At 38.2% G+C, this 57,671-nt stretch carries 53 protein-coding genes and 3 pseudogenes (1 of these 56 only partly in view); 23 read left to right on the top strand and 33 right to left on the bottom strand.

Annotated features, from left to right (window positions below; genetic code table 11):
- Positions 1-490 carry the 3' portion of an ArsR/SmtB family transcription factor gene (locus FFM62_RS02230; RefSeq protein ID WP_115470645.1) on the top strand. It extends 401 nt beyond the left edge of the window, so 490 of the gene's 891 nt are visible here — the last part of the coding sequence; the start codon falls outside the window, past its left edge; its stop codon occupies positions 488-490.
- 154 nt (positions 491-644) lie between these two features.
- Entirely contained in the window at positions 645-1,322 is a 678-nt protein-coding gene (locus FFM62_RS02225; protein ID WP_115470644.1) for a matrixin family metalloprotease, read from the top strand.
- Positions 1,323-1,468: 146 nt separating this feature from the next.
- On the opposite strand, the gene FFM62_RS02220 is transcribed toward FFM62_RS02225, so the two are convergent.
- The 3 genes from FFM62_RS02220 to FFM62_RS02210 form a co-directional block, all read right to left on the bottom strand.
- A complete protein-coding gene (locus FFM62_RS02220; RefSeq protein ID WP_115470643.1) occupies positions 1,469-2,338 on the bottom strand; it encodes an SDR family oxidoreductase in 870 nt (289 codons plus the stop codon).
- A 335-nt stretch (positions 2,339-2,673) separates the two neighbouring features.
- Entirely contained in the window at positions 2,674-3,864 is a 1,191-nt protein-coding gene (locus FFM62_RS02215) for an MFS transporter (RefSeq protein ID WP_115470642.1), read from the bottom strand.
- Positions 3,865-3,973: 109 nt separating this feature from the next.
- A complete protein-coding gene (locus FFM62_RS02210) occupies positions 3,974-4,483 on the bottom strand; it encodes a transcription repressor NadR (RefSeq protein ID WP_115470641.1) in 510 nt (169 codons plus the stop codon).
- A gap of 180 nt (positions 4,484-4,663) precedes the next feature.
- On the opposite strand from FFM62_RS02210, the pseudogene FFM62_RS02205 reads away from it, so the two are divergent.
- Positions 4,664-5,776 (top strand): annotated as a pseudogene (locus FFM62_RS02205) (alpha-hydroxy-acid oxidizing protein).
- Between the two features lie 54 nt (positions 5,777-5,830).
- On the opposite strand, the gene FFM62_RS02200 reads toward FFM62_RS02205, so the two are convergent.
- Together FFM62_RS02200 and FFM62_RS02195 are read right to left on the bottom strand one after the other, a co-directional pair.
- Positions 5,831-6,085 (bottom strand): hypothetical protein, encoded by a 255-nt coding sequence (locus FFM62_RS02200; RefSeq protein WP_115470640.1) that lies wholly within the window; start codon positions 6,083-6,085, stop codon positions 5,831-5,833.
- Positions 6,086-6,313: 228 nt separating this feature from the next.
- On the bottom strand, positions 6,314-7,447 hold the full coding sequence (locus FFM62_RS02195) for a vitamin B12 independent methionine synthase (protein WP_115470639.1): 1,134 nt from the start codon (positions 7,445-7,447) through the stop codon (positions 6,314-6,316).
- Between the two features lie 575 nt (positions 7,448-8,022).
- Between FFM62_RS02195 and FFM62_RS02190 the strand changes: the two genes are divergently transcribed.
- A complete protein-coding gene (locus tag FFM62_RS02190) occupies positions 8,023-8,715 on the top strand; it encodes a 1,4-beta-N-acetylmuramidase (RefSeq protein WP_115470638.1) in 693 nt (230 codons plus the stop codon).
- A gap of 118 nt (positions 8,716-8,833) precedes the next feature.
- On the opposite strand, the pseudogene FFM62_RS02185 reads toward FFM62_RS02190, so the two are convergent.
- Together FFM62_RS02185 and FFM62_RS02180 are read right to left on the bottom strand one after the other, a co-directional pair.
- Positions 8,834-10,180: pseudogene (locus FFM62_RS02185) on the bottom strand (uracil-xanthine permease family protein).
- Positions 10,181-10,227: 47 nt separating this feature from the next.
- Entirely contained in the window at positions 10,228-11,568 is a 1,341-nt protein-coding gene (locus FFM62_RS02180) for an amidohydrolase family protein (RefSeq protein ID WP_174855235.1), read from the bottom strand.
- Between the two features lie 213 nt (positions 11,569-11,781).
- Between FFM62_RS02180 and FFM62_RS02175 the strand changes: the two genes are divergently transcribed.
- From FFM62_RS02175 to FFM62_RS02165, 3 genes are read left to right on the top strand one after another with little or no spacing between them, the layout of a single operon-like run.
- Positions 11,782-12,342, top strand: coding sequence for a biotin transporter BioY (locus FFM62_RS02175; RefSeq protein WP_115470663.1), 561 nt, complete (start codon positions 11,782-11,784; stop codon positions 12,340-12,342).
- Between the two features lie 12 nt (positions 12,343-12,354).
- Positions 12,355-13,332, top strand: coding sequence for a biotin--[acetyl-CoA-carboxylase] ligase (locus FFM62_RS02170; protein ID WP_115470636.1), 978 nt, complete (start codon positions 12,355-12,357; stop codon positions 13,330-13,332).
- A complete protein-coding gene (locus tag FFM62_RS02165) occupies positions 13,268-13,645 on the top strand; it encodes a CHY zinc finger protein (RefSeq protein ID WP_240005901.1) in 378 nt (125 codons plus the stop codon). Before FFM62_RS02170 ends, FFM62_RS02165 begins: the two co-directional genes overlap by 65 nt.
- An 83-nt stretch (positions 13,646-13,728) precedes the next feature.
- Here FFM62_RS02165 and FFM62_RS02160 read toward each other — a convergent pair whose 3' ends face one another.
- The 3 genes from FFM62_RS02160 to FFM62_RS10265 are packed head-to-tail and all read right to left on the bottom strand — an operon-like array spanning position 13,729 to position 17,055.
- Complete coding sequence (locus FFM62_RS02160; protein ID WP_115470634.1) at positions 13,729-15,690, bottom strand: glycoside hydrolase family 127 protein; 1,962 nt, start codon at positions 15,688-15,690, stop codon at positions 13,729-13,731.
- 14 nt (positions 15,691-15,704) lie between these two features.
- Positions 15,705-16,241 carry an MFS transporter gene (locus FFM62_RS10270; RefSeq protein WP_240005899.1) on the bottom strand — a complete coding sequence of 179 codons (537 nt, stop codon included), beginning with the start codon at positions 16,239-16,241 and terminating at the stop codon, positions 15,705-15,707.
- Between the two features lie 52 nt (positions 16,242-16,293).
- The gene (locus tag FFM62_RS10265; protein WP_240005898.1) at positions 16,294-17,055 is read right to left on the bottom strand and encodes an MFS transporter; all 762 of its coding nucleotides are present in this window, start codon (positions 17,053-17,055) and stop codon (positions 16,294-16,296) included.
- A 298-nt stretch (positions 17,056-17,353) separates the two neighbouring features.
- Between FFM62_RS10265 and FFM62_RS02150 the strand changes: the two genes are divergently transcribed.
- Positions 17,354-18,331 carry an AraC family transcriptional regulator gene (locus FFM62_RS02150; RefSeq protein WP_240005897.1) on the top strand — a complete coding sequence of 326 codons (978 nt, stop codon included), beginning with the start codon at positions 17,354-17,356 and terminating at the stop codon, positions 18,329-18,331.
- 51 nt (positions 18,332-18,382) lie between these two features.
- Here the strand turns inward: FFM62_RS02150 and FFM62_RS02145 are convergent, their stop codons facing one another.
- The 3 genes from FFM62_RS02145 to FFM62_RS02135 form a co-directional block, all read right to left on the bottom strand.
- Positions 18,383-20,497 (bottom strand): glycoside hydrolase family 36 protein, encoded by a 2,115-nt coding sequence (locus FFM62_RS02145; protein ID WP_115470633.1) that lies wholly within the window; start codon positions 20,495-20,497, stop codon positions 18,383-18,385.
- A 172-nt stretch (positions 20,498-20,669) separates the two neighbouring features.
- On the bottom strand, positions 20,670-21,359 hold the full coding sequence (locus FFM62_RS02140; protein ID WP_115470632.1) for an N-acetylmannosamine-6-phosphate 2-epimerase: 690 nt from the start codon (positions 21,357-21,359) through the stop codon (positions 20,670-20,672).
- Between the two features lie 35 nt (positions 21,360-21,394).
- Complete coding sequence (locus FFM62_RS02135) at positions 21,395-22,336, bottom strand: nucleoside hydrolase (RefSeq protein WP_115470631.1); 942 nt, start codon at positions 22,334-22,336, stop codon at positions 21,395-21,397.
- A 230-nt stretch (positions 22,337-22,566) separates the two neighbouring features.
- Here FFM62_RS02135 and FFM62_RS02130 point away from each other — a divergent pair, with 230 nt between their 5' ends.
- The 3 genes from FFM62_RS02130 (at position 22,567) to FFM62_RS02120 (ending at position 24,621) form a co-directional block, all read left to right on the top strand.
- On the top strand, positions 22,567-23,022 hold the full coding sequence (locus FFM62_RS02130; RefSeq protein ID WP_115470630.1) for a GNAT family N-acetyltransferase: 456 nt from the start codon (positions 22,567-22,569) through the stop codon (positions 23,020-23,022).
- Position 23,023: 1 nt separating this feature from the next.
- Positions 23,024-23,620, top strand: coding sequence for a hypothetical protein (locus FFM62_RS02125; RefSeq protein ID WP_115470629.1), 597 nt, complete (start codon positions 23,024-23,026; stop codon positions 23,618-23,620).
- A gap of 71 nt (positions 23,621-23,691) precedes the next feature.
- Complete coding sequence (locus FFM62_RS02120) at positions 23,692-24,621, top strand: 2-dehydropantoate 2-reductase (protein WP_115470628.1); 930 nt, start codon at positions 23,692-23,694, stop codon at positions 24,619-24,621.
- A gap of 61 nt (positions 24,622-24,682) precedes the next feature.
- On the opposite strand, the gene FFM62_RS02115 is transcribed toward FFM62_RS02120, so the two are convergent.
- The 6 genes from FFM62_RS02115 to FFM62_RS02090 all read right to left on the bottom strand — a co-directional run bounded on the left by FFM62_RS02115 (position 24,683) and on the right by FFM62_RS02090 (position 31,339).
- On the bottom strand, positions 24,683-25,534 hold the full coding sequence (locus FFM62_RS02115) for an aldo/keto reductase (RefSeq protein WP_115470627.1): 852 nt from the start codon (positions 25,532-25,534) through the stop codon (positions 24,683-24,685).
- Between the two features lie 91 nt (positions 25,535-25,625).
- Positions 25,626-26,492 carry an ABC transporter permease gene (locus FFM62_RS02110; RefSeq protein ID WP_115470626.1) on the bottom strand — a complete coding sequence of 289 codons (867 nt, stop codon included), beginning with the start codon at positions 26,490-26,492 and terminating at the stop codon, positions 25,626-25,628.
- A gap of 1 nt (position 26,493) precedes the next feature.
- The gene (locus FFM62_RS02105; RefSeq protein ID WP_115470625.1) at positions 26,494-27,360 is read right to left on the bottom strand and encodes an ABC transporter ATP-binding protein; all 867 of its coding nucleotides are present in this window, start codon (positions 27,358-27,360) and stop codon (positions 26,494-26,496) included.
- Positions 27,361-27,630: 270 nt separating this feature from the next.
- Positions 27,631-28,956, bottom strand: coding sequence for a CapA family protein (locus FFM62_RS02100; RefSeq protein ID WP_115470624.1), 1,326 nt, complete (start codon positions 28,954-28,956; stop codon positions 27,631-27,633).
- Between the two features lie 9 nt (positions 28,957-28,965).
- The gene (locus FFM62_RS02095; protein ID WP_115470623.1) at positions 28,966-29,832 is read right to left on the bottom strand and encodes a MetQ/NlpA family ABC transporter substrate-binding protein; all 867 of its coding nucleotides are present in this window, start codon (positions 29,830-29,832) and stop codon (positions 28,966-28,968) included.
- A gap of 151 nt (positions 29,833-29,983) precedes the next feature.
- A complete protein-coding gene (locus tag FFM62_RS02090) occupies positions 29,984-31,339 on the bottom strand; it encodes an SLC45 family MFS transporter (protein ID WP_115470622.1) in 1,356 nt (451 codons plus the stop codon).
- A 230-nt stretch (positions 31,340-31,569) separates the two neighbouring features.
- Here FFM62_RS02090 and FFM62_RS02085 point away from each other — a divergent pair, with 230 nt between their 5' ends.
- The 3 genes from FFM62_RS02085 (at position 31,570) to FFM62_RS02075 (ending at position 33,778) form a co-directional block, all read left to right on the top strand.
- Positions 31,570-32,505, top strand: coding sequence for a LacI family DNA-binding transcriptional regulator (locus tag FFM62_RS02085; protein WP_115470621.1), 936 nt, complete (start codon positions 31,570-31,572; stop codon positions 32,503-32,505).
- Between the two features lie 104 nt (positions 32,506-32,609).
- Positions 32,610-33,209, top strand: a complete 600-nt coding sequence (locus tag FFM62_RS02080) for a pentapeptide repeat-containing protein (protein ID WP_115470620.1) — start codon at positions 32,610-32,612, stop codon at positions 33,207-33,209.
- 65 nt (positions 33,210-33,274) lie between these two features.
- Positions 33,275-33,778, top strand: a complete 504-nt coding sequence (locus tag FFM62_RS02075; RefSeq protein WP_115470619.1) for a YbhB/YbcL family Raf kinase inhibitor-like protein — start codon at positions 33,275-33,277, stop codon at positions 33,776-33,778.
- A 249-nt stretch (positions 33,779-34,027) separates the two neighbouring features.
- Here FFM62_RS02075 and FFM62_RS02070 read toward each other — a convergent pair whose 3' ends face one another.
- Entirely contained in the window at positions 34,028-35,017 is a 990-nt protein-coding gene (locus tag FFM62_RS02070) for a D-2-hydroxyacid dehydrogenase (protein ID WP_115470618.1), read from the bottom strand.
- A gap of 27 nt (positions 35,018-35,044) precedes the next feature.
- Positions 35,045-36,226 carry an aminotransferase class I/II-fold pyridoxal phosphate-dependent enzyme gene (locus tag FFM62_RS02065; protein WP_115470617.1) on the bottom strand — a complete coding sequence of 394 codons (1,182 nt, stop codon included), beginning with the start codon at positions 36,224-36,226 and terminating at the stop codon, positions 35,045-35,047.
- 428 nt (positions 36,227-36,654) lie between these two features.
- Here FFM62_RS02065 and FFM62_RS02060 point away from each other — a divergent pair, with 428 nt between their 5' ends.
- Positions 36,655-37,251, top strand: a complete 597-nt coding sequence (locus FFM62_RS02060) for a sugar O-acetyltransferase (protein ID WP_115470616.1) — start codon at positions 36,655-36,657, stop codon at positions 37,249-37,251.
- Between the two features lie 60 nt (positions 37,252-37,311).
- Here FFM62_RS02060 and FFM62_RS02055 read toward each other — a convergent pair whose 3' ends face one another.
- The 3 genes from FFM62_RS02055 to FFM62_RS10085 form a co-directional block, all read right to left on the bottom strand.
- Positions 37,312-37,917 carry a sugar O-acetyltransferase gene (locus FFM62_RS02055; RefSeq protein WP_115470615.1) on the bottom strand — a complete coding sequence of 202 codons (606 nt, stop codon included), beginning with the start codon at positions 37,915-37,917 and terminating at the stop codon, positions 37,312-37,314.
- A gap of 134 nt (positions 37,918-38,051) precedes the next feature.
- Positions 38,052-39,149: an SLC13 family permease gene (locus tag FFM62_RS02050; protein WP_115470614.1), complete on the bottom strand. Its 1,098-nt coding sequence runs from the start codon at positions 39,147-39,149 to the stop codon at positions 38,052-38,054.
- A gap of 4 nt (positions 39,150-39,153) precedes the next feature.
- Positions 39,154-39,327 (bottom strand): hypothetical protein, encoded by a 174-nt coding sequence (locus FFM62_RS10085; RefSeq protein WP_165845874.1) that lies wholly within the window; start codon positions 39,325-39,327, stop codon positions 39,154-39,156.
- A gap of 439 nt (positions 39,328-39,766) precedes the next feature.
- Between FFM62_RS10085 and FFM62_RS02045 the strand changes: the two genes are divergently transcribed.
- Positions 39,767-41,365, top strand: a complete 1,599-nt coding sequence (locus FFM62_RS02045; RefSeq protein WP_115470613.1) for an APC family permease — start codon at positions 39,767-39,769, stop codon at positions 41,363-41,365.
- A gap of 58 nt (positions 41,366-41,423) precedes the next feature.
- Here FFM62_RS02045 and FFM62_RS02040 read toward each other — a convergent pair whose 3' ends face one another.
- On the bottom strand, positions 41,424-42,011 hold the full coding sequence (locus tag FFM62_RS02040; protein WP_165845873.1) for a TetR/AcrR family transcriptional regulator: 588 nt from the start codon (positions 42,009-42,011) through the stop codon (positions 41,424-41,426).
- Between the two features lie 113 nt (positions 42,012-42,124).
- Between FFM62_RS02040 and FFM62_RS02035 the strand changes: the two genes are divergently transcribed.
- Complete coding sequence (locus FFM62_RS02035) at positions 42,125-43,375, top strand: YhgE/Pip domain-containing protein (protein ID WP_115470611.1); 1,251 nt, start codon at positions 42,125-42,127, stop codon at positions 43,373-43,375.
- A 62-nt stretch (positions 43,376-43,437) separates the two neighbouring features.
- Here the strand turns inward: FFM62_RS02035 and FFM62_RS02030 are convergent, their stop codons facing one another.
- On the bottom strand, positions 43,438-44,031 hold the full coding sequence (locus FFM62_RS02030) for a TVP38/TMEM64 family protein (protein ID WP_075270531.1): 594 nt from the start codon (positions 44,029-44,031) through the stop codon (positions 43,438-43,440).
- A gap of 293 nt (positions 44,032-44,324) precedes the next feature.
- Here FFM62_RS02030 and FFM62_RS02025 point away from each other — a divergent pair, with 293 nt between their 5' ends.
- Both FFM62_RS02025 and FFM62_RS02020 read left to right on the top strand, forming a co-directional pair.
- Positions 44,325-45,014 (top strand): triose-phosphate isomerase, encoded by a 690-nt coding sequence (locus FFM62_RS02025; protein WP_115470610.1) that lies wholly within the window; start codon positions 44,325-44,327, stop codon positions 45,012-45,014.
- A gap of 178 nt (positions 45,015-45,192) precedes the next feature.
- Positions 45,193-46,154 (top strand): annotated as a pseudogene (locus FFM62_RS02020) (2-hydroxyacid dehydrogenase family protein).
- A 172-nt stretch (positions 46,155-46,326) separates the two neighbouring features.
- Here the strand turns inward: FFM62_RS02020 and FFM62_RS02015 are convergent.
- Positions 46,327-47,478 (bottom strand): aldose epimerase family protein, encoded by a 1,152-nt coding sequence (locus FFM62_RS02015; RefSeq protein ID WP_165845872.1) that lies wholly within the window; start codon positions 47,476-47,478, stop codon positions 46,327-46,329.
- Positions 47,479-47,725: 247 nt separating this feature from the next.
- On the opposite strand from FFM62_RS02015, the gene FFM62_RS02010 reads away from it, so the two are divergent.
- Positions 47,726-48,874 carry an aminotransferase class I/II-fold pyridoxal phosphate-dependent enzyme gene (locus FFM62_RS02010; protein ID WP_240005896.1) on the top strand — a complete coding sequence of 383 codons (1,149 nt, stop codon included), beginning with the start codon at positions 47,726-47,728 and terminating at the stop codon, positions 48,872-48,874.
- A gap of 31 nt (positions 48,875-48,905) precedes the next feature.
- Positions 48,906-49,901, top strand: a complete 996-nt coding sequence (locus tag FFM62_RS02005; protein ID WP_115470607.1) for a D-2-hydroxyacid dehydrogenase — start codon at positions 48,906-48,908, stop codon at positions 49,899-49,901.
- A gap of 87 nt (positions 49,902-49,988) precedes the next feature.
- Here the strand turns inward: FFM62_RS02005 and FFM62_RS02000 are convergent, their stop codons facing one another.
- Entirely contained in the window at positions 49,989-51,296 is a 1,308-nt protein-coding gene (locus FFM62_RS02000) for an NCS2 family permease (protein WP_115470606.1), read from the bottom strand.
- A gap of 297 nt (positions 51,297-51,593) precedes the next feature.
- Between FFM62_RS02000 and FFM62_RS01995 the strand changes: the two genes are divergently transcribed.
- A complete protein-coding gene (locus FFM62_RS01995; RefSeq protein ID WP_115470605.1) occupies positions 51,594-52,277 on the top strand; it encodes a DUF6198 family protein in 684 nt (227 codons plus the stop codon).
- Positions 52,278-52,505: 228 nt separating this feature from the next.
- Here the strand turns inward: FFM62_RS01995 and FFM62_RS01990 are convergent, their stop codons facing one another.
- Genes FFM62_RS01990 through FFM62_RS01980 form a run of 3 tightly spaced genes read right to left on the bottom strand, consistent with a single transcriptional unit; the run spans position 52,506 to position 54,302 of the window.
- Positions 52,506-53,216, bottom strand: coding sequence for a hypothetical protein (locus tag FFM62_RS01990; protein ID WP_115470604.1), 711 nt, complete (start codon positions 53,214-53,216; stop codon positions 52,506-52,508).
- Positions 53,216-53,923, bottom strand: a complete 708-nt coding sequence (locus FFM62_RS01985) for an ATP-binding cassette domain-containing protein (RefSeq protein WP_115470603.1) — start codon at positions 53,921-53,923, stop codon at positions 53,216-53,218. The genes FFM62_RS01990 and FFM62_RS01985 overlap by 1 nt, the downstream gene beginning before the upstream one ends.
- Complete coding sequence (locus tag FFM62_RS01980; protein ID WP_115470602.1) at positions 53,910-54,302, bottom strand: GntR family transcriptional regulator; 393 nt, start codon at positions 54,300-54,302, stop codon at positions 53,910-53,912. The genes FFM62_RS01985 and FFM62_RS01980 overlap by 14 nt, the downstream gene beginning before the upstream one ends.
- A 124-nt stretch (positions 54,303-54,426) precedes the next feature.
- Here FFM62_RS01980 and FFM62_RS01975 point away from each other — a divergent pair, with 124 nt between their 5' ends.
- The gene (locus FFM62_RS01975) at positions 54,427-55,125 is read left to right on the top strand and encodes a ribonuclease H1 domain-containing protein (RefSeq protein WP_115470601.1); all 699 of its coding nucleotides are present in this window, start codon (positions 54,427-54,429) and stop codon (positions 55,123-55,125) included.
- A 244-nt stretch (positions 55,126-55,369) separates the two neighbouring features.
- Here FFM62_RS01975 and FFM62_RS01970 read toward each other — a convergent pair whose 3' ends face one another.
- Positions 55,370-56,191, bottom strand: a complete 822-nt coding sequence (locus FFM62_RS01970; protein WP_115470600.1) for a Cof-type HAD-IIB family hydrolase — start codon at positions 56,189-56,191, stop codon at positions 55,370-55,372.
- 52 nt (positions 56,192-56,243) lie between these two features.
- Entirely contained in the window at positions 56,244-57,587 is a 1,344-nt protein-coding gene (locus tag FFM62_RS01965) for a TrkH family potassium uptake protein (RefSeq protein WP_115470599.1), read from the bottom strand.
- Positions 57,588-57,671: the final 84 nt, after the last annotated feature.

Here is a 57,671-nt window from a genome sequence, read left to right as displayed (position 1 = left end):
ACAACGAATTTACGCTGGTATGATTTGGTTTTCTAATGGCTTTGTTGAATACCAATCGCCCAATTTTTTAGAAAAAAATGAACATCTTGAAATGTTGGACATGTCTATCGAACTAGGTTCTGAGTTCCCATTTTCAAATAATGTCTGGCCATCAGACATTACGTTCTACATCAATGACGTTGAAGTTGGTACTTGGACAAGCCCTGGTGATTTTTCCGATATCCGTGGCAAGTACACCCCTGATTGGGTGCCAGATAACGTAAATCAATATGGTATACAGAAAATTTTGCGTATCACAGACCATGGCACATACTTAGATGGTCAACCATTTACCTCTATATCCTTGTCTGATCTTGATATTTCTCGACAAACATTTAAAATTCGTTTTGCCATTAAAACGGATTCTGAAAACCAAGGTGGCTGTACCTTATTTGGTAAGGGATTCGGCAATTATAATCAGGACATTAATTTAAAACTTTTCTATAGTTAACACAAAACAAATAAGGGAGTTGGGACAAAATAACTGTCCCAGCTCCCTTTCAGTTTCAAAATTTTCTCACTATAAGGTAACCCTTAATTTGGTATGTTATTATGTAACATGGCTTATAAAACATCACCTAAAGACCATTAGAAAGGAGTCCGCATTGAAATTCTTAAAAAGTATTTTTTTAATCATTGCCGCCGTCCTTGTCTATAATTGGGCAACAACCCCCACAGTTAGCCAACAAATCAATAATCAACTCACCACGCTGACCGTTGACCTAAAAAACTGGTCAGAAAAAATTCCCTTTTTGGTCGACAGTAAGACTGAAACCCACTCAGATACACAAAGCTCTGAAACAAGGTCAGAATCTGGTTTAGAATCAATCGTTGTTGATAAAGAATTATCGAATACATACAGATATTATTTTGATGATGATGTCCCAGAAGCAACTCGCCAAATCTTTTTACAGGCCATTGATGTCTACAATCAAACGGGTATTGTGAAACTAACTGCTGAAGAACAGGATGATTCAAAAAATACTTTGCGTCTCGGTATCTACAATAAAACCGTCAGTGACGAAAATAATATGCAAGAACTAGGTGTTGGTGGACCAAAAATATATTCACAATATGGCTTAGTTAGCTCTGATTATAATCACGGTAAGGCAACGCTTAACACCGCCTACCCGGCTAGACTATCTGCCGCAATTCATGAGATTGGCCATGCACTTGGACTAGATCATACACAAAATAAAGATTCAGTGATGTATCCAGTTGATCAAGGTAAAACAACCCTATCTACACAAGATTTGGATAATCTGAAAAAGGTTTATCAATAAATTCAACTCGAAACTTACAAGATTATTTGATGTTCCACATGAAACATACACAAAAAAGGTGGTTAAGACAAAATAAATGTCTTAACCACTTTTTTTATGCTAAAAATGCATTAATTATCAGTCTGTAAATTTTAATCCTAATACCTTCAACCACCTGCAACGTGAATGGTTTCCCCAGTCACATATATCGCATCCCCGGAAGCTAAATACACATAGGCACCTGCTACTTCCGCTGGCTGACCAGGTCGACCTATTGCGGTATTTTTACCAAGTTCTGGAATCTTTTCTTGTGGCTGACCACCCGCAATCTGGAAAGGTGTCCAAATTGGTCCAGGTGCGACACAATTTACACGGATATTTCTAGGTGCCAACTGTTTGGCTAAACTTTCCGTGATATTACGAATAGCCGCTTTTGTGCTTGCGTAATCAACTAAGTATGGCAGAGGTTTCTTTGCTTGTACCGAGCTTGTTGTAATAATGCTACCCGCTTTATTCAAATGCGGTAAGGCTGCTTTAATCAACCACACCAAACTAAATACGTTAGTCGTATAAGTATCAACTAATTGATCTGTCGATAAATCTTCAATATCGAATACAGCATGCTGCTTGCCTGCAACCAATACTAAGATATCAAAATCGCCAAAAAATGATATTGCCTGTGCAACTAATTCCTGGCTAAAGGTTTCCTCTCTGAGATCACCTGGTACAAGGGCAATACGTCTGCCCAAATTGATCACAATATTTTTAACATCTTGCGCATCTTCCTCTTCTGCTGGCAAATAATTCAACACCACATCTGCCCCTTCATGTGCGTATGCAATTGCCACTGCCCGGCCAATTCCAGAATCACCGCCTGTAATCAATGCTTTTTTATTTTTCAACCGGTCATGCCCAATATAACTCGTACTACCATCATCAGGGACGGGTGTCATCTTTTTTTGAAGCCCTGGTTCAGGCTGTTCTTGTTTTGGCAATTCGTTTTGTGCAACATCAGTTTCATTCACGTTCTTTGTCATCGGCAAACCTCCTTGACAAATATTCTGAAGAACAAGCACTAATAATTACGTGTACCTTATCATTTCCAGTATCAAACAGCAAAATTCTAGATTGATCATGTGTCAAAAAGAGAGCGAGACAAAAGCCGCTTTGAAGCCAGTGTAACGTTATTTGCGTCATTTTTGGCCGAAGCAAAACGACGGACAGAATGTCACAAATCGCGTTACATTGAGGCTTTAGACTTTTGGAACACGTTTATGCTATAAAATTTATAGCCTTATAATTAATGCATTTTTAGCACAAAGAGGTTGGGACCGTTGTTTTGTCCCAACCTCTTCATTAAAAACATCTTTTATTAATCAATCGATGTCCCTCGTGTCTCTTTACCCATAGTCAAAATAACAACTATCGCAATGACTAAAGCAACAGTGAAAACACTAAATATATGTGCAAATGTAAAATGCAAACTCAAAAAGAAACCAATTGAAAGCGGTCCTAATATACCACCTAAACGACCAAAGCCTTGCGTAGCACCATTAGCCGTTGCTCTAATTGACGTTGGATATAATTCAGGCGAATAGGCATACATCGCTCCCCAAGCGCCCAGATTAAAGAAGGATAACAACATCCCCGATATCATAATCATAGTCAAACTATCAGAAAAACCAAATACCATGGCAAAGATTGCTGTCCCTGCTAAAAATAGTGCGATGACTGGCTTTCGTCCCCATTTCTCAACAAGCCAAGCTGACGTAAAATAACCTGGCAATTGGGCTAATGTCATAATAACAACATAACCGAAACTATTAACCATGCTAAAACCTTTGCCAACTAATACGCTTGGTAACCACAAGAAAATACCGTAATACGAAAACATAATCATAAACCAAGCAATCCAAAGCATAATCGTTTGCTGACGATGATCTTTATGAAATAATTGGGCTAATTTCTTACCAATTGATTCCTTGGGTTTTGGTGACGTGTGAATGTTTTGTCTATCACCTGGTAAATGTCGACGTAGTACTAATACATAAAATGCTGTTAGTGCCGAAACAACCAACGTTATGCGCCAACCAAATTTGGGCATAATAAAGTAAGCTAACAAACTAGCAATTAACCAACCGACAGCCCAGAAACTTTCTAATAAGACAATAATTCGGCCGCGCCGCTCTTTAGGCACTCTTTCTGACACTAGCGTAGAAGCAACTGGTAATTCACCACCCAAGCCAACACCGACAAAGAAACGTAAAATAATAAAACTAACAAATCCGACAGTCAAAGCGGATAATCCTGTCGCAATTGAAAAAATCAACAAAGTCACGATCAACATTAACTTGCGACCCTTTTGATCTGCCAAAGCACCAAATGTGAACGCACCAACCGCAAGACCAATCGAATTAACCGACCCAATCCAGCCTACTTGCACTGAAGAGAGTGCCCATTCCTGTTGAATAGCCACCAAAATAAATGACAATAACCCCACATCCATGGCATCAAATAGCCATGCTAAACCCGTAACAGTCAACAGTTTCCGTATACTACTCATGACGTACTAAAATACTGACTGGTAAATAACCAGCCTACTCCTATCTAGGTGTCTTGACGCCCTTTTGATGTTTAAATCATAGCAACACGGGGGTGTCTTGTCAACCTAGCTAATTTTCATACAAAATATTTAATTGTCTTAATGCTGTTTTGGCTTGTTCTAAATCTGCCACATCTTCATACTCTATTTGATGCATATGCAAACCATTGGTCAATGTTGATAATGCTTCCCCATCGGTCTGTTCTAAATGATAGATAAATTGCTTCACATCAGCAGTGTTTTGAATAGCTAATTCACCTTTTAGGAGCCCATAAACTGGGTGATCTACTTGTACATCTGCCACAGTAACACCTGCATTCACCAAAGCCATTAACTCATCGGCGATTTGTACTGCGGTGTGCTGAACAACTAAAATCGTATGCTGCTGTAGTTTCATTTGATAACGATAACCTTGTGGCGTTGCAATTATTTGCTCACCCCTTGCCCGTAGCAAGGCAATGTCACCCACAATAGTCTGACGTGATACTTTAAATTGTTTCGCAAATTTATTGGCACTAATGACTGTATCTGGATTGCTTAATGCTGCTTTAATGGCTTCTTGTCGTTGAATACCGGTCATGTATTTACCCCTTTAATTCTTAATCTCTTACGTATAAATATAACCCGGATGGTATATTATGCAAATATTTTCCCCATACTTTAACCTAAAGGCCTTCATTTTTTAAATTCCTCAAACGATAGCTAACGAAAAATGATAAAATAATGAAAAAACATTAATGAAATTTTGGAGGATATGATATTGGTAGTGGTCAATGGTTATGAATTGAGTGAACGAGAACAACATTTAAATGTTGTTAACTTACCATCACTAGAAAATTTAGCAAAAGAAATTTTGCCAAAAGCTGGTTTTGATTTTATTAGGGGTGGTTCAGAAGATGAATGGACACTACGAGAAAATACCATTGCTTTCAACCATACTCAGATTTTACCGCATGTATTATCAAACATTGGTAACCCAGAAACCAAAACAAGTATCTTTGGTCTACCATTGGATACACCAATTGTCATGGCACCCGCAGCAGCGCAAGGTGTGGCACATGCCCGTGGTGAAGTTGCTACTGCTGAAGGTATGGCGGCAACTGGATCACTAATGACCCAAAGCACTTACTCTTCAAAACTTATTGCCGAAGCGGCTGAAGCTGGGCATGATGCACCACAATTTTTCTAATTATATCTTAGCCAAGACGACGGTCTTAACAAATTCCTACTTGATAAAGCGGCGGCGGCCGGGATTAAAGCCATCGTCATTACAACTGATCTAACGGCTGCCGGATACCGTGAATCAGATGTCGTTAATGATTTCCACTTTCCAGTACCAATGGCTAACTTAGAAGACTTCCGTGTCGGTTCTGGACAATCTGATGTTGGTGTCGGCCATGGGAAAGACGTGTTTGATAACGAAGCGCATCAAATTGGTATTGCTGATATTAAACGTGTCATCGATTACACTGATTTACCAGTTATTATCAAAGGAATCCAAACACCTGAAGATGCTTTATTAGCAATTAGTGCTGGTGCGCAGGGAATTTGGGTTTCTAATCATGGTGGTCGTCAATTAAATGGTGGTCCCGCATCAATTGACGTTCTACAGGGCATTGCCACTGCTGTTAACCACCAAGTACCAATTATTTTTGACAGCGGTGTGCGCCGCGGATCACATGTCTTTAAGGCACTCGCATCCGGTGCTGATTTAGTTGCCTTAGCGCGACCAATTATTTACGGGCTCGCCTTAGGTGGTGCCCAAGGTGTCACTGATGTGGTCAATCATTTGAATCACGAATTAAAAATCACAATGCAATTGGCCGGTACCAAGACGATTGCCGATGTGCAACAGACATCATTAGTTAAATAGCTGAAAAATGCCCCTAGGAATACCAAAAATTTCCTAAGGGCATTTTTATTTTGTCTATTTAACTAGTTTTAAGTCAGTATATTGAATAAATTCGTTTTTATTCTCATCAACCGAATGCTCATCAATAACATAATTAAATTCGGTTAACATTCTTTCAACATCATTTGGGTCTTTGACGAAAATGTCTATCTGAGGACCAATATCTGCTGTTTTGAAGTAGCCATCCGCCGACTTTTCAAAAAAAATTTTCCCTTTTAGTGGCAGTACAGTCATCATAGTTGCAATTGAAATACGCGGTGTTAGTGTCATGACAATAATCCTTTCAAAGGGAGCAATTCTGTTTCCTTTTAAATTTTATATTTATTAACTGTTTAACCTAATTATAGCAGAATTTCACTAACTTTTTAAGCGCTTTCATCGTTGCTATTGCTAGCATTTAAGTATTTTTTTACATGCCCAATAAAATAAACGATTAATCCTGGCAATACACCTTTGATTAATCGCTTATTTTCAGTTCAATAATTATTAGCAATAAATTTATTCGCCCCAAATCTTTTGAGCAGTTTGAATAACAAAACGTAACTTATCCCACTGTTGCTGTTGTGTTAATTTATTACCTTCTTCTGTAGAAGCAAAACCACATTGTGTTGATAAGGCAAGATTTTCCAATGGTACATATTGGGCTGCTTCATTGACCCGGTCGATAATCGTACTCTGATCTTCAAGCTTAGGCTGCTTTGAAGTAATCAAACCAAGGACAATGCGCTTATTTTTATCCCCATTCCAAATTTTAGCTAAAGGTCCAAATGAACCAGAACGGCTATCATCATATTCCAAAAAGACGCCATCATAATTTAGTTGTCCTAAATACTCGGCAACATCGTCATAACCACCTGCAAACAAATAAGTTGATTGGAAATTACCACGACAAATATGCGTTGTAACCGTCAAGTCTTCTGGTAAATCCTTCAATAGCGCATTGATAACAGTGACTGCATCCTGAGCGATTTGCAAATACTTTTGATGCTCTTCTGGTTGGTCAGCCGTCTCATACAATTTACTAATCAAAAATGCCCACGTTGTATCATCAAGTTGTACATAACGTGCCCCTAGTTCATAAAAGTGTAAGATTGTTTGATGATAAGCATTAGCCAAATCCGTCAGATACTCATTATAAGTATCATAAAATTCAGACCAGTTATCACTACGATTGTCACGGAACAACATTGATGGTGACGGAATCGTTTGTTTAGGTGTCACGCCATCTGGTGTAATAGATGCCAGATATTTAAAACTATCAAAGAAAGGATGCTCTGGGTTATATGCAATTTTACCAACTAGTTCGACATTATCCGTTCGCGTTTTACTACCATGGAACTTATAACTCTTGTGGTAGTCATAAGTTGACACCCCATTTAACCCCCATAAGAAGTCCAAATGCCACCAAGAACGGTTAAATTCACCATCAGTCACATCTTTCAAGCCTAGTGCACCTTGTTCATCAACAATTTTTTTAGTTTCTTCATATTGAATGGCCGTTAATTGTGCTTGTGTAATGTTACCTGTCTCAAAATTATCACGTGCGACCTTTAATTCATCCGTTCTTAACAAACTACCAACGACATCATATCGATTGGGAAACTTAATTTTATTTACAGTGGCTTCTGTCATGTTTCATATACCTCAATTTTTAATTTTTTAAAATTTACAAAAAAATCGGCCCAAAGGCAATTGCTTACCTTTGGGCCGAATATTCGCGTTACCATCCCTATTCACACTATTCCGCGGAAAATAGTGCCTCACTGGAATCATAACGCATTCAACCGTTCCCTTTGCGTGAACAAAAAAGAAAATTATCAGAGCTCATCTTCACTGCTGTTCTCAATACCTAATCTCATCTACAAGGCTTTCTGTTAAAGATACATAGCGGCTACTCTTCTCATCAGATTTTTAATGTAATTTTAATTATTAACGAGTTTAACACTGTGATATACAATTTGCAAGAGATAATAAAAATCCATTTTTCTCATTTAATAACTGTTTCAACAATCATTGACTCCAACAATCATATCTTCTAAAGCTTTGTCTGATATAAAGTCTAAATTCTAATAAACATGCCTTTAAGTTTGTTTTAATGGTCTTTTTTGGCGTGTGATGTCATTATTTTGACATTTTTTGGATACATATTAGTAACATTATATTGCCGCCTTTGTTAAAATTAATAATATACAAAGGAGGTACACAAAATGACAACTCGACTTATTAGTAAAGCTTCATTAGTGTCAGCCTTAGTAGGTGGTGCTGTCCTTGGTGGCTTAGCCATCACACCGACAACATCGGTTTCTGCAGATACTACTGCAAGCACAACGCAACAAGTAAATACACAACAAGACACTAGAACAGGTTACGTTTACTCACCGGAAGTTTCTACTGCTAATGGTGGATATAATTGGTTAGAAAATGGACAACCATATACCGGAATGCGCTATTACGCTGGTTCTTATTACTGGTTCACTAATGGTGTTCGCCAGAACAATCAATGGGCCAAGGCCTACGGATTGACCTATTACCTTGATAGTAATGGACGGGCTGTACAAGGTTATCAGTTCATTAACGGTCAAGCATACTTCTTCGGATCAAATGGTACTTACTATCTACGTGAGGAAGTCCCAAGTGGTTATATTAACTTCGAAGGTGTCGGCTGGCGCTGGATTGAAGATGGTAAACTTTACACAGGATTCCGTATGCTGAACAGCAGGTACAATTACTTCGAAAATGGTGTCCGTCAGACAAATAGATGGGTGGAAGACTATGGTAACAAGTACTACATCGAAAATGATGGACAACCCGTACAAGGTTACCACGTGATTGATGGACATACGTATTACTTCGGTAAAGACAACACTTACTATCTACGGTACATGATGCCTGATGAGTAAAACTAACTTCTATTTAGAACCGATAGCAATGAAAAAATCGTTGCTATCGGTTTTTTGTCGTAAATAAAAACGAAGAGGTCGGTACACAATGCACCACGGCTCTTCGTTAAAATATTTTCTAATTAGCGGCAGATGCTGAAGACGCTGATTTTTTGGTTGATAATACCAAATTCAAAATCACTGCCGTAATTGCTGCCACCGTAATTGGTGATCCTAACAAATATTGCAACATTTGTGGTGAATCGTTAACTACCTTATCAGGTAAGAACACCAAAGCTAACGTCATAACAATTGGCACACCAATCACATAACCCTTATTCCCCGTCATATTCAAATCACCAATAACATTCAAACCACTTAGCATGATGATTACAACAATAACTGCAAAGACACCACCAACGACCGCTGATGGAATTGCGGCAAGTAATGCTGATAACTTACCAAAGAATCCTAAAATAACAAACCAAATTCCGGCAGCCACGAATACCCGACGGCTAGCAACACCGGTAATCGAAACAATCCCAGCATTAGTTGAATACCCCGTCATTGGGGTACTACCTAGCAAAGCTGAAATCAAGCAACTTAGTCCTTCACCAATCACACCACGATTCCATTGTTTATTAGTAATTTCTTCCTTCGTCACAGCACTCATTGCAAACCATGTACCAGTCGTTTCAGTCGTTAAGACCATAAATATAATAATAAATGTAATGATGGCTGATAAATTAAAACTTATTCCATAGTGCAACGCTGTGAAGTGCGGTAAGCTAAACTAATCAGCTTTAGCCACCGTTGACCAATTCACCAGACCCATAAAGCTTGCTGCAATGGTACCAACTGCCAAGGCAATCACAATTGAACCAATCTTAAAAATCCTTTGTAATTGTGGTAAGTGTGTCCCAATGGCAATTGAAATTAATAAGGCAATCATCGTGATAGACGCTAGATCGATATTTTGATAAATGTTGCCGCTCGCTTGAAAAATGTTATCATTCAGAGCCGATGGCAACAGCGATAGACCCACACAAGTGATAATCGTCCCACCAACGATAGATGGCACTAATGTATTGACTATTTTTTGATAAACTCCTGATAAGCCAAGTAAAATCAATAAAACCGCAGCGACTGCACTCGAACCAATAACAGCAGCCATGCCACCATTAGCAGCACCATTAGCCATGAATACACCCACAATAGCCCCAATTGGAACGTATGAAGGTCCTTGTGACATGGGCATTTTCATAAATACTGATGTTTGTAGCAAAGTCCCTATACCACATGCTAGAAAGGCAACTTGTAAGAATCCGGACGTTTCTACAGCGCTCATTGAAAGCAAACCAGCAATAATTAGTGGCGGTACATACACATCCATTGCAAGTACGTGCTGTAAACCTAATAAGCCCGCTTCTGCTGCTGGAACCTTATCATTTGCTCCAATTAATAAGCCACTCTTCTCTTCAGCCATGAACTTTTTCTTCTCCTTTTAGTTCACAATGTTCCACATGAAACATTTTATTTAACAAAAACACCTTGTGTCATCACATGATCAATTTCTGATGCTGTCGTTTGATACATCAACTTTTCAAATGTATCTTCTGGCACTTGTTGACCAAACGTTGGATACTTTGCATGGACAATCTGTAAATCAGCTATATAGCCTTCCTTAATCTGTCCCGTCACCAAATTCAAACTTTTAGCCCCACCGACGGTCGCCATATAAAAAGCATTTTTGGCAGTAATTGCTGAATCATGTTTACCACGTAAGTCAGGTGTTATCTCACTATCTACCCCGTCATTGAGTAGCCGTGATGACATAATAGCTTGGCGAATATTTTGGTAAACACTAGGATCATAGCCTCCAGAAATATCCGTTCCCATTCCCACTTTGACATTTTCTGACAGTAATTTTTTAGCTGGCAATACAGCGTTACCAAAATAGACGTTAGATATAGGGCAATGGGCAATACCGACGCCACGATCTTTAAATCGCTGGATATCCTCACCATTCAATAATGTGCCATGCGCCATCACTGATTTATCTGTTAATAGGCCAAACTCATCTAACACAGTGGCATCACGTTTACCGTGGGTTGCCAATGCGTACCCATTTTCCCAATCACTTTCACTACAATGCGACTGAATTGGTAGATCGTATTTAGCCGCTAGTTTGCCTAGACCAGCCAAGACATCATCTGTACAAGATGGTAAAAATCTCGGTGTAATCACTGGGGTTACCGGTATCGTTTGGTTTTCATTTAAAGTTGCCACTTCATGAATAAAGTTTTCTGTTTCACTTAAAGCCGTAGTTGCTGATTCATCACGGTAATAAGCCGGTGTTTGCTCTGGATTATCCATGACAACTTTCCCAACAAAGCCTCGTTGATGATGCGTTAGGCATGATTTAACAAGTTCCAAATTACCTGTATTATCGACCGAACCAAAATAAAGGGCTGTCGTTGTCCCGTTGGCCAATAATGTCTCAACAAGATTGTCATACACTAAGTGAGCATACTTAGCATCTTTAAACTTGGCTTCTAATGGGAAAGTATATTCTTCTAACCACTCATATAATGGCCTATCTAAGGCTAATCCCGCATTTGGCCATTGTGGTGCGTGGACATGTAAATCAATGAAGCCAGGTAATAACACTTGGTCATCAGACAAGGACACCAATGTCCCCTGCTGTTTTGCATCATTAACAATTAATTGATAATCATCATCCCCTGCTAAAACAATCCGCGCAATCTTTCCTTCGTCGTTAATACAAACTAGACTATCCGCCTGATAGCCCACTTGATTTTCATCGATAGCCGTATAATAACTACCTTGTAAAACTGTTTTGTAATTAATCATCATCACCTCAAAAAATATATCGTTCTTGAATAAATAAGATTATAACAAACATATCCATCATTATCACTGGTAAATCCGCATAATCATTAACTAAACACAAAAATAAACAAATATTGTTCGTGTTACACTAACAGTAACCCAATGATTGATTTAACGGTTACTAACGATTATAATGAACTTGTTCTAAAATCTATCAGACTGGATGAAACTATTATGCAGAACCAACAAACAAAAAAACTAACTCTAGCCGCAATGATGACCGCCATATTAATTATTCTTGGTGTTTTCCCCGGTATTCCACTCGGGTTCATTCCGGTACCAATCATTCTTCAAAATATGGGTGTCCTATTAACGACTGAATTATTAGGTGCTAAATATGGTACATTTTCTGTATCTTTATTTTTAGCGCTAGCACTTTCTGGACTACCTGTATTATCTGGTGGTCGTGGTGGTTTTGCCGTTTTTCTTGGACCAACCGGTGGGTATCTAATTGCCTGGCTATTTGTACCAGCAATATTGGGAACATTACTTTACTTACTTAAACGACACAATCGTCTTTCTTGGTGGCTAGAATTAATGACTGTTATGATTGCTGGCGTCTTATTGATTGATATCATTGGCTCAGTCTGGCTTTCTATCCAATCACATATGTCACTGACGACTGCCCTACTTTCCAATGTCGCTTTCCTACCAGGTGATATGATTAAAGCAACACTATCCGTTATACTAGCTAGACGATTAAGGAAAATGCCTGCCCTGCAAGACATTTTTTAGAAGGAGATTATTTTGACAACGACCAAACAAAAAGTGTTATTTGAACTATTAGCTCATCAAGGTGATTGGACATCTGGAGATGAATTAGCAACTGATCTACAAGTCAGTCGTGAAAGCATTTGGAAGGCCATTAATGCTTTAAAAAAGAAAAATCATCACATTGAAAGTCGCAAAAATTTAGGCTATCAATATATTGAAACGTCTACTTTAGACGAAGATATTGTGCGTTATTACTTGGATGAGCAACGTGTTGATGACATAGTCGTTGAACAAGATGTCACATCGACCCAACACCTAGCGAAACAATATTTAACAACACATCAGGTACACAAACCGGTGATTTTTACTGCTGAATCACAGTCTAGTGGTTATGGCCGGCGTGGTCGTGCCTTTTATTCTCCTGCTACTAGTGGTCTATATTTTACGATTATTCTGCCCGACAAGACTGAAGATTGGTCGCAAGTCGGTCTACTAACAACCAGTATGGCGGTTGTTATTGCACAAACCTTGGAGCAATTCTTCCCGGACGAACGGATTGATTTGAAATGGGTTAATGATTTATTTATTAATGATAAAAAAGTTGGCGGCATTATTACCGAAGCAAATATTGAGCTTGAATCTAAGTCAGCGTCGGCATTCATTATGGGAATTGGTCTAAATTTGACCACTGAAACCTTCCCTGATGAATTATCAAATATTGCGCAAGGTATCGATAGCAAAGTGACCGTTGATCGCAATCGATTATTAGTTACATTAGCACAACGTATTATTGATACTTATGACCATGGTGATATTCCAACACTATTAGATGAATATCGTCGGCGTTCAAATGTTATCGGTAAACAAGTAACCCTAAAATTGGGTAACAAAATGATCACTGGTACGGCAAAACAAATTGCCAATGATGGTGGCTTAATTATTGAGGATGAACATGGTATTACAAAATCATTTACAAGCGGCGAAGTCATCAAAACGACCGTCTTTAGATAAACGTACGCCAGCACTAACAATACAAGGTGTTGGTTTGGACAAAGATAGTCGTTGCATGCACTACCATACTAAAAATGATGTTGTTGCCCTAGCATGCGCCCAATGCCATCAACACTTTGCTTGTTACCAGTGTCATGATGCCATCATGACACATAAATTTGCACCAGCTGATCCAACAGCTCAATCCGTCATGTGTGGTGTGTGTCATCAGACAATGGATTATCAAGCTTATTCACAAAACGAATGTCCAAACTGTCATCACGCATTTAATCCCAAATGTGCGCGCCATCAGGATATTTATTTTGAGTCGTGAATATTTATTAAAAAATAAAATTAAGGAGGCCAAAACAACTTTACCTGTTTCGGCCTCCTTCTCTATATTATTTTGGTAAACAACTAAGCTTGGTGCAGCCAAACCGTCATTTGCCCTTCATTTCTATTAGCCCAGGCATAGTAAGGGATTAGCTTTAATTGTGCCTTTTGCATTGTTTTTTCTTCATCGAAGGTATAAAGTGCCTCTGACGTTTTTTCTTCTACTAATTTTGTTACATTATTTGTAGTTAATGTTCCAACACCATCCAGCAACTCTGCTTCATAAGCGTAATTAAATGCAGGTTTTTTATCAAGCTCATAAAGCCAAAGTGGTCCTTCATTATCATCTTCTTCTGCACAATAGACAATGGGACCTCTTTGAATAGCTACCTTACCAATATTGTCCTTAACTCGTGTATTTGTTCTAACTGTATGTGCTGACATATCAAATCGCACCATAATTTCAGCATCATCATCGAGATCAACATACAAAATTTGATCTACTAATTCTGAATCTACTGTTTTCCCATTAACAGTCACCTGATAAGCATGCAATGTCCAACTAGGAATTCTGATACCAAATGTAAATGCTGTTTTCTTAGTATTGGTAATTGCGTACTTTACATTGCCATCCCATGGATAATTACTATCTAATTTAATTTCAACACCATTATCAAACGTTGTCTCGTTAGCAATAAATTGATGTGAAAGAATAGTATTGTCCTTAATCTCATACAAATATTTATCGATTGAGGCAATCAGACGCGTAATGTTGGCAGGACAACAAGCACAGGCAAACCAAGATGAACGCCTAGTTGCAATGTGGTTCTTTCCTTGATTGCCACGACTCGCCTTGGGATCAGCCTCCAATGGATTAACATAAAAGTAATGTTTACCATCTAATGCAATCCCACTCAATGCGCCGTTAAACAATTCTTTCTCAATAATGTCTCCGTATTCACCACTCATATGGTTTTCCAACATCTGTTTAGCAAAGAAAACCATTGAAACCGATGCACAAGTCTCACCATAATCTGTATCATTTGGTAAATCATAATCGTAGGTAAACGCTTCTCCATGGGTAGTTTGGCCAACGTTACCAGTAATATACAGTTGCTTTTTAACAGTATCTCGCCAAAGACGCTCTGCCGCATCTTGTAGCTCTTGATCATGCGTTAAACGCGCAACATGAGCAAGGCCTGTACAGAAATATAAGACACGAACTGCATGTCCATGAACATCAGTCTGCTCAGTTACTGGTTTATCAGCGAAATAGTATCGATTACCAATAGTTCCCAAGTCAGGGAAGAAATCACGATCAATGCCATCCGCCTCATTTTGCTTAGCAAAGAACTCTGTGTCTTGACCGCGTTGTTTAATAAAGTATTGTGCTAAATCTAAATATTTTTGTTCATGCGTTGCTTCATATAAACGTGCTAATGCTAATTCAATTTCGGGATGCCCTGGAATACCAAGTACCTTACCTTCTGCCGCCCCAAAGTGGTTATCAATACAATCAGCCATTTTCTTCGCGATATTTAACGCTTTTTCATTTCCTGTAACTGAATAATATGCTACCCCAGCTTCAATATAGTGTCCCATTGAATATAGTTCATGCGATTGCTGCAAACGTTTGAACTTTCGCTCAGGCATTTCAATCTGGAACATAGTTGACAGATACCCATCATCCTCCTGTGCATCGGCAATCAAATCAACAACTGAATCTGCTTGTTGTCGAAGTTTATCACTTGGTGCATAGTTCAAAACATAGGCTGCTGTTTCTAACCACTTATAGACATCAGTATCTTGAAAATCCATACCGAAAAAATCACCCGACATTTGTCCAGCAGCAATTTTAAGGTTCGCAATGGCATGGCTTTTATCAGCAGAACCACCAGCAGCAAATGGGTCATTTGTAACTTCAACATGATTATTGTCGTTGATCATATCCCATTGAAATGGGATTGATTCATTTGCCATTAAATCACGGTATCTTTGCCAAAAATCTGAAGTAACAGTTGTATGTTTTAATGTGACATTTTGCATTGCGAAAATCTCCTTTATTTAACGTGTTTAATCCATAGAATGAATGCAATACCGACCAATGTAACCATAATAGAACCGGTAAATACAAGATTATAACTACCTGTTGCTGTCACAATAATTGATGTCGCAGCAGGAGCCAACATCTGTCCAGCGGTATTTGTCAGATTACCAAAGCCGACATACTTACCAGTCGTCTTTTTCTCTTTAGCTTCATCAGGAATAACATCAATATTCAACGCCATATCAACGGCCAAGTAAATACCATAACCAAGGCCTGCCAGAACAACGTAACCAATAACACCATTTACTGATTTAAATAGTAGCATACTTATTGCTCCAGCAATCATCAGTAACCCACCAAAAGCAACTGGAATTTTACGAGCTCTCAAACGATCTGAAAGTGGTCCAGAAATAAACAAACCAATCATTGAAACAACTAACGTAAATAGTGATAATGTATTCATCGCTCTAGCAGCTGCTAGTACTGATAGTCCTAGGTGATCCTCCAGAATATAAACCAAATATTGGAAAATCATTGTATAACTGGTCATAACAAGGAAACGTCCCACACATGCCTTGTAAAAGTCGTGTCCGCCTTTTAGGCTAGGTGGTAACAACGTTGACATAACATCCATCCAAGACCGATTCATTCTTAGGAACAACAGCTTCCTTTGATGACTTCTCACGTGGTGCCATTGCTAATACAATCAACCCCGATGCAGCAATCATAATACCACCAACGACAAAGCCCATGCTTTGATATGATTGGCCTAAGAAGTATGAACTAATGAATTGCCCAACTGGTGCCCCGACAGAGGTGGCACCAAATCCTGATGATAATGTACCACGAACATTTTTAGGAGCTCGGTCAGCTAGAAAGGCATACATTGGTGTTTGGATAGCATTTTGACCTAAAGTATTAAAGATATATGCCATCGTCAAACTAGTTGTTGATTCAAAAATTCCTAGTGAATATAATCCAATACCCGCAACAAACGAACCGATGAAAATCCAAGGTGTTCGCTTACCAAAACGTGATCTTGTACGGTCAGATAAAGTTCCCCAAATATAACCGACAAACAATGATACCAGTGACGTAACCGACGTAATAACACCATAAGCCGCCGTTGGATTCCCGATTTCCACATCCTTAATATGCTGTGGTAATAGAACTGCACCATTCAATGTAAATGCTGCATTATTCAAAATACCATAGATAATAAAGGCAATCAGAAACCGCCAAACTAATGCTTTAGACCATGGTTTGCCCGTTTCTGGAGATATCGTATCCGGATCAACAGTCGATGTAGTCCCGGCAGAGTTTCCAGCAGGGCTAAAAAGCTTTAAATTTTTCTTTTTTAACACTGTACTTCCCTCAATTCTTTTTTGCACAACATAATCAGAAAACGTTTTCTATACCATATATGATAGCGCTTCCAATAAACGGCAAAAACTGCTAAAATATAGCAAATGGTACATTTTTTTGTCATTATGTTATTTTTCATTTCAAAAAAAGTTTATCAGGCGTATTTTAAAATCAATCTTAAACCGTTATTAAATCAACGTTTTACAGATATTTTTTAAAAGATTAATTTATTTAGTATACTTTACATGATTTTAGGTATACTTTTTTGACCCATTTAAAACACATAAAGGTGAATGAATGATGGAGTATTATACATTTGATATTGATAATAATGTAACTTTCATGGTCGGTGGTATTTTTTCAGCACAAAAAGGTTGGCAACATAGCGACCGTTATCACCATGGCGATTATGAAATGATTCTTTGTACAAAAGGACCCTTACACATTAAAATCCAAAATACACAATATACCCTTAATACAAACGATTTTTTATTTGTGCCACCATATCAATTAATGACTGGTACGCAATCTTCCTCAAACGATATAGAATTTTACTGGCTACATTTTATTCTGCCAAAAAATACAACAACATTTAAAAATACAAATCTAGAGTCATTACCCATTGATAATCAACAACCTACCGTTTGTGTCATTCCACAATACTTTCGACTAACCAATACCGATCATTTCATTGTATTCATTCATCAGCTACTAAATAGTGACCTACAAAATGCCTATGATCGGAAAATAGCAAATTGCTTAGCGACAATGATTTTGACGGATATCAGCAAGTCTATCCTTAACCGGTTAACAGATAAGGCCAGTAACGTTGAGCGTATTGACCGACTAAAAGAATGGATTCGAGTAAACCTATATAAATCACCCACGGTTATGGATATGGCAGAAGAAATCCAATTAAATCCCCAGTACCTTTCAAAACTCTTTAAAAAAGTTACTGGCATTCCACCCAAACAATATTTATTACAGTTAAAAATACAAACCGCACAATCTTTGTTGATTAGAACCAATCTTTCAATCAAGGAAATTGCTTCAAACGCTTATTTCGAAAACGAAAAGCTATTTATGCGCCAATTCAAAAAAGTTTGTGGCATAACACCAAGTAAATATCGTGCACAATTCGATGAAATTTATCATAATAATCAAGTTATCAGCCCTGTATTACCAATTCCAGAAGAAATTTCTCGTCATTTAAATGACGTACCTGATTTTGGAAAAATGCCCGAAGAATCAGCAAACGAGGAAAAATCGTTTTAAACGAAAAGTGGTTAGGAAATTTATTCCTAACCACTTTTTTATATAGCTGATTTAATTAAAAGTTACATGATATAAACGTGCCATTTTTTCATGATTGAAGTTTACACTTAACTGTCCATCTTTAAACTGACATTGACTATTGTCATCTTCATCAACACTTGGATAAATTTGCGTCACCTTTTGGATATCACCATACTTTGCCAAAGATAGTTGGTGACTTGTAACATCACCAATACCATGCCAAACAGCCAAATATAACTCGTGATCACCTTTTAGTCCAAAACTATACCATTCATCATCTAAATGGCTTAACATCTCTGGCCAAACAGGTACCATCATTGGGATTTTTTCCCGATAGGCTTTATAAACCTGAATGCCTTCAGCTACCAAGTCTAGTCGCTCTTGATCAATTTGATTTAAGAGGCCACTCTGATGGATGCGTACCAACATAGCATTCACCATATTAAAAATAACTTCCTCTTTATCACCCTTCTGTAATGGGTATGACCAAATCGCACACTGTTCTGGTGTAACCACTGAAGAACCCACAGCCGCAATATTACCATTACGTACATAATCTTTTTGGTCTGTCATTGATTGAATACTATGACGTTGTAACATGGCATAGTCATGTCGCATGCCACCACTACCACAATTTTCAATAACTAAATCGGGATAACGTGTGAAGACATCATCTAACCACTGTAAATAAGCGCGATTGTGATTTAGCAAACCATCCCCAACACTATCTGCATTCGTTTCAGTGCCAATACCAGTAGTAATGTTATAATCCATCTTGATATAGCCAACGCCATAATCTTCAACTAATCGTTTAATAACCTTATCAGCAAATTGACGTACTTCGGGGTTTCTGAAATCTAAATGATAACGATCACAGTCAATAATACGTTTACCGTGTCGCATAAAGAACCAATCATCAGGCAATTTATTAGCTAGTGGTGAATTAATTCCCACCACTTCAATCTCTAGCCATAATCCAGGCACCAGACCCTTATCACGAATATACTGAATGACTGTTGTTATACCATTTGGAAATCGTTCATCAGAAGGCAACCATTCTCCGACACTATCCCACCAATAACCATCTGCATACCAGCCGCAATCAATAACAAAATAATCACACCCGATTTCAGCAGCTGCATCAATTAAAGGACGTTCCTTTTCTTCAGTTGGGTCACCCATCAAGCCATTCATATAGTCATTAAAAATAACAGGCAACTTCTGATTATCGTAGTTAGTCCGCCTGATTAACCGGCGATATTTTGTCATCTCCTCAATGGCTTTTTCATAATCGCCCATAACCTGTCCAAAAGCAACCTTAACAGTTTCAAATGATTCACCAGGTTGCAAATTTTTCCACCAATGATTATCTAATTCCTCTGGCCCCGAAAGCAATAATGTTAATAATTCGCCATTCCCACTATCAGTAAATTCATAATGCCAAGCGCCATTATTTTCAATTTGCCAAATAGCTGATTGATTCGTAACTGTATTAGTTAGTATGCCATTTGGTGAAAACTCTGATGCCGACCATGATGAATTATTCGTAACACTAATTCTTTTCGTGCTATTTTGTTGATCATCAACAATATCGGTCCAATAATCCAATCCAGCCTCTTTTAAGGTTTGTTGTTGCCACTGCGCTTCAGCTTGCCAATTATTATGCGGTTTATAAAGTAAATTATTGATTGCAAAATTTCCTTCAATATCATTACCTTGATTAATTCCCGTCATTGCAAATGAAGAAACATACTCAATCCCTACGTTGTCGTTCCCCATATTATGAATGGCGACCCAACTTTTAATAATTGCAGTCTCATCAAATAATTGATAATAGTTTTCAACAACCAATTGTTGTTTCTTCGCTTGTGTAGTAATTTTTAATAGCTTACCGCTAGCTAATTCATCCACTTGGTACGATTGGTAGACTAAATTAACGCCTGGCGTTGTATTCACAAAATTTAAACCTTTATGATGAAAATTTTCACCAGTAACTTGTACTTCTGTAATAGTTAATTGCTGCTTTTGTTGTTCAGTTAATGCTGATAAATCATTGCTATTGACTTGAATTAAGGCAACCTTTTGATTGTCTAAAACTTCAAATTTTAATTTTGCTTGCTTCGTAGTAACAGTTATATAAGTCATAACAAGCCCCTTTCTTATAGAAAACGCTTTCTTACATTCATTTTATGTATTTTCCACGCATTCAAAAACTGTTAAAAACATTCTTTTGGTACACAAAAATAACCTATCATATATAAGTGACAGGCAAAAAGTGGTTGAGACAACACAAATGTCTCAACCACTTTTATCTAGTCTAACTTAATTCACGCACAAAACGCTCTGTAATTTCTTTTGGTCGGGTAATCGCACCACCGACGACAATACCGGCAACACCCATTCCTTGAATCTTTTTTGCTTCTTCAGGCGTATGGATTTTACCTTCCGCAATAACATCAATGCCATTATCAACCAATTGTTGGATCAATTGATAATTTGGGCCATCAATTTTGTCACTATTCGCAGTATAACCAGTAAGCGTTGTGCCTACAAAATCAACCCCAGCTTGCCATGCATTTAAGCCATCTGCAAACGTCGCAATGTCTGCCATCAATAATTGTTCTGGATATTTTTCTTTAATTTGACCAATAAATTCGCTAATTGTTAGGCCATCATGTCGTGGTCGTAATGTGCCATCAAATGCAATTACATCAGGTTTTGCCATCATCAATTCATCAACTTCTTGCATGGTAGCAGTGATATACGGTTCTTCAGGTGGGTAATCACGCTTAATAATCCCAATAATGGGTAAATTGACCGCTGCCTTAATTTCCTGAATATCACGGACTGAGTTGGCACGAATTCCGACTGCACCACCTTGTTGTGCCGCCAGAGCTAATAGTGGCATAACCCCACCTTTTTCCGTATACAACGGTTCACCTGGCAATGCTTGACATGAAACGATTAATCCATTAGCAATTTGATGCATCAACGCTTGCTTATCCATTTTGAATGACTCCCTCAACCTGTTCAATCTATCGACTATTTACTATCCCCTAATTTTGCTAGCTCATCAATCTTGTCATAAAAGGCTTCTGCATCAACACTTGTGACAAAAGTAATCTCACGACCTTCATCCGTTTGATATGTCCGACCTTCTGATGCACCAGTTGTTACTACATCCGTCTTTACTTGTACCGACTCTACTAATTCTGGATACGCTGATGCCAAAGTTGTGAGTACGTCCCATAGATAATAAGTCGAGTTCGCCTCAAACGAATGCACTAATGAATAGCCCTGTCCAATTAAATCTAACGCTGGATGACGGCGTTGCTTAGCCCAACGTTGCCGCAATTCAGCAGTTAAAGTCACTTGATCTGTACTGTCCAACCCGACCATAACAATCTTCAAATCTGAATCCCAGACTTTTTTCACCGCCTCGGCATCCCAATAAGCATTCCACTCCATCGTGTCATCAGCACCCGGCTCAGCAACATTTCCTTTGCTGTTCAAAGCACCACCCATCCAATGAACACTTTCAATCTTTTCAACAATACTTGGTTCTTCATCTAGTGCACGTGCCAAATCCGACAATGGACCAGTCATAACTAAAGTTACTCTGTCATCAGCTGACTTAATCTTATCAATCATATCCAGATGGCCTGGTTTTGTCGCAACTGGTGTTTTAGGCTCACCATGCTCGTTTAAAATTGGAAAATCATCAAATGAAAACGAACTTAAGCGCCACTCTTTTGAAAATTGATGCGCAGCTCGTGAATTTGACTTGGCAATATCCATCGGTTGCCGACCTTCATGACCAAACAAATCAACAATTTTTCGCGATGCTGAAACTGATGGCTCAACATAGCCATCAGCATCAGTCACCCCAACCCCTAATAAGTTAACATCTGGCATTTGCAACAAAAGTAATAACGATACTAAATCATCAACGTTCCCATCATGGTTGAAATATACATTCTTCATTACGTTTTCCCCACTAAATTGCTTATTTTTCTTAAAGATTACGGAATTTTATTATTATCGTCAAGCTAAACGTTTATGAAGTATCATAGAAATAATGAATAACAATACCCTATATGTATATTTATTTAAAAAATATAATAAAAATACATTTTTATTTGTTGAAATATGATAACATTGGGCATTAGGAAGTCATTTAATATTCTATTTTTCCAGGAGGTGGTACGTTAACCATGGCAGAAGTAACGCTTACTATTAAAAATAACAATGAACTAAATAGTTCAGAACTAATTACGATTATGCAAGCACGTACCAAGGTATTTGTTGTAGAGCAAAAATGCGTTTATCAAGAAGTTGATGATGCCGATTTTAATGCTCGCCATGTTTATTTAACAAATAATCATGATTTGATCGCTTATACACGTATTATCTCTGACGATGATCCAAATTACATACGTTTCGGACGTGTGTTAGTAGCCAAATCCTATCGTCATCAACAATTTGGCCGTCAAATCGTTACCGAGACCATCAAAGAAATTCGGCGGATGTATCCGGAGCAAGATATTAAAATTGGTGCGCAAAATTATCTACGCAACTTTTATGAATCTTTTGGTTTTCAGGCCATATCCGATGTCTATCTAGAAGATGACATCCCTCATATCGATATGCTTTTGAGCGAGGGCCATTAATATGCAATATCTTGTGTTAGTCGGTGCATTATGCTCCGTTGTTTTTGGTTCAGTTTACTTAATCGCAACTCTACAAGGTAAAGCGCAACCTAATAAGGTGACTTGGTTATTGTGGGCAGTATCGCCACTGATTTCTGTCGTCGCAACGATTGCAGCAACTGGCTTTGATTGGTCTATCTTACCAGTATTTATGGCTGGATTTATGCCCCTATTAGTATTCATCGCCTCAATGTTTAACAAATCGGCTTATTGGAAATTGAGCTTCCTGGATTATCTCTGCGGAATCGTGGCCATCTTCGCCATCGTAATTTGGCGCCTTACTGACGACCCAATTCTTGCTATTATCTTTTCAATCCTTAGCGATGCGATTGCCTCAATACCAACATTGCGTAAGGCTTGGCTTTATCCCAATACTGAAGCCCCTGTCTATTACATCGGTGGAGTGATTTCATCAACCTCGGCAATTTTAGCGGCAACCACTCATTGGTCATTTAGTACAGCTTCATTTCCAATTTATTTATTCATATTAGATACATCATTAATGTTGATCGTTCTACTCAGAAAATCTGCATTGTCAGATAATAAAATGACACCCTAACATAACATCGTTCGCTACACCGTAATTCTGGTAAAATATAGGTGAAAGCGTTCTAAAAGAAAGGGTACATCATGAAAATAGCAATTGCAGGTAGTGGTGCAATGGGCAGTCGCTTTGGTTACATGCTTCATCAAGCGGGTAATCAAGTCACATTAATAGATTTGTGGTCAGAACATATCGCAACTATCAACACAAAAGGGCTCTCTATAGAAACCGCTGGTAAACAACAATTTGTAAAAATACCAGCTGCTTTTCCTGAAGATGTTAACGATGATTTTGACCTAGTTTTGCTATTTACAAAGGCAACGCAATTAAATGATATGCTGAATAAAATTTCACATTTATTAACTGATAATACAGCAGTTTTATGTTTATCAAACGGTATTGGTAACCTGGAAACAATTAAAAAATTCAACCCTCATCTCGATTTACTAGTTGGTACGACGCTTTGGACTAGTGAATTAATTGGTCCTGGTACCGTCGTTCTAAATGGTTCTGGGTACATCGAATTTCAAGCCGTAGGAAATGTTTCACATGAAACAGTCATTAAGGTCAATGATGTACTAAACAAAGCTGACTTAGATGCTCGTCCCAGTAACAATGTCTTATTATCAATCTGGAAAAAGGCTTGTTTAAACAGCGTTTTAAACACTTTCTGTACCATCTTAGATTGTAAAATTATGGACCTACGCAAAAGCCAATACACACCAGTTTTAGCAAAACGTGTTGTTGATGAATTTGAAGCTGTCGCTCAAGCTAAGGGCATCCCTTTAACTGCCGAACTTGCTTTAAAAACAATTAACTCATCACTGGCGCCAGATCAAGCAGGTGACCATTATCCATCAATGCATCAAGACATTGCGTCTGGACGACATACTGAAATTGATTACTTAAACGGTGCGATTGCCCGCATGGGAAAGGAATTAAATATTCCTACCCCAACTAATACATTAATTACAGAGCTAATACATGCTCGTGAAGATGTTGTCATTAAAAACTAAACCATAAAAAAGTGGTTGGAACAACATAACAGTTCCAACCACTTTTTACATTAGTAACATATTAATTAATAGCCAAGGGTACTTTATGATCTGGTCTTGGATACTCTTGATCTAATCGCTTAAGCTCCGCAGCGGTTAGTTCTAAACTAGCCGCCTGCATATTGGCTGCAGCATGTTCTGGATTATTAGTCTGTGGAATAGCAATCGTCTGACCATTTCGTATAATCCAGGCGAGCAACAACACATACGGTGTCACATCATGTTGATTAGCAATCTCTTTAACTACTTGATTAGTCAGCATTGAAGTTCCCAATTCATTCTGTTTACCACCAACTGGGCTATAGGCAATCAAAGGGACATGATGCTCACTCTGCCAAGGTAGCAAGTCATACTCAATACCACGTTCCTCAATATTATAAAGATCTTGATTCACGGCTACATTCTTTCCGGCAGGTAATTCCAAAAGTTCCTCCATGTCCGTGACGTCAAAATTTGATACACCCCAAGCTTTGATTTTCCCAATTTGCTTCATACGATCTAATTCGGCAATCGTTTCAGCTAAGGGCACACCACCACGCCAATGATAGAGATAAAGGTCAAGATAATCCGTTTGCAATCGCTGTAACGACGCATCTAAATGTTGTTCCAATTTCGCCTTAGATGCATTGTGTGGCAATACTTTTGAGACCAAGTAAATTTCATTACGTTGATAAGGTGCCAATGCTTTTCCAACCAATGTTTCTGATTTACCTGAACCATACATCTCAGCTGTATCAACGACACGGGCACCAGCATCTAAGCCACTACGAATAGCTTGGATTTCGTGTTGTTCCTGTGATGGATCTTCCCCCATATGCCATGTTCCAATTCCAATTGCTGGTACTTCTACACCTGCTAATGTCACTTTCTTCATCGCATTCTCCAATCTAGCATTTTATATAATGACTACACTTCGAGTCTAACTAACAACCTGTCTGAATACAACTCATACTATCTAAGAACGATTAATGATCTAATTTACTCATACTATTAGAAGTCTTGTATTCAACAACTAAAACAATACTTAGGAAAAATACAAATAAACCAATCGTAACCAGTAATGATTGATTAAAATTCAATAGATTATCCCATTTCAACTGAATGCCCAATTCTTCAGAAAACGCATTACGTTGCATCTCTTTTGGAAACAGCTCTATCATATCGTCATTCAGTAACGTCTGACGATAAAGTGATGCAACATACGATCCAGGTGTTAATTTAACTAAAAATTGCGCAAATTCAGGTAAGATACCGATGGGTATATATGCCCCGACCAAAAAACCTGATACTGTTCCTACAAGACTAGCAATCGCATTCAGTGTATTTCGATTATGTACAAACATCATAATAACTGTACTAACCAGCGCATTTACGATCGATCCTATAGCCATTAAACTAATTAATACGAAAATTTTTGACAGTGAAATGCTTAAATCATCAACAAGATAAAAGTATCCATACATTACTAAAAAGACAATAATCTGCATCACAAAACTAATCACTGTTGCACTCAAAACATAGCCAAAAGCTAATTTGAACCGACTCGTCCCTGTTAAAATAAAATCATTTTCCGTATCTTTTTCATGATCCTCAACGCGCTGACTTAAAGCAGATAATGTTGTCGTAATTGCTGTGATGCCTAAAGTACCACCAATTAGCCATAAGTCTAAAAATGTAGTATGTCCAGGTATTCTACCCCAACTACCAGCAATCGTATCTTTTAAAAACGCAATATATAAAATAAAAGAAATTAAAGCTGCAAGTAATGAAAAAAAGACTCCTGATTTGTTACGAAAATATAATAATAAATTTCGATAACATAATGTGAACATATCAGTGCATCTCCTTTCCGGTTAATGTAATGAATGCATCATCGATAGTTCCTTCACGATATTCAAAGTGGGTAATCAACGGTGCAAGATCACCCAAAATACGTAAAGCTACTTGCGTATTTTCCGGCATCACCTGCAATCTGTTGTCTGGCAGAATGGTATATTTGACTGCATGCAGCTGCTTTTTAGCATTTTCCATATCGTTTGTTTCTAAAATCAATTGGTTTTTCGCATATTGATATTTCAAATCAGTAGCTGATCCATGAGCAACTAATTTACCCTGATCAATGATAAAAATCATGTCTGATTGATCAGCTTCTTCTAAATAATGGGTTGTCAAAACAATCGTTAAATTTTCTTCTTGCCGCAATTTTGTTAAGATTTCCCAAATTGTTTTTCTAGTCTGAATATCTAATCCTGCAGTCGGTTCATCTAAAAATAAAATATCCGGATTGCCTATTAATGCCCGTGCAATATCAGTACGTCGTCTTTGCCCACCCGACAGCTGACCATATCGCTTATTAGCAAATGAGCTAACCCCTAATTTATGCATCACCTGATCAATTTCTAATTTATCTGCTTTACCAGTCATTTTCTGACGTACGGACAAATTCTCTGTCACAGTTAGTTCTGTATCTAAGACGCTAGTTTGAAATACCACACCAATCTTTGGCGTTTTTGTATGGTAAATGATTTTGCCACTCGTAGGTGACAATAATCCCAACAACATCGATATTGTTGTGGATTTACCAGCACCATTCGGACCCAGAATAGCCGTAAAACTTCCTTGGTCAATTGACATGTTCAAGTTATCGACAGCCACTTGTTCTCCGAATGCTTTCGTCAGCTCCTTCGTTTCTAAATACATCCCCACTCCCCCTTAACTACCAGTGTGCCCCTACTTAATTACCCATTATTATACCGATATTTCTTCTTATATTGGTCAAATAAGATAGTTGGTACATTTATTTAGATAATTGGTCATATTTTGGACACAAATAGGCAAGCGATAAAAAAGTCGCTTTGAAACTGGTGCGTAACGCGTTTATACTACAAAATTTATAAACTATTAATTAATACATTTTTAGTACAAAAAAGGTTGAGACATTTGTTTTGTCCCAACCCGTTTCCTACTATTTTAATCAATTACAAACGTATTCGTTACTTCATCATAAGAAAACTGCGTATGTAATGGTCGACTTAGCTGATTTAACCGTTCTAATAACAATGATGCCGATTCAGCATTAGGAATGCTTGGCAAGCCACGTTTCACAGGATTTTCATTCGTCAGGCCCAAATCTATCGGTATAACATGAATTTTAGCATCGTTATTTTCATCAACATCCACTTCTAAAATGATGTTTTGTGAAAACTTGGAATCAGCATTAAACCCAATGAAATTACCATTATCGTCCATTGCACGTTGGCGATGTAACTGAGATGGTTTAGGATGCTCATCCAAGCCATATTCTGCATACATTTCTGGTGGAATGATAGAATTTCCTGATTCAAATTCCATCATTAAGCTGCCCAAATTATAAAATATTGGTTTGCCATGATAAGTTTCCACACCACGCATAAAGTGTGCCCCATGCCCAATAACGACATCTGCTCCCGCATCAATCGCAGCATGTGCTGTTTCAACAAAGAAGTCAGCTGGTGCATCATCATACCAATTAGCATTGATACCTTCATGGGAATGAATATTTAGAAAGACAAAATCGCTACGGAATTTTGCATCACGAATACTGTCTGTTAGAGCCTCTAAATCAGTTGCATTAACCTCTGTTTTGAATTGTGTTTCTTCTTTCTTATGGAATGTTAAGTTCTTTTCAAATAATGAACCAAAAATCAATGTATTGGCATCGGGCTCTTCAAATCCTTCTATGTGTCGCCCTTGCTCATTACTTGCCGTTAACCCCAAATCATCAGATATTTTTTCCAATTGCTCATATTGTTCTGGTGAAACCTCATATGTTTCACGCCAACGCAATGGATTAACACCCGGACGTGCCGGTACACCATTGCCCGCATTGCTTGCCATAAATACATCTGCTCTCGTGGCTGTCGCCGTGACAAAGCCGATTCTACCAGAAGATGTATCACTAAAACTTGGCATACGAGCCTCATCAAGAGAATTAGCTAACCCACCCACAATAAGTCCTTGCGCTGCTGCAGCTTCAAGTGAATCACGCATTCCCTCAATACCGAAGTCACCACTATGATTATTTGCTAGAGAAATCAATTTAATATTAAGATCCGCAAATTCTTTTAACGTATCCGGCCGGACCGCTGTTACGTATCCTCTACCAGCAGCAACGGCTTTATCTGGCTTTGGTGTAGAAAATTCTGCATTCGCAAATACAGCATCAGCTGCTTGTAATTTTTTTACTAAAGTTGGATCTAATCTATTAACCAAGTTACGACTTGAAAATAGCATGTCTCCCGCTAATATTAATTTCATATTAAATATTTACTTCTCCAATTCACTAATTGACTTGTTAATTTCTACTTTTCCTGAATAATTAGCTTTTATCCATTTCTGTATCTTTTTGTCGTGATATAGATGCAAGATTTTTTTATAGTTTTCATCATTGATATGCTGTTTATTCGTTACAATGACGTTAACATTTGACTTGGTATTTTGATCCAATTTTTCATGGAAAATCGCATCTTTAAACACATCTAGTTTTGAAATTTGCGCCGTATTATTATCAATGGCTACTGCAGCAATCCCATCATCATGAAGCAAAGATGGTGTACTTGTCGATTCAACCGTCTTAATTTTTAATTGTTTAGGATTCTCTTTGACATCACTGGGCGCCACTAACTCGTCCACCTGATGCTTATTCAAGGTTACTAACCCAGCTGATTCTAGTAATTTAAGCCCGCGACTCTCCGCAGCGGCATCATTAGCAATCGCCACGGTACTATTTTTCGGAATGCTTGAAATTGACTTATACTTACCAGAATAGATTCCCATTGGCTGAATATAAGTTGTTCCTAGCGCATAAACCTTTTTATCAGGATTATTCTTGTTATAGGTAGTATAAAATGCATAAGATTGGAAAGCATTTACCTGAATTTCATCATTAGCCAAAGCTTTATTCAAACTGTTAGAATCTGTAAAATCCTTAACTTCGATGTTTAGATGCTTTTGCTTGGCGACTTTCGAATCAGCAATATGTTTCCATACGACTGTATCCGTTCCTTGTGACCCAATAGTAATTTTAGTATCAGTTGGCTGTTTATTTGATAACATTGCGTATGTGCCAAACCCAGCTATCGCCACCCCTAAAATGACTATACCAAATAATATATATTTACTCTTCTTTTTCATCTGAAACTCCTCATACCCTACTTATTCCTATAACTATTTAACCATATTAATAACAATAACACGATTGGTCCAATTTCTACCCTAAAAAAGAGTACCCTTGTATTTGTCTACATAATAATAGACAAATACAAGGGTACTCTTTATGTTACATCTAGTGAACAGCATCCCCATGTTCAACAGATGTTTCCTTTATGAACCAAACACTCAGCCCACCTATAATGAATAGCACCGCTGATACCATAATCATATGTGGCATTTGGTTTCCTAATAATGGATAAACTGCGAACGACACAATTGAAGCAACAATTTGTGGGAAACAGATCCATGTATTAAACAAGCCCATATAAGTACCATCATGCATACCATCTAAGGCATTCGTTAAAATTGTAAATGGAATAGCATTCATAGTAACCCATGCAATCCCAATCAAAACAAATGATAGAGCTGACATCGCCTTTGAACCGGTTGTTGCTAACATAAAGAACCCAACCGCTCCTAAGAACAAGCCAAGGGTATAAGCTGGCTTACGCGTTTTATTACTCAAACGTGAAATCACCAAGCCCCAGACAATCGCAGCCACAGTTTCAATTGATGATAAGACACCAAACCAATTTCCGGCTGCTTGGAAGGCACCCGATGAGGCATCAGTTGTGTGCCAAATATTGGCAGCAACAGCACCTGTTCCATACGTCCAAAGATATTGGAATCCTGCCCAGCAAAAGAATTGTACAATACCCAGTGTCCAAAAGACCTTTGGTGCATTTTTGATAATTTTTAGAATATTAGTCTTTTCAGTTGTTTCACTAATCCCATGATATTCGGCATATTTACTTGGCTCGTATTCATCTACTTTCCAAACCGTAAAGGCTGCAGAAACTGCAAGAATAATTGCACCTACATAGAATGACCATTTAACCGATGCTGGTAACTGACCTTGGGCAGCAACGTTAGCAACACCAATAGCAGTAAAGAAATATGGGAATAGGTTTGCAATCACACCACCAATATTTCCCCAAATTGTCTGCCATGACCATGCCATATCCTTTTGACTGTCATTGACCATGTCTGAAATCATCATCTTAAATGGTTGCATAGACATATTTGATGATAAGTCCATAAATAGGATTGCAACGGCACCAAACCAAAGAGCCGTTGATGCTTTAAATCCAAATGAACCCGCATTTGGCAATAATGCCATCACAACGATTGCTACCAATGAGCCCAAAATCAGGTATGGTAAACGACGACCAATTTTTGGAATCCAAGTACGGTCTGAAAAATAACCAACTAATGGTTGAACAACCATTCCTGCCAATGGTGGCAAAATAAAGAAGAATCCTAATTTAGTAGGATCAGCGCCCAATGTTTGAAAAATACGTCCCATATTGGCACTTTGTAATGAAAAAGCCATGGATGTTCCTAAGTTTCCGAAGGTCATTAACATCAATGTGGCAATTGATAACGTTGGCAAATGCTTTTTACCAAGTACTTTTTTTATCTCTGACATGATATAACTCCATACTCATAAATTTATTTATATTTGCGTTCATCGAATGAAAGCGCTTCACTTACAAATAAAACTATACGTTGCCAAATCAAATTATGAAAGCGCATTCTCGATGTTACCGGTAACAAGTTTCTCGCCATGCGTAAATTTACGCGCACGGTCATATCCATGGTATGATGGAATGAGTAATTTATGAAAACGTTTTTAAATCAAGTATCGAGGTCAACATCATGGTTTCAATATCTGACGTGGCTCACGAGGCGCATGTTTCAAAAATGACCGTCTCTCGAGTTATTAATCATCCTGAGCAAGTATCAGCTGAAATTAGGACCGATGTCCAACGAGTTATTTCACAATTAGGATATGTTCAAAATCGTGCAGGTAGAGCACTAGCAAACAATCGCCACTATAATATCGCCTTCATCTTATTAGATGACGTCAATGAAATTGAGCCTTATTATGCTCATTTGCTCATGCACCTAACTGATGCTTTACGCAATGAGGGCTACACACTCGAAATGCGACATGACCGTAATTTTGATTTGACGAATGTCGATGGATTCTTAGTATGTGGCGCTCGTCATAGTGATTTTGATGTCTTAAATAGTCTACCTATCCCCGTTGTTATCTATGGTACCGAAGCGGGCATCACATCTGTAGATATTGATAACAAAGCTGGTACGTATCTAGCGACGCAATTATTGATTAATCAACAATACCAACGCCTGTTATTTTTGGGGATGGCGATTGATGAACCCTTTGAAACTAACCGTGAAGCTGGTTATCGACAAGCCATGCTAGAAGCTGGACGTGAGCCTGAAATTCATCATTTGCCCAACAATGAACAGATTGCACTTCAATTCTTACAAAATAATCATTTAAGCGCTAATACCGGCATCATTGCCGCCACTGATCGCCTAGGTTTGGGAGCACTACGCGCTAGCCGTCATCAAGGATTGGCTGTACCAGATGAAGTGGGTATCGTGGGATTTGATGGCATTTATATCCACCAATTAGCTGAACAATCGCTAACCACCGTGCAACAACCACTTAAAGAAATTGCCGAAAAAATGGTGCAATTATTACTAGCCGAACTAGCTGGAGAAATCGTGACATCAGAATATATTGTCCCTGAATTAATCCATGGCGAAACAACAATAAAATAACAACACATCAGTCAGGCATCCTGATTAGCATTATTGTCCGTTTGTTCAACTAATATTACATTGTCATTAGAATGACTGTTAAAATAGCAGAAAGGCAAAATTCTATGATTAAAAAACAACGATTATCCCTAGATGAGGTGGTGCCTGGAGAGACCTACGAAGAGTGTTTATTGCTATACTCTGCCGACAGAATCCGTATTGACTCAGTCAAATTCAAAAACTGTGAGTTTCAACAAACCGACTTTTCAGATAGTGAATGGCTCGACTGTCAGCTTGAAAAATGTCATTTTCTGAATAATGATTTTACATCCAGTGTTTTCTATCGAACAACTTTCGAAAAATGCCAATTAATGGGTGTTGATTTTTCAAATAATCAATGGAAAAACACCTTAGTTACCAACTCAAAAGCCGATTATATAAACCTATCTGGTTCAAAAATTGAGAATAGCCAATTAGAAAAAAGTAGCTTAGTTGATTCATACTTCCAAGATGTAACAATTAAAAAAAGCTTGAAATTTACCCAATGTGAGCTCGATAAAACAGATTTTCTAGGTACTTCTCTAGTTGGCGTTGATATTTCTAGCAGTTACTTCGAAACACTAAACGTCACAACTGATCAAGTACGTGGCTGCATCATCAGTCCGCAACAAGCAATCACCTTCGTTAGTCTACTAGGTGTTAAAATTAATGATGACGTGTCTTGATTCATTGCACGTCTCAATGCAACATGCTAGATTGAAGCTACTACTTAACACAGGAGGGTTTATTTATGAAAATTGATGTCACACTAGATAATAATAATTTTATTCCCGATAAGTACGCAAAATTTGCGCCTGAACAATATCGACGCAATGACACACCAATTGTTAACTTCCCAATTAAAGTTGATGAGGCCCCTGAAGGTACCAAATCATTAGCCGTCGTCTTCATCGATTATGATTCAGTGCCTGTAGCCGGTTTCGTCTGGATTCATTGGTTAGCAGCTAACTTACCAGTAGCTGATATTCCTGAAGATATCACCCATTCCAACGTGTCATATGTTCCCGGAACTAATTCTCAGTACGCAGAATATCGTCTGGACAATCCGGAATTAACACAAAGCTATACTGGTCCAATGCCTCCTGATAAAACACACGATTATACACTTAAAGTTTTTGCATTAGATACAGAATTAGACTTAGCTGCTGGTTATTTCCTAAATGATTTCCGTCGTGCAGCTAAAGGACATATATTAGATACAGCTTCAGTAGACTTACCTGCTCGTAGTAACTAATGTTCCATGTGAAACAATTATCTTTTAAACATTAAAAAGGGTTGAGACAAAGCAAATGTCTCAACCCTTTTGTGCTTATAATATAGTAATTATAAGCTTGTAAATTTTATAGCATAAACGCGTTCCAAAAAACTGACGCCACAATGTAACGCAATTTACACCATTCCTGCCCGTGATTTGCTGCGGACAAAAACATCGCAAATCACCTTACACACCGACTTCAAAATGATTTTTGTCTCGCCCTCTTCCTTATCCAACTGTATGTTCGCTGGTTTCGCCAGTAATAATTGCTAACGTGTCATCCAGACTAATATCAACCATGTTTTGCACGGCAATATTAGTATAGAAACCAACGTGTGGTGTAATAATCACATTATTGTATTCACGTAACGCAATCAAATCCTGATTTGGCAATTCTTGGCCTCGTAAATCGAAGTTAAAGAATGTCTCTTCGCCAACCATTGTATCTAACGCTGCCCCAGCTAATCGCTTTTCTTTCAAAGCAGCCAACAAAGCAGTAGTATCCACTACTGGTCCACGACATTCATTAACTAGGTATGCTGTTGGTTTCATCAATTCTAGGGCTTTTGCATCAATCAACGCCTTTGAAGTTTCGTTTAAATCAACATGCAAACAAATAACATCAGCTTGTTGTAGCACCTCTTCAAAAGGCAAGAAAGTTAGCACATCATCTAACTCATGGTTAGGTTTAATATCATAAGCGATGACTTTGGCATTTAAAGCATGAAAGAGTCGTGCTGATGTTCCACCAATTCGACCGGCACCAATAATACCTATTGTTAGTGAATGAATTTCACTTCCTTGTAACCCAGTCCAACGAAAATCTTGTTCACGAACACGTTGATCAACTAATTCCTGCTTTCTAATTAAACGTAATGTATGTGTTAAGGCTAATTCAGCCACTGACCGAGGTGAATAAGCCGGTACATTACTGATAACTATGTCGTTATCGGCAGCTGCTTGCAAATCAATCACATCGTAACCCGCTGTCCGTGTGGTAATTTGCTTAATGCCCAATTCATGTAAACGCGGGTACACATCTGGTTCGATTTGACTACGTTGCTGAATCACCAAACCATCATAACCTGCAACTTGATCAACCGTATCTGAGTGTAACTCCCATTCTGCGGTCGTTAAATCTACATCTGGATGACGGTCGCCCCACTTTTCAATCGCTGCACGCTCATCTGTTCGAACGCTCAATAACAAAATCTTCATTTTTAAATTCCCCGCTTTCATACTTTCTTAAACTGTTTGTGAAACTCGTTGATCAGCCACATATTGCTGTAATTGGCTCATACCTCGTTTGATTTCGGCCATACTCGTTGCATAACTTAAACGTAGGTAGTGATCCCCTCCTGGTCCAAAATATGAACCAGGGACCGCAGCAACGTGTCCACTTTTAGCCAAATCATAAGCAAACTTCACATCATCCTGCTCCAAATCAGGTGCAATTTTCGTGTAGATGTAAAATGCCCCACTAGGTTTAGCTGTTTGAAAACCTAGTTCATTTAATGTATCTAAAATATAATCACGTCTTTTCTGGTACTCCGCTTTCATCGGTAAGGCATCATCTTGACCATTTCCTAAAGCTTCAGCCGCCGCATCTTGGGCAACCGTTGCTGTGCTAGTAATAGTGAATTGATGAATTTTACTCAATTCATTGACCAAATTCTGTGGTGCACAAAGCAAACCAATCCGCCAACCCGTCATGGCATGTGATTTTGATACACCGGAAATTGGAATTGTTTGTTCACGTAGCGATTTTGTTAATGAAGCATGCGGATGGTCATAATTTAATTCACTGTATATCTCATCACACAAGGCAAAAATTGGTTTGTCCCTTAGTACATCCCCCAAGGCATCCAATTCTGCTTGCGAATAAGTCACACCAGTCGGATTACCTGGATAGTTTAGTACCAACATTTTTACTGATGGCCCTTCGCGGTCAATGGTCTGCGCCAATAATTCTGGTGTTAACTTAAAATCTGTTGCAGACGTATCAACTAAGATTGGTTGGCCACCAGCCACTGTCACATCAGCAATGTACAATGGAAATGTTGGTGTTGGAATAATGACCTTATCTCCAGGATTAAGTACAGATACAATTGCTGTATAGATAGCTTCAGTGGCACCTTCAGTCACAATAACTTCTTCCGGCGTGTAATGTTGATCGTACTTATCAGCTAAATAATCACTAACATTTTGCCGTAATTCTTGTGTCCCATTTGATGGTGCATAATGCGAGTGATTCTCTTGAATACTACGAATAGCGGCTTGTTGCACATGTTCTGGTGTATTGAAATCAGGTTCGCCCACGGTAAAATTCACAATATTTGGAATTCCTGAAGCAAAATTGGCGAAAGCTAAAATATCTGAAGCTTTAACACCTGCTAGCTGCGTATTTAAGTATTTTGTCATTTCCATAGCTGACTTACTCCTTTGATTATTAAAAACTGGCAACATCATTTCTATGAAAAAAGACCCTCTCGATTGAAAACAATCCAGAGGGTCTATACCTATCTACTCTTCCTCTCACAGATTATTCTCAAACCTGCAGGGTCTTTTTACTCAAGCCAAATAGCTTTCATTTCCCACAGGTACAAACATGTGTTACGTGCCTGCACCTGCTAATTACTAGATGCAAACACTACATAAAGAAACGAAAGTTATAGTTCCAATTATTCAATTGTGATATATTGCGTAATTTCATGAATATTAGCTCCTGGCTTTAATGATATTCTAACCATACTCTAATGTCGCGAGAACTGTCAACCTTTTTAAGCATCGTTTCTAAATATCCTGGGCTCTGAATTTTTATGATATCCTGATAGTAATGATTTTAGGAGGAACACATGGACTTAGATGAAAAATTCGCGAATATGGCTACTGGTAAAACTTATAATGACTTAGACCCTATTTTAGTGGCAGCTAGAGATCGTTCAACAGTATTAACTAATGAAATTAATGCTGAAAATGACAAAGAGCATAAGGAACAGTTAATCCGTCATTTATTTGGCAGCGCTGGTGTTGCACCAGACTTAAACCCTAATTTTCGCTGCGAGTTTGGTCGCAACATCCATGTTGGTGACCATTTTTACGCTAACTATGATGCTGTGATTTTAGACGGTGCTAAGGTCACAATTGGAGATCGCGTCCTTTTTGGTCCGAAAGTTGGCCTTTATACAAGTAATCATTCATTCGATGCACGCGAACGTGAAATTGGCGGTTGCATTGCAAAACCAATCACCATCGGTAATCGTTGCTGGTTGGCCGCTAATGTCACCGTTTTACCTGGTGTAACCATCGGAGATGATGTCATCATTGGCGCTGGTAGTGTCGTAACACATGATATTCCAAGAAATGTTATCGCCGTTGGTAATCCTTGTCATGTATTACGAGAAATCACACCAGCCGACAAAACCGGTTTTACTGGTCAAGATTTGATATAAAAAAACTGAGAAGTAGATACTGGCTCTAACCAGATTATCAATACTTCTCAGCTTTTTTATTTATACGTGACGAATAATATGCGCAGGATTTCCTGCCACAACTGTATTACTTGGTATATCGTGGGTAACCACACTACCTGCCCCAACAACGACATTGTCACCAATCTCAACACCCGGCAAAACAATCACAGAACCACCAAACCAACAATCATCGCCGATGGTAATTGGCAAATCATATTGCCATCCCTCACGACGCATTTCTTTTTTGTTTGGATGATGGTTAGGCGTATATAACTGCGTATTAGGACCTAAGAAACAATTTTTACCAATTGTAATTTTACCAGCACTCAAAATAGTGAAATTTAAATTGATAAATGTTCCTTCATCAATAAACAAGTTATTGGGATACTCAATGTTAGTAATTGGGAAATACACTTCCACGTCATCAGCCATATGAGGGGCCAATTCATGCAACTGTTTTAATGCCTCGTCAAAATCGTCCACTGCAATTTTATTCAGCTTCTGAATCGCTTGCGTACTCGACTTAACAATTGCTTGTAATTGTGGTTCTTTACCATATTGGTACCAATCACCATCTGCTACCTTTTCAAATATAGGCTTTTTCGCTAGGGCTTTAATATCTGGTTCATCTAATTTTTTAGGCATACTCTTCTCCGACTCACGATAAAAGCTAAAATCTCCACTTTATTATAAGGGTTTCGCTAATTATTTAATACCTTTTTCTATTAAAAAGGTTGGGATATTTATCCCAACCTCACTCGTAATCCATTTTCAATTAATTATAAACCAAACAAAACTAATAGTACGGCAGCCATCACGAAGTTTAACACCATGAACAATTTCAAAAATGTTGATGATGAGTCTGGTTCAATTTGACGATATACACGAAAACCAATCAAGTTGGCCATTGAGGCAATCATCGTTCCCAATCCACCAATATTTGTTCCTAAGAACAATTCATGAGCATGACCCGTAAATGTTGAAATCAAAATAGTTGAAGGCACATTAGAAATAACTTGACTCAGAGCAAAACTACCAAATAACACGTGTGTTGGTGTGTCGAATAATGAACTAACCAACGTTTGTACCATATGTATATTGGCCAAGTTGTTTGTTGCAACAAAGAAAAACAGAAATGTTGTTAACAAACCATAATCAACCATTTTAAATATTTTATGATTATAAATAAAGAACACAATCAAGATAATTGGTACCACAACATTAAATGGTAACCAGCCAAAAATTGTTGCAATTAAAACAATTCCTGTAGCTATCAAGAAAACTAATTGGCGACTTTCAACGTGCCCTGCTGGCTTTAAATCAATTGCCAGTGGTTCCATTTTAATAAAACGCGTGATAATGATCATCAAAATCAGCGACACCACTGTCAACGATGCTGACCAAGTAAAGAATTCACCAACACTAACACCATAGTGACCAAATAAGTATAAGTTTTGTGACTTACCAAATGGAAATAAAATAGCACCAGAATTAGCAGCCATGATGATCAAAGTTGATCCAATAACTTTTAATTGCGTCGACAAACTTGCCGCTAAGCGTAAATAAATCGGCATTAACGTTAAAATAGCAATATCATTCGATAATAACATTGCACCAAAGAAAGACAATAAAGTCACACTGGTCATCAACGCTCGAGCATGATGGCTACGGCTAACCAACCAAACCGATACAGCATGTAGGACACCCGCATTCTCCAGTAAGCTAACCCAAATCATCATTGTCATTAAACTAAAAATGGTATGCCAATTGACAGCACCCAAGTCTGGTACTACGAAAAAGGACGTAACAACCGCTAGTAACATACTAACAGTAAACATCACATCGCCTTTTAAGTACGTAAAAATACGATTAACCATGCACTTATTTCTCTTCCTCGATTGCTTTACCACGGGCATTCGTTAGTCGAATAATTTCATATGATTTTGCTGCCATTAAAGATGTGACTCCTGCCGATAATATCATTACCGGAATCAATAGCACAGCAACCTTAGCAGTTGTCACTTCAGTTTTATCATGATGCTTTTTAAATATCATGCTTATCTCCTTAATTGAACCTCAAAATAATAAAGACGTAAGTATATTATCGAAAAAACCTACGAAATTCGCAACAAAAATTCTGTAACATAGCAATACTTAAAAGGATAACTTTTACTTATTTTGAACACAAAAGCGGATAGGATTTACAGATTTGTTGTACATAATTCGCAATAAAACGAACAATAAATCCATAAGGAAAGTTTAAGTTAGCTTTTAGACTGTAATAATCTTTACAATAAAATTACTGTTTATCTATAATTAACAACAGTTTGTTACAACCCTCACTTGCTTGAAATACAAACGGTTTCAAACAATATAACATATAAATATATATATAAATAATGATAAAAAGCTGCTAAAAAAGCTGAAAGCACCTTAAATTTGGTATTATTTCATAAGTTTGTTACAATAGTTGCTATTGTCAAAAGGAGGAGCTATGAAGTCCGACAAAACAAAAAAAATCGGCTTATTTCAACTTATCATGCTAACCTTAGGATCTCTAATTGGTTCGGGTTGGTTATTCGGTTCGTGGGAAGCTACTAGTGTAGCCGGACCCGCTGCCATTATTTCATGGGTAATTGGTGGTCTTGTTATCGCCGCTATTGCCTACAATTACATTGAGCTGGGAGCTATGTTCCCAGAAGCCGGCGGTATGAGCCGCTACGCACAATATTCTCATGGGCCTTTATTAGGCTTTATCGCATCTTGGTCCAACTGGGTATCATTAATTACTTTGATTCCGATTGAGGCTGTTGCCGCAGTGCAATATATGAGTTCATGGCCATGGGCATGGGCAAATTGGACCAAACAATTCTTTAGTAATGGTGAAATTACGACATCAGGCTTATTCGTTGTATTTGGCTTTATGCTAATATTCACTCTTATTAATTTTTGGTCAGTCACTTTACTAACGCGCTTTACAAACTTTATTTCACTTTTCAAAATTGGGGTGCCAGCAATTACAGTCATCATGTTGGCATTATCGAGTTTCCATCCTGAAAATTACGGTCACTCATTACATGAGTTTATGCCATATGGCTCAGCACCTATTTTCTCAGCAACTGCCACGGCAGGTATTATCTTTTCATTTAATGCCTTCCAAACAGTCATTAATATGGGAAGTGAGATTAAAAACACCAAGAAGAATATCGGTCGTGGTATCTTCTTGTCATTGTTAATCAGTGGTATTATCTATGTTCTGATCCAAAGTGCTTATATTATGGCAATCGATCCAGCAACAATTGCGCAACATGGTTGGCATGGCATCAACTTTAACTCGCCATTTGCTGACTTAGCAATATTACTAGGTATCCATTGGTTATCAGTTTTGCTTTATTTGGATGCTTTCGTTTCTCCTGTTGGAACAGGTGTTTCATTTGCCGCTTCTACAGGACGTGTACTTTTCGCAATGGAAAGTAACAAGCATGTGCCAAAATACTTAGGAAAACTTAGTTCAAGATTCTATATGCCTCGCGCTGCAATGTTAACAAACTTAGGTATCAGTATGATCATGGTTTCGGTGTTCCGTTCATGGTCAACATTAGCAACTGTTATCTGTGCATCAACTTTGATTGCTTATCTAACAGGACCTGTTACTGCTGCCGCTTTCCGACATACTGCACCTAACTTTAAACGACCTGTTAAACTAAAGATGCTTTCATTTATGGCACCTGTTGCCTTTGTTCTAGCATCATTAGCCATTTACTGGTCAATGTGGCCAACGACAATTGAGGTCATCATGGTCATCCTTCTAGGATTACCAATTTACTTTTATTATGAGTACAAAGCCAAGAACAGTGATACTTGGAAGGCTTTCAAGTCAGCCCTATGGTTGATTGTTTACCTTATCTTTATTTCACTAATTTCATATGCTGGTAGTCATGAATTTAATGGTGCTGGTTGGATCAGTTATCCATGGGATTTCGTCGTCATTATTGGTGTCTCATTAATTTTCTATTATTGGGGTGTCAAAAGTGCACAGATTTTCCCTGATTACTATCAAGCCAAAAAGTTAAATGACACTGTTAAAGAGTAAAAATATATAAGGACGGTACTGCAAGTTCAAGCTTACAGTACCGTCCTTATTTTTTTATCTATACAATGCCAAAAAATCCTTTTGTTGCCATCACACCAATAATTTCTTCAATATCTTTTTCCGTATAGTTATCTGGATTATGACTCCATAAACTAATTAAACCAATAATTGCCGAACTCGTAGCAGTTGAAAATAGCTCGCGCTGTTTAAGTGGAATTTTTTCCGTCTTACCAGAATATTGATCAATCGTTATCATGCCTTCATCTAGCAAAAACTCTCTGAATTTTACGGAGAAATGATTATTACCTAAACGATTCAATAAAACATCCATCATTTCTAAATTATCAGCAATTGTCATCAATAGAGGCGCGATAATACCGGGATTTTCCTTAAAATCTTGTACAGATTTTAAGGAATGTAAAATATTTTGTCGACTGAGATATATTGTATTTAAAAGCTCCTCTTCACAATCTTCAATTAAAGCATCTTTACTTTCAAAATAACGATAAAATGTGCCACGATCCACATTAGCTTGCCGTGTGATATCTGACACTTTGATCTGTAAAGCTGGCTTCTGCTTGACAATAGTCACGAATGCTTGAACAATATTAGCCTTTGTCTGCGTTGTTCTATCTACCTGTTTCAAAATTTTACTCCTATTTACAACAAAGCCCTATTAGCTGTTGCATAATTTTCTTTCGCTGAGATATATAATACAACATGTTGTTTTATAAATAAATAAGAGAAAGGTTTATTTCTATGTGGAAAGTTATTTCAAGTAAGATGTTCTGGCTTTACGCAGTCGCTATCTTTGCCGTTTTAGCAATTTTTTCATTCGCACAAATTGGCGCTCGTAATTCCGTAGAACTAAAGCAATTACCAGTTGCTGTTGTTAATGCATCTGGTGATCAACAAAGTAAAAAAATCGTTAGTCAACTTAAGGACAAGTTTTCTGATTCAGATGCCCAACTTAAGTTAATCAATGTCAAAAAAGAGTCTAGCCTAAAGCAGGGATTCACTGACAAAAAATACTATGGTGCCCTTGTTATCGATAAAGACTTCGATAAGAGCTTAACTAGCCAACAAAATTATCTAAAAGGTCTAGTGATTCAATCAAAGACGAAGGATATGCCTGAGCAAGCAATTGCTGCAAATGACCAGTTAAAGGCCCAAGTAGCAGGTGCAAAAGCAATGACAAAAACATTGCCAAGTCAAGCTAAGATTCGTGTAATTGCTAACCAAGGAATGAACTCGCAAGCTTCATCAGTTGTTACCACAGCATTACCAAAGATTAGCAACGCATTGAGTGATGGTATGTCACAAAAAATGCAAGGTGCTTTGAAAGAAAATAACGTAACACTTTCAACTGCGCAATGGCAGGTTATCAACGACCCAATCAAGGTATCAACTCAAATTAAGAACAAGCTTCCTAACAAGAGTGTCAGCGGTATGGCGCCAATGTTGCTTGTTGTTCTTTCATGGTTGAGTTCATTAATTGCTTCTATCCTACTGTGGCGCGAGCACAAGAAGCATGCTGAAAATGGTCGCTTCACCTTGAGTACGATTAATAGTCAAATGGTTACTGGTATTGTCATGTCAGTTGTTGCCAGCTTAACGATTTACTTCTTTGCCCACACATTGTTTGGTGTTCCGGTACCAGATACTGGTAGTTTCTTACTACTATTGATATTTAATATTTTCATCTTCTACCTACTGCAAACTTGCATCTTGAATTGGGCTGGATTTGCTGGATGGCCAATCTTAATTTTGATTATGCTACTATCAATGGGTGTAGTTTCATATCCAAAGGAAATGTTATCACCATTCTTCTTGAACGGTATTTATAGTTGGACACCTCTACGATTTGCCATTGATTTGTTCACAAACAATCTTTATATCAGCGGATCTTCTGCAACTTCAGCAACTGACTATATCGTATTAAGTTCAATTGGTGTTGTTGCAGTAGTATTGATTTACCTATCAAGCCTACTAAAGCGTAAAGAAAAGTAATTTAATAATTTACTACTGTTACAGAAAAAGCGGAAGTTCCACGTGGAACTTCCGCTTTTTTACTATCCAACAATTCTTAATAACCAATCTGCCCCGTATAACATTCCCAAGCTATAAAGGAAAATCGATAATGGCTTACCCGCCAATAAAATAATCGTAAATTCACGCCAGGTCATTTTCGTCAAACTTGTTAATAGTACCAAGGCATCGTCTGGTGCCACTGGCGAAAAAATCAACAAGGCAAATGTCCAATGCCATCCCTTGGAATCCAAACGATCGATATATTTATTTAGCGTATCTTCACTAACAAAGATATCAATCACCCGTCGACCATAACGCCGACCCAACCAGAATAGAATCATTGAGCCAATGACGATACCAATATAATTATACAAAAAACCTAACCAAGGGCCGAACATCACAACACCAGCTGCTAATGAAACACCTCCTGGTAATATCGGTATAACGACCTGGACAATTTGGACGAAAACAAATAAGATTGGCGCCCAAATACCATATTTTTTCAGCAGTTTAATTAGCGAATCAGTATCATTGAAAACACCAATGCGATATAAATGGACGACTAACCAACCAAGCAGTACGAGCATAATAACTGATAATATTTTTATTGATAAACGTATGTATCGTACCTTCATGTCATCCCCCAAGACTGACGCAGACTAATTTAATTGTATAGCTTATGCTTACGATATTAATTTAACCTTTAACTGGTAAATGAGATAACCCATCGCTTCATATTTAACAGTTTCTCTCATTTAAGAAAACATTGTACCTAATAATTTTACAAAAATCTATAACCATTCTCCTACTTATGCTGCCACCCATGCAATGAAAACTTGCTATAGCCCTCTTGCTTTGTGAATTACTTATCATCATCATGTTATACTAAACTATATGAGAGAGACCATCATGTATGGAGGTATAGCCTATGCTAGCAGTTTTAAACTTTAAGAATTTAGTTGATTTTGAACAACAAAAACAATTTTTAACTGATCTCAGTCAAACAACTGTTGACGTTGATTTAAAGATTGCGCCAACGCTACCAGTAACGAATACTTACGATAATTTTGAAGTTGTTAGTCAAAATTTAACGATCAAACAACGTACAGTTGGTGAAATATCACCCAGTGTTTTACAATCACTTGGCATAACAACAAGTTTTATTGGTCATTTGGAACGTCGTAAATCACTTAACGAAGGGCTATTGATTGTTCGTAAGCGTCTCGAAAATGCTTTAGAAAATGATATTACACCAATCTTATCAGTTGGACAGTATAGCAATATTGAAATGGTCGTTGAAGAACTAGGTATCTTATTAAAAGATGAGCCCATCAACAAACCAATTATTATTGCCTATGAATCATTAGCTTCAACCGAAATGGGTCGGGCACTCTATTCTATCGATGAAATTCGTGATATTCACGATGCCATTCGTAAATTTATGAAAAACAACTATCCTGAAATTTCATATCAGCTCATTCTTGGTGGTCACATGGACGAAGCCGGCTCACCAATCGCCAATGCCATCGGCTACGACGGTGTCCTAATCGGTGATCGTTACCATACACTAACCGACTTCCAACCCGTGCTGGATGTGCTGAATAAACTTAGTAAGTAAAGACAGAGTGTGACAAGTAGCGCTTTGAATCCACCCATAACATTTACCCCTGACAGCTAATCTAGCTGTCTTTTATTTTGCAAACTCTTCTTGGAGTTTCATAGTTATGACGACCTAATTGAATTTTAACGGTATTCGCGAGATAATGAAAGCGGTATCAAAAGGAAAGGAGATAATCATGAGTAAGGCATATCTGTCAGCAGAATTACCCGCACTGGCTACACAAACATTAACCGATAACGGGTTCGATGTTTCAATTTATGACGGTGACGGTTTAGTTTCACATGAAACATTGCTTGAAAACGTCCGTGATGCGGATTTTTTAATCACACCCCTATCAACTAAGGTCGATCGTGAAATTATCGACGCCGCCCCAAAACTAAAACTGATTGCTAACTTTGGCGCTGGTTTTAACAACATTGATACTGCTTATGCTAAAGAAAAAGGTATCCCTGTCACAAACACCCCCGCCGTTTCAACTAATGCGGTTGCTGAGGTGACAATTGGTCTAATGCTTGCATTGAGTCATCGTATTGTTGAAGGAAACTACAAAATGCATCGTGATGGTTTCCCTGGCTGGGCACCATTATTCTTCTTAGGTCATGAAATCGCTGGTAAAACGCTAGGAATTGTCGGTCTCGGTAACATCGGTAGTGACGTGGCTCGTAAGGCCAATGCTTTGGGGATGCACGTGCAGTATTATAAGCGTACCCCTTTGTCGATCCTGAAGAACGTTCAATGAAAGTCACTTATCGTCCGTTTGATGAATTAATTGCCACAAGTGACTTTATTTCAATTAATGCACCTCAAACAGATGAAAATTATCATCAATTTAATGAAGCTGCTTTCAAAGCAATGAAGCCAACGGCAAACATTATTAATGTCGGTCGTGGTCCAATCATCGATGAAGCTGCACTATTACAAGCTCTTAAAGATGGTGAAATTGCAGGTGCTGCACTAGATGTCTATGAACGTGAACCTGAAGTTGACGATGGCTTTAAGATTCTTAAAAACGTCATTCTAACACCGCATGTTGGTAATGCTACTGTCGAAGCACGTGACGCAATGGCTAAAATTGTCGCTGATAATGTTGTGTTAGTAGATAATGACCAGCCAGCAAAGTTTATTGTTAACCCTTAAAATTTTCATAGCATTGATTTAAGACGTCATTCCCCCATAAATACCCTTATTTAACGGTTACGGGATAATGAACGTCTTTTTATATATTAAAAAAGAGACTGAAACAAAATCGATGTCCCAATCTCAAAAAATATTTTTTTAATTTGCCGGTAGTTTATCTCACATAACTCTGCTAATAATCAATCTGATAAGTAATTTCCTTGGTCTTGGTATCACCTGATTTTAGTGAAACATCTCCAAAACTTGGGTGATTGACTGCATCAGGTAGCGTTTGTGGCTCCAGCGCAATAGCCGCATGCTGATGACCCTTTCCAGATTCAAATGTTAACTTCTTGTCGATAGCATTACCCGAATAGACCACCAATCCATTACGTTCTGATAAGAAGGTCACTGAACGATCAGTTTTTGGGTCAGATAACTTGGCAATTTGCTTGTCTTTATCTGGATTAACCTTGAACATCGTATCAAACCCTTGCTCCTTGGTACTCATCAACGGATCAAGATGGTCCTTCAGTGGTTTAGCCTCAGAGAAGTCATAAGCCCCCTTGTTATCAAGCAATTTACCAGTTGGCACCTTTTCTTTATTCAACTTCAGTCGTTGCGTTGAATTCATCGTCAATTCCTGATTTTTAATTGTCTTTTCCTGACCTAAGTTAAAGTACGCGTGAATTGTCGGATCGAAAACGGTATTCTTATCACTCTTAGCACTCATCAGTACCTTAACTTGATTGTCATCAGTCACAACGTACCTGGTTGTTGCTTGAATTTTACCAGGGAAGCCAGTGTACTTTGAGCTAAAGGTATGCCGTAGAGTGATTGCTGGATTACCTTCATACGTACCGGTTTCACCCTTCCAACGAACAGAATTGAAACCATGATCACCACTATGTAACGTATTGCCATTTTCATTCGTTGGTACAGAAACCTTCTTGCCATTCAGCTTAAATTCACCATTGCGAATACGGTTTCCAACTGGCCCAATTTGCTGTCCAACATAAAGTGCTTGCGCATTCTTACTGTAGTACTGCTTGGTATGTTTGAAAGACAATAAAATATTTTGCTTGTCATCATTACCATTAGGTACATAGATACCATGCAAGGTCCCACCTTGATTCAAAACAGAGATTTTCAATCCCGATTTGTTTTGAACAGAGTATTCATAGACCTGATGTCCTTTATATTTATCAAATTTCTCAACCGAACCATTATTATCTGTATCCTCAGCAAAAACTTTGTCGTTAGTAATAACCTGGCTAACACCCAGCCCTAAGCATAGAGATAAACTAGCCACGACAGTTTTTACCAACCCGTTATTATGACTCATTACAACCACGTCCTTTCTTAAGCTTGTTTTAAACATCACTAATTTAACATTATAAGAAAGCGGTTACAACGAAAAGCTCTTCAATTAATTTAGCTATTATTACGAATAAATAATGAACTAATTATGTCTTCCCTCCGATGTATTAAAATACAAATTTTGTGTATATTTTTAAAAAATCCTTCGCACAAGACACTAAAAAAATGTATAATGTAATTAAAATAAAATGAGAATTCATGGGGGATTTCACATGGCACGTAGCCTTTCTAATTTATTTCAAAATCCAGCCGCCAATATCATGTCTGATATTGGTAAGAACGCAGCATTAATGACTGATGTCATCAATCTATCAATTGGTGATCCAGACATGATTACACCTGAACCAATTCTAAATGCTGCTAAAGATGCTTTAACAGCGGGAAAAACACATTACACCGCTAGCGATGGTGATCCAGAATATCTTGATGCGATTATCAATTTTTATCAAAAGAATTTTAATCTAACCTATGCTAAAGAAAACGTCCGGGCTACTGTCGGCGCTGGCCATGCAACCTTTTTAGCTTTTGGCGCAATCCTCAATCCTGATGATGAGGTCATCATCTTCTCACCTTACTTTTCACCTTATGAAGTACAAATTGAGGCCCATCACGCTAAAGTTGTTGTCGTTAACTGCAAAGCTGAAAACAACTTCCAACCAACCAAGGAAGATATCGCTGCAGCTATTACAGACAAAACGAAAGCCATCTTAGTTAATACACCTAACAATCCGACCGGTGCTGTCTATGATCAAGAAACTTTACAAGCACTGGCTGATTTAGCTAAAGAACATGACTTCTATCTACTTGCTGACGAAGTGTATTGGCCATTTGTCTACGACGACAGCGATTTCGTTCCGTTGGAATCGCTTGCTCCTGAGCATACTTTGGTAGCCGGTTCTTTGTCAAAAGTATTTGCCATGACCGGCTTTAGAATTGGATACTTGATTGGGCCTGCAGATGTAATTGCCGCTGCTGGCCTGCTCAATGAAGGGATTGATTTTTCAGCCCCAAGCATTTCACAAGCAGCTGGTGCGTATGGTTTGCAACATATTGACAAAATCACACCCGCATTAAAAGCACAATTTGGTGAACGTTTAGAATACGTGACAACTGAATTAAATAAACTACCTTGGCTAAAGATTCTACCAGTTGCTGGTAGCATTTATCTTTTCGCTGACATTTCTGCTACTGGTATGGATGACGTTGCATTCAGCAATTATTTACTTGAAAAAACTGGTGTACTAGTTATCCCTGGTCAGGCATTTGGTGAAGCTGGCAAAGGCTATATTCGCATTGCGGTTACACAAGACATGGCGACACTTGAAAAAGCAGTGGTTGCTTTTTCAAAGCTATCATTTTAGATTTAATTAGCATAGATAAGGGAGATATTTAATGAAAAAGGTTTTACTGTATAACATCATGGATGATGAAGAAATTGCTATCAAAGAATGGCTAAAAACTCATCCAGATGTGGAGGTAGACTCTAATAAAGTCACGTTAAACCCTGATACAGTCGATTTAGCCAAGGGATATGACGGCATTTCTACCGAGCAGGATAATCTAATTGACGATCCCATCGTGTACCAAAAATTACATGAATTTGGTATTAAGCAAATTACATTACGTATTACTGGTTATGACACGATCAACTTGGATTTAGCTACTCAAAATCAATTAAAAGTCACAAATGTTCCTGCTTATTCACCACGTTCAGTATCTGAAATGGTTTTGGCCCAAACTATGTGGCTGCTACGCCATCTCCATGTCGCACAAAGTCGCGAGCAATCATACAACTTTACCTGGGAAGGTCTACAAGCCCGTGAAATTCATGATCTAACAGTTGGTATTATTGGTGCTGGTAAGATTGGTAGTGAAGTCGCTCGAATTTTCAAAGCATTAGGCGCAACCGTCATTGCAGCTGACCCTATCCACCGTCCGGAGCTCAATAGTATTTTAGATTATGTTGATCACGAGACCGTGTACAAAGAAGCCGATATTGTGACGACCCATACGCCATTATTAGAGAGCACTTACCATCTGTTTGATGAGAGTGTATTCAAAAAAATGAAGCCAAGTGCTATTTTTATTAATGCTTCTCGTGGAGGTGTCGTGTATACACCAGCGCTAATTGCTGCTTTGCAAAATCATGAGATTACAGCTGCTGGACTAGATACTATTGAAGGCGAAGCCAATATATTTAGTGATGACTTTTCAGAAAAGCCTTTTGAAAATGATTACTTGAAGACAATTTTGACATTGCCAAATGCAATTATTACTCCACATATTGGTTTTTACACTGACAATGCTATTCGCAATATGGTCGATATTTCTATGAAGGATATGCTAACTATTATCAACGGCGGCACCAGCGAGCATGAGCTCAATTAACAAACAACTTTAATCTGTTTTATAATGTTTTTCCATATAAAAAAGTCGGGACAAAATGTCCCGACTTTTTTGTTTCACATGAAACAATTAACCATTTGTCTGTAAGATAATAACGAATATGATAAACGTTATGCCCAAGGCGTACATAATTGGGTGGACTTTCTTACCACGTCCTGTAACTAGCATCAACAATGGATAAACGATAAATCCTAATGCGATACCATCAGAAATTGAGTATGACAATGGCATCCCCAAAACTGTTAAGAATGATGCCGCAGCAATTGGGAAATCTTTCCAATCAACTTCGGACAAATTACTTGCCATCAAAACACCAACGATAATCAATGCTGATGCTGTCACATTAGATGTCACAACAACTAGCAATGGTGAGAAGAACAATGACAATAGCAAGAATAGTCCAGTAAATAGTGATGTTAATCCGGTACGACCACCAACAGCAATACCCGTTGATGATTCAACATAGGCCGTTGTTGGTGATGTTCCCAATAGTGAACCACCCAGCATACCAATAGCATCAGCCATCAATGCTTTTCCGGCACGTGGTAATTCATTGTTGACCAAGTATCCACCAGAACGTGCAATTCCGATTAGCGAACCAGCAGTATCAAAGAATGCAACTAGCAAAAACGTCAGGATAACCGGTATCATCTGCCAGGTAAACACATCCTGCAAACCGAAAATAGCTTGACCAAAAGTTGGTGCCAAACTTGGAACACCTGAAACGATTGATGAAGGCATTGGAATTAGTCCTGTCACCAAACCGATAATTGAAGTTGCAACCATTCCGATAAAGATAGCTCCTGGCACCTTACGTGCATATAGCGCGAAGGAAATTAACACACCGACAATTGTTAGCATGACCTTAGGATCACTCCAATCACCCCAACCAATAATGGTTGATTTGTCAGCAGCAATCAAGCCACCGTCAACTAATCCGATCATCGCAATGAAGAATCCAATACCACCAGCAATAGCTGCTTTTAAGTCAGCCGGAATGGCATTAATGATGGTTTCACGAATTTTGAAAACCGTCAAAAGCCAGAAAATCACACCGGCAACAAAGACTCCTGCCAAAGCAGTTTGCCACTTAATTCCCATACCAATAACAACACTGTAAGCGAAGAAAGCATTGATACCTAGTCCGGGAGCAATCGCAAATGGATACTTAGCAACAAGTCCCATAAAGATGGTTGCGATGGCACCAATTAGACCTGTGGCAACAAAGACAGCATTTTTGTCCATACCTGTTGCACCAAGTACTGAAGGGTTAACGAATAAAATATAAGCCATTGATAGGAAAGTTGTTAAACCAGCTAATAGCTCAGTTTTAACAGACGTTCCTGATTCAGATAGCTTGAAGTAACGCTCAAACATGTAAATCAGACCCCTTAATAAATAATTCAATTTTAAAACAACCAACTTATTGTATTATAGATAACCGTAAAAAATCAAAGAAAATCCGATTTTTTTCGTAAAACGGTTATTTAAACAAGCAAAAAGCGAACTTTAATAGATTTTTCCCGAACAATACAAAAACCACCTGACAATAAGAAACGACTAGATATGTTGTCGGGCACTCGCTGAACAACAGTATTCCTTCAAAACTCATCAATCACTTCACCAAAAGTTTGTTAGAATGAAAACTAAGGTTATTTATTCTAGAGGTATTTTATGTATAACGAACACGGGCATCTTCGGCGACTATCTTCACATGAAATCGTCATCTATTTTCTAGCAGGACTACTTTTTAATACATTTGGCAATGGTATTACAGTTGCGACTAACATGGGTTCAGCCCCTTGGACCGCATCTGCAGCCAATCTTGCCAATGTTACGGGCACATCAATTAGTACATTTTTATTCTTTTATGGTGTTTTAGCCGCAACGTTGGTCTGCATCTTGCAACGCAGTATCGACTGGCCACACGTCATTGGTAATATTATCTTCGTGGTTGCTTTCAGCGGGATTATCGGAATTGTTTCAACGCGTCTAGCTGTTCTTGAAACTTTCCCCCTTGCTTGGCGAATCGTTATTGATTTCCTTGGGATTATCAGTATTGGTTTTGGGGTATCAATTACCCAACGATTGCAATTCATTCTTCATCCAATTGATGATTTGACAAATCTAACGCGATTTATGTTCTTTAAAGGCAATGCGGCAATTTCTCAAATCATCAACTTCTCATTCCCAATGTTGATTTCATTACTTGCTTGGGCATTTTCAGGCAAGATAACTGCCATCAACATCGGTACCCTATTTTCATTTTTCTTACAAGGTATGTTCGTCGGTTACGCTGACCACCACGTCTTCAGCCACCTCGACCATAAACTTAATAATATTAAAATCAGCCATTAACAGAGAGCGTGACAAAAATTGGTTTGAAGCTGGTGTGTAACGTGGTTTGTGGCATTTTTGGCCGTAGCGCAGCGTAGGACAGGAATGGCACAAATTTCGTTACATTGAAGCTTCAGATTTTTGGAACGCGTTTATACAGAGCGTGACAAAAATCGCTTTGAAGCTGGTTATAACAAGAACTTGTGCAATTTAAAAGGTCGGGACAAAATGTCCCGACCTTTATTTTTATTATTTTGCTTCATTATGATATCTGAGCAAATACCAAATTAGTCCAAACATGATAATATCAACAATTATATCAGCAACCCCATTATCTGGTACCCAGGAAATTGCATAGCCCATGATAAAAATCATCGTAATCAATCCTAATACTTTGACTCGTTGCTGCCACTTATCACTAACGAATCCCATTAACCAATTATTTGTAACCACTGCTAAATTAACAAACAAATAAAGGGCAATCGTCGCATCAAACGCCATACCAATTTCGGACATCGGAATCGACGTCAAAACGTCCACGATATCCGCATGATATGAGGAATTCAAGAACCATTCGAGGCCTAAGAAAGCAATGGTTGTCATAAACATCGAAAAAAAGCCGACTACAAAGCGCGCAATTAAATTCCAAACAACTACTTGCCAAACTTGTGCAGGTAACAAAATGTATTTTGATTTATTCCACGACTTGGCAGCCGAAATAAACATGCGCGCGCCAAGCATCAAATTAATACCAATAACTAACGTCCCCACATAAATAACTAACCGATCGGTAAACGATGTTGGTGTAATTGTGCCGGTAATTTCTGCATGCGGTACAAAAGGTAATAATTGCCAAATAAAAATAAAAATACTGACAATGGCACCAACCCCGATGATAAAAAGGTTATGATTTAAAGAATCTTTCGCAAAAATTTTAAAGAGTCGTGTGTTGGTTAACATTATTCACACCCTCCATTATCTTCGATATACAACTGTGTATAGTATTTTTCTAATGATAGCCCTTCTTCTTTACGAATCTTTTCTACAGATTCATAAGCTAGCAAACGACCGTCCTTCAAAATAATCGCATCATCTACCAAATTTTCGATTTCCTGAATATAATGCGTTGAAATAAGCACTGTAGCTTCCTCAGGTAACCAGTGTAACAATGACTGCATAATTTTTTTACGTGCAATCACGTCAACACCACCAAAAGGCTCATCTAATAAATAGACCGATGTATCCCGAGAAATCGTTAAGGCAATCAATAATTTTTCAATCGTTCCCGTTGATAGTTTAGCAATGCGACGTGTCCGGTCGATACGCATGAATTTAATCAATTCATTCATCCGTTGCTCATTGAAATCAGGATATCCCATCTTAAAATAGTCCACAATATCACTGACACGATCATAGTTATTTGCCCAGTCTAGTGTTGAAACATATGACAGATGTGCTTTTATTTTTGCCCCCATGATACCGTCAATCATGATATCTGAATGTGGATTGGGTTCAATAAGGCCTGAAATCAGACTCATTAAAGTTGTCTTACCAACACCATTTTCTCCCAACAACGCCACCGTACGATGCGTTGGTATCTTAAAGCTCAAACCACGCAGAATAACGTGGCGACTTTTTGTATAATGCAAATTGTTAACCTGTAACATGGTCCCTCCTAGTCCGTGTATCTTCATACTCTTTCATTGCATTTGCGACTAAGTCTGGTATTTCTTGCGCCTGCGCAACATGCATGATTTCATTAATATATTCTTGTGTGATGCGCATTTTCTTGTCCAGTTTAATATCATCGATCTTGGCGGCATCTTCCGTTACAAAATTGCCTTGCCCGCGCTTTGTGATGATTAAACCACTCGTCACTAACTGATTAACGGCATTTTGCACCGTACGTGTACTGACAATCAAATGAACCGCTAAATCACGGACACCTGGAATCTTATGACCAATCGGGTATTTTTCTTCAAGAATCTGTTGTTCCAACCAAGTTGCTACCTGTAAATATATGGGTTGATTTGAACTAAATTCCATATTGGCTCCTTTCAGTGTTGCACTGTTATACTACACTGTAACAAAGAACCCTGTCAACTTGGCAAACAAAGGAAAAATACGTTATTATTAGAGACAATAACTTCATGATTAAGGACGATTTATAATGAAAACATATGCTATTGTTGGTAATCAATACGAAGGTCTCTATACCAAGCCTTGGTCAGAGGTCAAAGCTTATACACAAACAAAACCAGCCCCAAAATTTAAAGGATTTACTACCAAATCTGCGGCTCAGGCATGGTTTGATAGCCAAGTTTCAGCGAAAAATGATACATCACGTCAATACACCACTGCTTACAATGGTACATTTCATGCTGATCCTAATCAGTATTACATCTTTACCGATGGCGGTAGCCGCAATACTGGCAATGTTGCTGGTGGTCACGTCAAAGCAACCGATAAAGCTGGCTGGGCTATTGCAATCTATCGTGGTTCTAACCTCAATGAGCCTGTATTCACTGATAGCGGCGCGGATTGGGGTCGCACCAACAATGAGATGGAGATGCTCGCACTGATCAACGCCCTACTACAAGCTGCTAAAGTGTCAGCACCAATCACAATTGTTAGTGATTCTAAATATGTGCTAGATACTGTTACCAATTGGATGTACAACTGGGTAGCTAATGGCTGGCGCAAAAGCTCTGGTGAGATTGCTAATCTTAAAGCCTGGCAACAAATCTACACGCTCATTCAGCCAATTGCACCGCGTCTATCATTTATTTGGGTTAAAGGTCACGCTACCAGTCATGGTAATATCACGGTTGACCAGTTATTAAATGATGCAATGGACCAATTATCATAATTCAACTTAAAGATTCGTGCCAAACGAGTCTTTTTATTTTCTGCCCATTGTACCATTTTTCACAATGGTTTGGTTAATTATTGCATCATTATTTTCACAAGCGTTCCGTTATAGGGGAACAAATTATTAACAAGGTTAATAAAGTTGTTTGTTGTGACTATGTTCGCCAATTCTCTAAATGCATATTTATACATAATAAAAAACCAGCCTGATATAAATTATCTAGGCTGGTTTTTTATTATTGTTATTTGATTAGCGTATCTACCGTTTTTAAGACACCGTCATGATTATTATCATCGACAGCTAACGGATAGAAGGCCTTTAGTGATTCATCACCATTAATCATAGCAAAGGGATAGGCGGCTGCTTTCAACATTTCAGCATCATTTAATCCATCACCAAAAGCTACCAAATTCTCATCTAATTTCAATCCATAATGACTAGCTAGCACTTGTAGGCCATTTGCCTTATTAATATTTGGCGCCACGATATCTACCGATCCATAACCGGATGTGGTGACATGCGCACGACTACCTAAACGTAATCTTGCTAAGTCAATAAACTCTTGTGTTTTCTCAGTCTCAAAGGTAATTGTTACTTTCAAAATAGGTTCGTGAATTTGATCCACAAAATCAATGAACTGCAAATTTTCATGCACTTTTTTCATTGTTGCCTTATGCAATAGATTCAAACTTGCTTGTGATTGTAACATAAATGTTGTTTCAGCACCGGTAAAGACGGCACCATGCAATGGTTCAAATGGCATTTCATTGACAACCGCCATGATATCCGTCACATCCGCCACATGCAAACCAACCATTTGTAGTAGTTCACCATCTGCAGTTCTAACAACAGCACCGTTATCGGCCACCAAATCATAGCGGCCGGCAAACGACTTAAAAAGGGGGTCAACAGAATCAACATCACGACCAGACGCAATGATGAAATGACCACCTTGTATGGTTAGCTTATCCAAAACTTCTGCAAAATGGGTTTTATGATACTGTTTTTTATCATTAAAGAAGGTGCTATCCAAATCCGAAGCAATCATCTTGATTTCTGACATGCTTAAACTCCTATCATTTTCTACCTATATAGTTTACGCAATCTAATGTCTTTTAGCCAATAATTACTTCCTCAGTCGGATATTGATAACTTTTTGGCTTATCACGGATATTCATGACTGAAAACATCACGGTATACAGACCAACACGACCGATAAACATGACGATCATAATGACAAATTTACCGAAACTCGTCAAGTGAGGGGTCAATCCCAACGACAATCCTGTTGTTGAGAAAGCAGAAATAACTTCAAAGACAACATATTCCATACCTTGACCTTTTGGAATCGTCTCAGTGATTGTCAGCAAAAGCGAAGCCATTGCGACGAAAACAATCGAAATAACGACTAACATCATTGCTTTAATAACAACTTTTGGGCTAAAACGCCGACCACCAAAGTTTACCTGTTCTTGACCACGTAATGCGGCCAATGTTTGCATCCATAAAATACCCAATGTGGTTGTTTTAATACCACCAGAAGTCGAGCCTGGCGTTCCACCGACGAACATTAATAGGGTAATTATCATAATACCGGCCGTTGAAACGTTGGTCAACGGCACAACATCTAGTCCCGCCGTACGAGGTGCAACGGCCAAAAACAGACTATCAATAATACGGTGTCCAATCGATGAGGTATCTGCTAAAGGCGCCAAGAATTTCTCCGTGAATAAGAACATGACAAAACTCAACCCAATTAGCCAACTAGATACATGCAAAGCTACCTTAGTATGTAGACTAACGCGTCGCTGCTTATAAAAGAGCAATAAATCTCGCCAAACTAGGAAACCTAATGAACCTGCAGTAATTAATAACATCCAAATAATCAACACATACGGATCATTTTGTAAAAACGTCACTGGTTGATCAAAGAATGTAAATCCCGCATTTCCAAATGCCGAAATAGACGAGGCAACACTCAGATAAATACCTTTCGTCATTCCAAAACGGGGTACAAAGTCAGGTAGCATCAGTACCGCACCAACAAGCTGAATAATGGCTGATAGCGAGAAGACGTACGATAACACACTTTTAACATCCGCTAAATTACGTAAATTTAGCGCTTGCTGCGCCATCAACCGCGCTCTTAAGTCTAATCGTTGCCCGGTTATCGCAAATAGCAAGACCGCAAACGTCATAAACCCAAGCGCACCAATCTCGATCATAATCAATAAGATAACTTGGCCAAAGGTTGACCACGTTGCTGCCGTATTCACAACAGTCAGTCCCGTAATTGCCGTAGCGGACACGGAAGTAAACAATGCATCAAGGAAATTAACATGTACACCAGTTTGCTGTGAAATAGGCAACCTTAATATAAAAGCCCCAACAAATATAATCGCCAAAAATCCAAACGTTAATACCTGAGGCGGCGTTAATTTGTTAAATAATTTTTTCATAATTAAGTATCTCCCAACTTCTTTATATTATACAGGAGCAGCGCAAAAGTTTTTCACAGATTTTTGTGGACAACTAGGGGAAAA

Source organism: Weissella thailandensis, assembly GCF_005405465.1.
GTDB lineage: Bacteria > Bacillota > Bacilli > Lactobacillales > Lactobacillaceae > Weissella > Weissella thailandensis.
Note: the sequence above shows the minus strand (reverse complement) of the source record. Positions and strands in the feature narration are given on the sequence as shown.

Coding starts and splice junctions, on each gene's coding strand:
- FFM62_RS02220 (WP_115470643.1), bottom strand. CDS start 2,338: ATGACAAAGAACGTGAATGAAACTGATGTTGCACAAAACGAATTGCCA.
- FFM62_RS02215 (WP_115470642.1), bottom strand. CDS start 3,864: ATGAGTAGTATACGGAAACTGTTGACTGTTACGGGTTTAGCATGGCTA.
- FFM62_RS02210 (WP_115470641.1), bottom strand. CDS start 4,483: ATGACCGGTATTCAACGACAAGAAGCCATTAAAGCAGCATTAAGCAAT.
- FFM62_RS02200 (WP_115470640.1), bottom strand. CDS start 6,085: ATGACACTAACACCGCGTATTTCAATTGCAACTATGATGACTGTACTG.
- FFM62_RS02195 (WP_115470639.1), bottom strand. CDS start 7,447: ATGACAGAAGCCACTGTAAATAAAATTAAGTTTCCCAATCGATATGAT.
- FFM62_RS02190 (WP_115470638.1), top strand. CDS start 8,023: ATGACAACTCGACTTATTAGTAAAGCTTCATTAGTGTCAGCCTTAGTA.
- FFM62_RS02180 (WP_174855235.1), bottom strand. CDS start 11,568: ATGATTAATTACAAAACAGTTTTACAAGGTAGTTATTATACGGCTATC.
- FFM62_RS02175 (WP_115470663.1), top strand. CDS start 11,782: ATGCAGAACCAACAAACAAAAAAACTAACTCTAGCCGCAATGATGACC.
- FFM62_RS02165 (WP_240005901.1), top strand. CDS start 13,268: ATGAACATGGTATTACAAAATCATTTACAAGCGGCGAAGTCATCAAAA.
- FFM62_RS02160 (WP_115470634.1), bottom strand. CDS start 15,690: ATGCAAAATGTCACATTAAAACATACAACTGTTACTTCAGATTTTTGG.
- FFM62_RS10270 (WP_240005899.1), bottom strand. CDS start 16,241: ATGACCAGTTATACAATGATTTTCCAATATTTGGTTTATATTCTGGAG.
- FFM62_RS02150 (WP_240005897.1), top strand. CDS start 17,354: ATGATGGAGTATTATACATTTGATATTGATAATAATGTAACTTTCATG.
- FFM62_RS02145 (WP_115470633.1), bottom strand. CDS start 20,497: ATGACTTATATAACTGTTACTACGAAGCAAGCAAAATTAAAATTTGAA.
- FFM62_RS02140 (WP_115470632.1), bottom strand. CDS start 21,359: ATGGATAAGCAAGCGTTGATGCATCAAATTGCTAATGGATTAATCGTT.
- FFM62_RS02135 (WP_115470631.1), bottom strand. CDS start 22,336: ATGAAGAATGTATATTTCAACCATGATGGGAACGTTGATGATTTAGTA.
- FFM62_RS02130 (WP_115470630.1), top strand. CDS start 22,567: ATGGCAGAAGTAACGCTTACTATTAAAAATAACAATGAACTAAATAGT.
- FFM62_RS02125 (WP_115470629.1), top strand. CDS start 23,024: ATGCAATATCTTGTGTTAGTCGGTGCATTATGCTCCGTTGTTTTTGGT.
- FFM62_RS02120 (WP_115470628.1), top strand. CDS start 23,692: ATGAAAATAGCAATTGCAGGTAGTGGTGCAATGGGCAGTCGCTTTGGT.
- FFM62_RS02115 (WP_115470627.1), bottom strand. CDS start 25,534: ATGAAGAAAGTGACATTAGCAGGTGTAGAAGTACCAGCAATTGGAATT.
- FFM62_RS02110 (WP_115470626.1), bottom strand. CDS start 26,492: ATGTTCACATTATGTTATCGAAATTTATTATTATATTTTCGTAACAAA.
- FFM62_RS02105 (WP_115470625.1), bottom strand. CDS start 27,360: ATGTATTTAGAAACGAAGGAGCTGACGAAAGCATTCGGAGAACAAGTG.
- FFM62_RS02100 (WP_115470624.1), bottom strand. CDS start 28,956: ATGAAATTAATATTAGCGGGAGACATGCTATTTTCAAGTCGTAACTTG.
- FFM62_RS02095 (WP_115470623.1), bottom strand. CDS start 29,832: ATGAAAAAGAAGAGTAAATATATATTATTTGGTATAGTCATTTTAGGG.
- FFM62_RS02090 (WP_115470622.1), bottom strand. CDS start 31,339: ATGTCAGAGATAAAAAAAGTACTTGGTAAAAAGCATTTGCCAACGTTA.
- FFM62_RS02085 (WP_115470621.1), top strand. CDS start 31,570: ATGGTTTCAATATCTGACGTGGCTCACGAGGCGCATGTTTCAAAAATG.
- FFM62_RS02080 (WP_115470620.1), top strand. CDS start 32,610: ATGATTAAAAAACAACGATTATCCCTAGATGAGGTGGTGCCTGGAGAG.
- FFM62_RS02075 (WP_115470619.1), top strand. CDS start 33,275: ATGAAAATTGATGTCACACTAGATAATAATAATTTTATTCCCGATAAG.
- FFM62_RS02070 (WP_115470618.1), bottom strand. CDS start 35,017: ATGAAGATTTTGTTATTGAGCGTTCGAACAGATGAGCGTGCAGCGATT.
- FFM62_RS02065 (WP_115470617.1), bottom strand. CDS start 36,226: ATGGAAATGACAAAATACTTAAATACGCAGCTAGCAGGTGTTAAAGCT.
- FFM62_RS02060 (WP_115470616.1), top strand. CDS start 36,655: ATGGACTTAGATGAAAAATTCGCGAATATGGCTACTGGTAAAACTTAT.
- FFM62_RS02055 (WP_115470615.1), bottom strand. CDS start 37,917: ATGCCTAAAAAATTAGATGAACCAGATATTAAAGCCCTAGCGAAAAAG.
- FFM62_RS02050 (WP_115470614.1), bottom strand. CDS start 39,149: ATGGTTAATCGTATTTTTACGTACTTAAAAGGCGATGTGATGTTTACT.
- FFM62_RS10085 (WP_165845874.1), bottom strand. CDS start 39,327: ATGATATTTAAAAAGCATCATGATAAAACTGAAGTGACAACTGCTAAG.
- FFM62_RS02045 (WP_115470613.1), top strand. CDS start 39,767: ATGAAGTCCGACAAAACAAAAAAAATCGGCTTATTTCAACTTATCATG.
- FFM62_RS02035 (WP_115470611.1), top strand. CDS start 42,125: ATGTGGAAAGTTATTTCAAGTAAGATGTTCTGGCTTTACGCAGTCGCT.
- FFM62_RS02030 (WP_075270531.1), bottom strand. CDS start 44,031: ATGAAGGTACGATACATACGTTTATCAATAAAAATATTATCAGTTATT.
- FFM62_RS02025 (WP_115470610.1), top strand. CDS start 44,325: ATGCTAGCAGTTTTAAACTTTAAGAATTTAGTTGATTTTGAACAACAA.
- FFM62_RS02015 (WP_165845872.1), bottom strand. CDS start 47,478: ATGAGTCATAATAACGGGTTGGTAAAAACTGTCGTGGCTAGTTTATCT.
- FFM62_RS02010 (WP_240005896.1), top strand. CDS start 47,726: ATGGCACGTAGCCTTTCTAATTTATTTCAAAATCCAGCCGCCAATATC.
- FFM62_RS02005 (WP_115470607.1), top strand. CDS start 48,906: ATGAAAAAGGTTTTACTGTATAACATCATGGATGATGAAGAAATTGCT.
- FFM62_RS02000 (WP_115470606.1), bottom strand. CDS start 51,296: ATGTTTGAGCGTTACTTCAAGCTATCTGAATCAGGAACGTCTGTTAAA.
- FFM62_RS01995 (WP_115470605.1), top strand. CDS start 51,594: ATGTATAACGAACACGGGCATCTTCGGCGACTATCTTCACATGAAATC.
- FFM62_RS01990 (WP_115470604.1), bottom strand. CDS start 53,216: ATGTTAACCAACACACGACTCTTTAAAATTTTTGCGAAAGATTCTTTA.
- FFM62_RS01985 (WP_115470603.1), bottom strand. CDS start 53,923: ATGTTACAGGTTAACAATTTGCATTATACAAAAAGTCGCCACGTTATT.
- FFM62_RS01980 (WP_115470602.1), bottom strand. CDS start 54,302: ATGGAATTTAGTTCAAATCAACCCATATATTTACAGGTAGCAACTTGG.
- FFM62_RS01975 (WP_115470601.1), top strand. CDS start 54,427: ATGAAAACATATGCTATTGTTGGTAATCAATACGAAGGTCTCTATACC.
- FFM62_RS01970 (WP_115470600.1), bottom strand. CDS start 56,191: ATGTCAGAAATCAAGATGATTGCTTCGGATTTGGATAGCACCTTCTTT.
- FFM62_RS01965 (WP_115470599.1), bottom strand. CDS start 57,587: ATGAAAAAATTATTTAACAAATTAACGCCGCCTCAGGTATTAACGTTT.